The following is a 57,671-nucleotide window of genomic DNA, read 5'->3' on the forward strand; positions in this document are numbered from 1 at the left end:
TCATCGTACGTGGTGAGCCAACGCTCTCGCAAGGACGTCATACAAGAGCTCGTGAAGGGGCATTTATTCCGGCTCAGCACTGCTGCAATCATTGATTCGATTCGTTGCTACACCCTTTTATATCATTCCACAAATCTACGTAAGCCATATCAGGCTTCAAATTCAGGAGGATCTTATCATGTCCAAAATTGAACAACGTCTGCAAGAACTCGGCATTACATTACCTGAAGTCGGCGAACCGAAATTTGCTTACCTGCCTTGCAACCAAACGGGCAACCTCGTCTATACGTCCGGCCATGACTGCCGCATTAACGGTGTTTTGATGTATGAAGGTAAGCTGGGCAATGAACTAACGATCGAACAAGGCCAAGAAGCGGCACGTCAAGTGATCATTAACTGCCTTGCTGCCCTTCGTGCGCATTTAGGAGACCTCGACCGCATTGTTAAGGTTGTCAAAATGCTCGCATTCGTCAACAGTGCGCCAGGCTTTGCTGATCAGCCTTATGTCATTAATGGCGCTTCGAACCTGCTTATCGATGTGTTTGGTGAAAGCGGACGCCATGCGCGTTCTGCAATTGGCACGAGCGATCTGCCATTCCATACCCCGGTGGAGATCGAGCTCATTGTCGAGGTTCGCGATTAATCAAATCTTATGGTGAAAGCAAAAGACCCTCTGACAGTCGTCAGAGGGTCCCTTCATGATTACGTTAAGCTAACCAACTTGTTTTTACCATCGCAACGTCTGCAACCAAGAACACAATAAGGCTTACAGTCGTGAATGCGATAGCAAATTTATTCTTCACACGTTCGCTCAATAGACGTACAAGAGCCACTACGAGGATAAGCGTTGCGACAACCATGATGACATCGAACCACTCGAATTTCTTCGCAGCTTCTGCAGCTTCAGCTAACAACATGCCGGGACCCCCTTGAAAATTCTCACAATTTACCTATCTTCATCTATGTTAGCGCCCAGTGCCAACATATGCAAGCAAAAAACATGAACTTTAACAAACTTGTCACCTATTATATCCCATTTTGCAATGAAACTAGTCACATTTATCATAACAAATTTTCGATCTATTTATAATTATTCCTTATACATCGAATTGATAATAATGAATTTACGCCAAACTGGAAATATGTTACGATAATTCTATATTTCATACCGTTTTAATCGGAATTAAACTCAGGGGGCTTCAGAATGGCATATGAACCGTTGTGGACGGCGGATCCGTCAAAGTTAAATAAGTTCGAATTTGTCAAACTCGAGAAGGATGGCCTTGATGTCATTCGTACGATCATCGAGAAATACGCGTTAGAAGGCTATGATTCCATTACACCCGAAGATATGGACCGCTTCAAATGGGCGGGTGTCTACAAACAGAAACCGAAAAATGGATTTTTCATGATGCGTATTCGGATTAACGGCGGGATCCTCACGGCAGCTCAAGCCCGCGCAATTGCCGAGATCGGCCAATTGTACGGACGCGGCTTGATCGACGTGACCACACGTCAAGCGATTCAATACCACTGGCTGACCGTTGAGTCGTTACCGGATATTTTCAGACGCCTGGAAGAAGTCGGACTCTACTCCTACGAAGCTTGTGGCGATTGCCCGCGGACGATTGTGGGTAACCCGCTTGCAGGGATTGACCGTGACGAATTAATGGATACGGTCGATCTGGTCGAACAGATCAACGATTACTTCTTAATGAACCGTGATTTCTCGAACCTGCCTCGTAAATATAAAATGTCGATTTCAGGCAATATTTATAATAATGCACACGGGGAAATCAATGATTTGGCTTATGTGCCGGCTACGAAAGTCATTGACGGCGATGAAGTCATCGGATTCCACGTCTTGGTCGGCGGTGGATTATCTGCGAAGCCTCATTTGGCGCAAAAGTTAGATATCTTCGTCCGCCCGGAGGAAGCTTTGAACGTAGCGATTGGCGTCACGACGATCTTCCGGGATTACGGATATCGCGAGAAGCGCCACCATGCACGTCTTAAATTCCTTGTCGCCGACTGGGGCCCTGAGAAGTTCAAGGAGAAGCTCATCGAGCTTGTCGGTGAATTACCTTCCCGCGGCGAAGATAAACTTGTTGGCTGGCAAGCCGCGTACTACGACGGTGTTCACCCGCAGAAGCAATCAGGCTTGAACTACATTGGTCTGAACGTTCCTGTCGGGCGCTTGAACTCCAATGAATTGATTCAGCTCGCAGACGTGGCAGATCAATTCGGTGAAGGCAAGCTGCGCACGACGATGTCGCAGAACATCCTCATTAGCGGTGTGCCGGACGACAAAGTCGAGGAAGCACTTAAAGCGCAAGTGTTGCAGCGCTTGACGCCATTCCCTGAACACTTCATGAGCCGTACGGTTTCCTGTACAGGCAACGAATTCTGCAACCTTGCTGTCGTCGAGACGAAGGAACGTGCACGTACAGTAGCGCAGTATTTGGATGAGAATGTCGAACTTGATGAGAAAATTCGCATCCACTTCATCGGATGCCCGAATGCTTGCGGTCAGAAGCATATCGCGGATATCGGCCTCCAAGGTGCTCTTGTAAAGACACCGGATGGTATGATCGATGCCTTTGATATTGCAGTTGGCGGTACGCTTGACCCGCATGCACCAAAGTTCAACCAAGTGCTGAAGGGCCGCGTTAAAGGGGATGATGTCGGTGCTGTCTTATCGCAGCTCATCTTGTTCTACAAGGAAAACCGTGAGTCTGAGGAGACCTTCCATCAATATGTGAACCGTGTTGGGATTCCTGCGTTCCAAGAGAAGCTTACTGAAATTTTAGCGTCTTAATCATAGAAAACGTGGATCTCGTCCAGCATTGGGTGAGGTCCATTTTTTTTTTGCTCAAACGCTACATTCCATCGTTCACACCAAAAAATAGCCGTGTCCTATCGAGGACACGGCTATTGCTATATAGATAGGATGAATGATGTTACACCGATGCTGTCTCCAGCTGCTCCTCTGTACGAACACGGTCGCGTTCCAGAATTGGCTTCAGGTATTTCCCGGTGTATGAGATCTCCGTCTGAACCACTTGCTCAGGCGTGCCTGTTGCGATGATCGTTCCACCGCCACTTCCGCCCTCTGGTCCGAGGTCGATCAAGTAATCCGCTGTCTTAATCACATCCAGATTGTGTTCAATCACAAGAACCGTCTCTCCGGAATCAACCAGACGATGAAGGACCTTGAGCAGGCGGTCGATATCATGGACATGCAGACCTGTCGTCGGCTCATCCAGAATATACATCATCTTACCTGTGCTGCGGCGATAGAGCTCTGCTGCCAGCTTCACACGCTGTGCTTCCCCGCCGGACAATGTCGTTGCAGGTTGGCCTAGATTGACATAACCCAGACCGACATCCAGCAAAGTCTGCAGCTTGCGATGAATCTTCGGAATGTTCTTGAAGAACTCCACCGAATCTTCCACCGTCATTTGCAAGACATCCGCAATGCTGCTGCCTTTATATTTCACTTCTAACGTCTCACGGTTGTAACGTTTACCTTTGCAGACTTCGCATGGCACGTAGACATCCGGCAAGAAGTGCATCTCAATCTTAATGATACCGTCGCCACGGCAAGCCTCGCAGCGGCCGCCCTTGACGTTGAAGCTGAAGCGGCCTTTTTTGTAGCCGCGAATCTTCGCTTCGTTCGTCGAAGCGAACACATCACGGATATCGTCGAACACGCCAGTATAGGTCGCTGGGTTGGAACGCGGCGTCCGTCCGATTGGCGATTGGTCAATATCGATAACACGTTCGATCTGCTCGATACCTTTCATCTCTTTATACTGACCAGGACGTACTTTCGCGCGGTTCAGATCACGCGCCAAGGTTTTATACAGAATTTCATTAACGAGCGTCGATTTCCCTGAGCCGGATACCCCCGTCACCGCTGTGAATACACCAAGAGGTATTTTCACATTAACGTTGCGCAAGTTGTTCTCCTTCGCTCCTTTGATCTCAAGCCAACGGCCATCGTTCTTACGACGTTCAAGCGGCACCGGAATGAACTTACGACCACTTAAATATTGACCCGTTAGCGAGTTCTCATCCGCCATGATCTGTGCCGGTGTTCCTTCGGACACCACGGCACCCCCATGAATCCCAGCCCCTGGTCCCATATCGATAATATAGTCTGCAGCCAGCATCGTATCCTCGTCATGTTCAACGACGATAAGCGTGTTCCCCAGATCTCGCATATGTTCGAGCGCTTTAATCAAACGATCATTATCCCGTTGATGCAAGCCGATACTTGGCTCGTCCAGAATATAGAGAACGCCCATCAGACTCGAACCGATTTGTGTCGCAAGTCGAATCCGCTGCGCCTCACCACCGGACAACGTTCCCGCTGCACGACTCATCGTCAGATATTGGAGCCCCACATTGACCAAGAAGCCGAGCCTTGCATTAATCTCTTTCAAGATCAACTGCGCAATCTTCTTTTCCTTCTCCGTCAAGACAAGTCCGTTGAAGAATTGTTCCGCATCACCAATCGATAATGCCGTAACATACGCCATGTTCTTGTCATTGATCGTGACCGCAAGACTCTCTTTCTTCAAGCGATCCCCTTTACACGTACCACAAGGCTTCGCGCTCATATACGCTTCGATATATTCACGAATCCCTTCGGATCCTGTGTCACGGTAGCGGCGCTCTAGATTGTGGACAATCCCTTCGAACGGTACGAAAGCTTCCTTCTTATGCCCGAAATCATTCTCATATTTGAAGCGAACCTTCTCTTTGCCGGTGCCGTACAACAGCTTCGCAATCTGTTCCTTCTCAAGTGTTGATACCGGAACATCCGTCTGAATACCATAGTGTTCGCAGACCGATTTCAAGAATTGCGGATAATAGTTCGATGTACTGCCTGCCCATGCCTCGAAGGCACCATCTTCAATCGTCGCTTCGAGATTCGTCACGAGCAAGTCAGGGTCTACGATCATCTTAAGACCGAGTCCATCACAATCCGGACAAGCTCCGAACGGGCTGTTGAAAGAGAACATCCGTGGTGCAAGCTCATCCATACTGAATCCACAGACAGGACAAGCAAGATTCGAGCTGAACATCAGTTCTTCTTGATCGATGATATCGACAAGCAGCTGCCCGTTCGATAACTTCAATGCCGTCTCAATCGAATCCGCCAAGCGTGTCTGAATATCTTCTTTAATCACAATCCGGTCGACGACGACTTCGATATTGTGCTTCTTATTCTTCTCCAGTTCAATGGTCTCACTCAAATCACGAATTTCGCCATTGACACGAACCCGTACGAAGCCTTGCTTCTGTACATCGGCTAACAGCTTTGTATGCTCACCTTTACGTCCTGATACAATTGGCGCCAGAATCTGCAGCTTCGTCCGTTCCGGATATTGCATGATCCGGTCCACCATTTGCTCGACCGTCTGCGAGGTAATCTCTATACCATGCTCCGGACAATGCGGTCGTCCGATTCTCGCGAACAATAGACGCAAGTAATCGTAAATTTCGGTAACGGTACCGACCGTTGAACGCGGGTTTCGGCTTGTCGTCTTCTGGTCAATCGAGATCGCAGGAGACAATCCGTCAATCGAATCGACATCTGGCTTCTCCATCTGACCTAGGAATTGTCGTGCATATGCAGACAATGACTCGACATAGCGACGTTGTCCTTCCGCATAAATCGTATCGAATGCGAGCGACGATTTCCCAGACCCACTCAGGCCTGTTAATACAACGAAGCGGTCGCGCGGAATGGTCACATCAATATTTTTCAAATTATGCGCGCGTGCGCCTTTGATTACTATGTTATCACTAGCCAACTTCACAACCCCCTGGCCCCTTAATCTCTAAGGGAATTTTCCCCCTGAATCCCCTGTGGGGACTTACAACACTACTTTCTTCACTACTTCGTTCATCCCACTACCTTGTTCATCCCCCTAAATCCCCCTTTGAGCTTATGCTTACGATGCGAGCTTTCCTACGGAAAGCTTTCAGGGGGACCCCAGAGGGCTTGCCCTCTGGACACCCGAAAGTTTGTCTATCGAGTTGTCGAGGCGTTATCTTGGTTCAACAAGGGAGGAGCGCTTTCGTCCAAGGTTAAGGCTTAGCCCTCGCTAATCCTTAACCTTGGACACGCTTTATGTTATTCGTTACTTAGTTACGATAACAAACCACGCACATATTTCTACGATAAATTTTGTGAATCAACCACCATAATCACGACTCAATCACATTCAACCCATCTATCTCCAGCATGCCCACCTAGGCATGCTCATAGACTTATAGATTCAATCGATTCCGCTGGATCTTAATCCTGCGACTTCAATTCCATCAACGCGTCACGCAGCTCTGCTGCACGCTCGAACTGCAAGTTCTTCGCAGCTTCTTTCATCTCGGCCTCGAGACGTTCGATCATCGATCCGCGGTCTTTCTTCGACATCTTCGCGCCAGCACCTGTCAGATAATCTGCCTTTTGCTCCGCAACCTTTGTCGCCTCGATCACTTCACGTACTTTCTTCTGGATCGTCTGCGGCGTAATGCCGTGCTTCTCGTTGTATGCAATCTGAATCGTTCGACGGCGTTCGGTCTCCGAGATCGCCTTGTTCATTGAATCCGTCATTTTGTCGGCATACATCAGTACCCGGCCTTCCGAGTTCCGTGCGGCACGGCCAATCGTCTGGATCAAGGAACGCTCCGAGCGTAAGAAGCCTTCCTTATCCGCATCAAGAATCGCGACAAGCGATACTTCCGGCAAGTCGAGACCTTCCCGCAGCAAGTTAATCCCGATCAAGACATGAAAGGTACCGAGGCGCAGATCCCGAAGAATCGACATCCGCTCTAAGGTCTTAATATCCGAATGAAGATATCGCACTTTAATGCCGATTTCCTTGAAGTAATCCGTCAGATCCTCCGACATCTTCTTCGTAAGTGTCGTCACGAGTACACGCTCATCCTTCGCGATCCGATCACGGATCTCCCCAATCAGATCATCAATCTGCCCTTTGGTTGGTCGAACCTCAATGATAGGATCCAAGAGTCCCGTCGGTCGAATGATCTGCTGGACCATCTCCGGACAAAGCTCCAGTTCATATGGGCCTGGTGTGGCAGATACATAGACGCATTGCCCTACCTTCTGTTCGAATTCCTCGAACTGCAACGGCCGATTATCCAGTGCGGACGGCAGCCGGAAACCATGCTCAACTAACACCGTCTTCCGCGCACGGTCACCATTGTACATGGCACGTATCTGCGGCAATGTCACGTGGGACTCATCAATGACAATCAGGAAATCATCAGGGAAATAATCCATCAGCGTATAAGGCGTTGCCCCAGGCTCTCGGAACGTAAGGGGACCCGAGTAGTTCTCGATCCCCGAACAGAACCCGACTTCTTGCATCATCTCAATGTCGTATCGCGTACGCTGCTCAAGCCGCTGTGCTTCAAGCAGCTTACCATTGGAACGCAATACTTCTAACCGTTCTTCCAGTTCACGTTCAATATCCACAAGCGCGCGCTTCATCGTCTCTTCTTGGGTTACGAAGTGAGATGCCGGGAAGATCGACACATGTTCACGTTCACCGATCAATTCACCGGTCAGTACATCAATCTCTGTAATACGTTCAATCTCATCGCCGAACAACTCAATACGTACGGCGTGTTCACCCTTCGATGCGGGGAAAATCTCTACGACATCGCCCCGAACCCGGAATGTCCCCCGCACGAAATTCATATCATTGCGCTGATACTGAATTTCTACGAGCTTCGATAGGATCTGATTTCGCGGCTTCTCCATACCGGTTCGAAGCGACAATACCATGCTCTTATATTCCATCGGCGATCCTAAACCATAGATACACGACACACTCGCGATAATAATGACATCTCGACGCTCGAACAAGGAGGACGTCGCAGAGTGACGCAGCTTATCAATCTCTTCATTGATGCTGGAATCCTTCTCGATGTACGTATCCGTGGACGGAATGTATGCCTCCGGTTGGAAGTAATCGTAATAACTGACGAAATAGGATACCGCATTATTCGGAAAGAATTCCTTGAACTCACTGCACAGCTGTGCAGCCAGCGTCTTGTTGTGTGCAATGACTAGGGTTGGCCGGTTCACTTGAGCAATCGTCTGTGCAATCGTAAATGTCTTCCCCGTGCCCGTCGCACCGAGTAGTGTCTGATATTTCTTCCCGTTATGAATCCCTTCCACTAATTCCGCTATCGCATGCGGTTGATCCCCTTGCGGCGAAAATTCAGATTCAAGCTGGAACTTACTAGAACTTACGACAATATCACTCATTGGACTCTCATCACCCACACATGTAAAATATTTACCTGCACGCCTAACGCAGCAGGTGCTAAACTATATATTCGAACTTCCCGATAAAAACATCAGGAAGATGTTGCTCCATTTTGGACAGATAGGAATATTTGTTCCCGTTCATTATACCTTTTTCTGTTAGTTGTTGCAAATTCTAAATCCAATTCGGGAGTGTAATGTTTCATGGATATGACCACAATCTTCGGCTTACTAGCCGGCCTAGCCGCTCTGATTAGCGGATTTCTCTTGGAAGGCGGTCAACTAAACGGTCTGTTCAAGGCAACAGCTGCGCTTATCGTATTTGGCGGCACCTTCGCTGCTGTTGCTGTCAGCTTCCCGATGTCTCGTTTGCGTATGATTCCGAAGGCGCTCCAATTCGCCTTCACGAAGCCGCAGCATGATCCTTACGAAAAGATGGACGAGTTCACGGAATATGCGTCGATCACAAGACGTCACGGGATGCTCGCGATTGAGAAGCGCGTCTCTGCCCATCCGGACGATTTTATGCGCGAAGGATTAATGATGGTGATGGATGGGACAGACCCCGCTTTGATTCGACAAATCTTGGAGCTCCAGATGGATGTCGCTGAACAGCGGCATGAAGGGTACGCCAAAATTTTCGAAGCCGCTGGCGGCTATGCGCCCACCATGGGTATTATCGGAACAGTCATGGGGATGATTCACGTCTTGGGCAACTTAACGGATCCAGGTACGCTCGGACCGTCGATCGCAATCGCCTTTACCGCAACCCTCTATGGGGTGGTTAGTGCGAATCTCATCTATTTGCCCATTGCCAGCAAGATTAATACGCGCAGCATGGATGAGATCCAACATATGGAGTTTATGATGCATGGGATTCTAGCGATTCAAGCTGGGGAACCACCGCATGTTATCCGTAAAAAGCTGGACGCACTCCTCCTGACCGACGATCCGTCCGTGACACTCATGCAGCTGAAGAAGAAGGCGGTCGAACATGAGATACAGGAGTAGACGCCGAAAATCCGCCGCACCCAAAGGACATGAACGGTGGCTCATTACCTATGCGGATTTAATTACGCTGCTCATGATTTTCTTCGTCATCATGTTCTCGGTCAGCCAGATTGACCCTGATAAGTACAACTCCCTCTCCAAGGATCTGCATGCGACTTTTCACGATCCCAATGGAGTTCTCGAACAGGGCAAAGGAGTCATGCAGCAGCCAGACACGAACAATACGATACAGCAGCCCGCATCCAAAGCCGTTACCGCAGAACCAACTGCGGCACCGATGACCGAGAGAGAACTGCAATTCCGCAAGCAGGAACAAGAGCTGCAGACGTTCAAATCCGTCATCACATCTTACGTGCAAGACAATCAATTAGGTGATCAAATCTCGATCTCCGATACAGAACAAGGGATCTCCATTCGATTAAACGATCAGTTCTTGTTCGATCTCGGCAAAGCCGATATTAAGGAAGTATCTATACCGATGCTGCACAAGCTCGCCAGTCTATTCAATCAGCTCGATACCTCCATAAGCATTGAAGGACATACGGATGATCTACGTATTCAACCCGGTGGGGTATTCAAGGACAATTGGGAGCTATCCGCCGGACGCGCGTTGTCTGTCCTTCGTTATTTCATGGATCAAGAGCAGATGGATGCAGCGAAATTCCAGATTGCCGGATATGGGGACACCCGCCCTGTCGCACCCAACAACTCAGCCAGTAACCGTCAGAAAAATCGCCGCGTCGAAATGATCGTACTTCGCAAGATACAACAGCATTGATAAAATCTTCAATCGGATTACATACGAAGATGAGCGACCAAGTATAGATGTTATCTCTATTGTGGTAAGCATAAACTGAAGAAGGCTGCTCTAACGTCAATCAAAACACCTGACGATTGAGCAGCTTTTTGGTATAATTTCCCACATTCCCCGTCTCGAGTCTAGGAGGAATCCCGACGTCCGCATGTTTTCACAAAATCTTTCCTGACCTACAATAAAGGTATTATTAAACAGGTTGGTGAACTGATTTGAGTAGGAAAGTCTATATTCTTCTAACAGATACGGGAACGTGGTTCTCCAAATTAATCGGGTTGTATACGAGAGCAAAGCTTAATCATGCTTCGATCGTGCTCGATGAGGAAATGAAAGAAGTCTATAGTTTTGGTCGTAAAAATTCATTAAACCCCCTCAGCAGCGGTTTCGTGAAAGAAGAGGTATTCGGAAATCTCGTTCGAGCCGTAACGCGCAGAACCGAATGCGAACTTTACTGCTGTACGGTTAGTGAAGAGACTTACGAGCGCATGCGTTTGCAAATTCGTCATATGGAGTATCATCAGCACAAGTATAAATATAATTTCCTGGGCCTCTTCGGTGTGGTCTTTAATATATCCATTGAGCGGAAAAACGCGTTCTTCTGCTCGCAATTCGTTGCCTATATGCTGCAAAAGCATGGGGTTCCCATCGTGAATAAATCAATCGCTCAGATTACACCGGAAGATCTGCAGAATTGTGAGAGCTTGGAGCTGATCTATTCAGGAGATCTTCGCCAAAAGGCTAAGAATCTCCATCAGCTGCCGATGACCTCATAACGGGTATTTTGAAAGGAGAGCAAATGGCAAATTGGATTGAGCATACCTATCACTATTTATCCCAGCTTGATATGAATCAAATTGAAGGACTTCTAGATAAGTACTCGTCGCTCGGCCCGCTGCCAGGCATCCTGCTGCCATTTGCAGAAGCCTTCTTGCCGTTCCTCCCACTCTTTATTATCGTGGTAGGCAACGCATCAGCTTATGGACTAGGATTTGGTTTTCTCTACTCTTGGATCGGTTCCGTGCTTGGGGCGCTGATCCTCTTCTTGTTAGCAAGACGCTTCGGCGGGCGATTCAACGACTATCTGTCACACAAGTATCCCAAAGCAGAGCATTTCTTCAACTGGGTGGAACGAAGAGGGTTTACCCCCCTATTTATACTATATTGTTTTCCGTTCACACCTTCATTTTTCATTAATATAGCCTCTGGCATGAGTCGTGTTCCACTCGCTATTTTCTTAGCTTCCGTTGCACTTGGCAAAGCCGTCATGATCTTCATGATGTCTTTCGTCGGGCATGATTGGCAAGGCTTCATTGCTGAGCCGTGGCGTATCCTCGCCTTAATCATTGGACTTGCCGTGCTGTTGCTCGGCGGTAAACGAATCGAGAAACGACTCCAAATTAACTAAGAGCCCTTCTCCTGATCCGGGGGGCTCTTGCCATGTTTGCGAATAAATTAAAGGTCATTACACTTGTCTGCGGTACCACGGCAGCCGGCTTAATGGTACATCAATCTCATGTCTCGATGGGCCTGTAATAACACTCCCGTCATCCCCGAGCCATGTTCCAGAAGGAAATACGACAGTACGGGATCGCGTTCCTTTGGTCGTGACTGGCGCAGCTAGAATCTGACTTCCGAGCATAAATTGATCCTTCATTTCTTCGAGTCCTTCTTCCGGGAATTCATAGGCCATCGCTCTTAACATCGGCTCTCCGCTTGCTGCAGAATCTTGCGCGATTTGCCAGATTTCCTCCCCGAGCTGGGTATGCAGCTGTGCAGCTTCAACACAGAATGCGAGATGCTCTGCATCCAAGATACGCCAAGGCACAGCAGAGAACTGCATCATCGGGAACAGTGCTGAGCACTGTGCATAACGCACGATCAATTCTGCATCCAATCGATCCGATTGCGTCGTGAAGCTCATATATTCACCGCCGCCAATCATATCCGGACAGATGAAGGCATAACCGAGCATGCCCTGCGCAATGCCATCCGGAATGAGCGATGCTAAACCACTATAGCCCCATTCATGCCCTTTATCCTTCAAGCGTTGTACCAAGGGCTGCCCAGCGAGCTTCCAACAGGCACGATACTCATTCAGCGGGTAGCGTAGACCTACCTTCGCCCAAGCTTCACAATGCCCATTGCGGCTTGACTGTACTGCACTCTGATCCGATACCTCATAGAATGGCAAATCCCCTGCATCCAGCTTAAATCCGTCAATCCCATAGGTCGTCTGAAGATGATCCAGCTTCGCATGAAGCCATGCTACAGCATCCTCATTCGTACAATCGAGCACAGCGCTCACACCGTTCCACCACCGCCTGAATGCAGTATTACCCGTTTTATCTTTCAAGAGATAGCCTTTGGGCTCGACTTCACGGAAGGTCATCGAATCTGCGCTCACGAATGGGCATACCCATAACATCACTTTGAAGCCCAGTTCATGCAGCTCATCCACCATGGCGTGAGGATTCGGGAATCGACCACTGTGGAATGTCCAAGCACCATATGGCTCGTGCCAATTATCATCAATCATGATTACGCCTGGCGCCATTCCATTCGCGAGCACATCTCTCGCATATTGAAGAACGCCTTCTTGTGTCGGCTCATACAAGAGCTCAATCCATAGATTATATTGCGGTGCCGTGAACAAGAGCGGCTCTGGCGCCTCCCCAGACGATGGAAAATAGGTTGCCGATGCATGGCGATAAGCTCTCCGTACATCAACAAATCCCTCGTGAAACTTCAACTCCCCGACATCACTGTTTATTTCTAATTTGCCGCCATGGAATCGAAACCGAAATGGCTCCTCCGACCAGATATATCGCCCTTTGCTCGATAAGAGCAAGGGACAAGCTTGATTGCCATGCAAATCCGTTGATAAATCCACTTGGATATCCGTTATCCCATAAGGCATCTGCTGCCCATCCGATACACGGCCTCCCCACCAATATTCCTCGTGCCCAACATCAATCGTTAACTGGTTTGTCGCCATCGCTGCCCCTACTTTCTATGCATTTTCCTAAATTGACTCCATCTTATCAGCGATAGATTGCAGCGACAATCTGAACATATTGCCCTATACTATAACGAGATTGATCTATTGAATTGAAGGAGGTTCTCGGAGTGAAACCGTTCAACACCGGCTTTCAAGCAGCGGAAGACGTACCTTTTATGACACTGGATTCCTTAGGTTGTCAGGAGGTCGATTCAGCCAGCTATTCCTTTCAAGGCAATGAACGTCCGGACCGCGGTCATATCATTTTTCAATATACGCTGTCAGGCGAGGGACGTGTAGAGATCGACGGAACGACATACTGGCTGCCCGAAGGCACTGCCTTTCTCGTACAAGTGCCCAGTCCGCATCGTTACTATTACGATTCCGCATCCGAGCAGCCTTGGAAGTTCATTTGGCTCAATGCCCGGGGCGAAGATGCCCAGAGAATTTGGGATCGCATTATTGCTCAAGAAGGACCGGTTGTGACACTCGATGAGCATGCCGAACCCATTCGCGCTTACTGGAAACTCTATCATCGTATGGTAACGGAGCAAATCCGCGATCCTTATACACTGTCTGTACTTGTCTATGAATGGATGTTGACCTTGCTTCGGCCCCGATCCCATGCGACCACAAACGCACAGGATAGCCCGGTGATCCTCCAGGCCAAACAGTTCATGCACACCCATTACGCTCAGCCTATTACACTCGAAGAAATCGCCGCGAGCAGTCAGGTAAGTCGACATCATCTATGCCGCATTTTCCAGAAAATCGAGCATTGCTCACCCTTCGAATACTTACGCCGCCGACGTCTGGACGCCGCAATTACTCTACTTCGCCAATCAGACCTACCCATCCATGAGGTTGGGTTACAATGCGGGTTCGAGAGCCCCAGCTATTTCGGCAAAGTCTTTCGACAGCACTATAACATGTCGCCAACCGAGTATCGGACTAAGTCTGTCTTTTCCGGATAACCAGTACTCTTCCTTTCCCATTCGACGGGAGCTTCTGTTCAAAAAAAGGCTGCCCTCAGATCACTTCGCGTGATGCAGAGGACAGCCCTTTTGCTATAAAAACTTATTTACTTGTGACATAGAATTCGTAGTAATCCGGATCCCATTTCAATTGACCACCAAGCGCTTCGACGATGAATCGTAGTGGCACGTTCGATGCATCATAATCATCAACCAATACCGGTTGAGACATCGTCTTCGCTTCACCGTTCACATAAGCCGTTGTCGATCCGATCTTAAGCTCTACGGTAATATCGTTCAGTGCATCATAGACAACGATTTGTTTCGTAGCTGCATCCCATTTCACTTCTGCCTCAAACCCATCTGCAATGACGCTGAGTGGCACCATACCAACGCCGTCGAGTGTCCACCAGCCTGGATAGTAGTCATCACTTCCATAGCTATCTTCTTCGAATACGGAGAAGTCGGTTTTGCCAAGACCTAGGTCATTCTTCAGAATTCCGAAAGCAGCCGAGCTCTTATCGAAATTCGCCAAGAAGCCTTTGCCCGAAAGCGCATATCCATCCAGCTTCTCTACGCCTTTCGTTGTGTCGATGGCATCCAGCTTCACGGCTTTATTGATATTCCACGACTCAGCCGCAGCACGTACAATAACCTTCTGAACCGGAATGTCTTCGATATCTGGAAGAGCAACCGTAAGCTCTAAGTTCTGTTTACGGACTTGATCTTCGCTATCCACGTAGAGGTCTAGCTTCAAACCGGATTCTTTGCTAAGTACTTGCTTCACTTCATCTTGCTTCATAAGCGCTTCTGCTTGCGCATCGAAATCCTTCAGGATTTCATCAATTCCGTTCTTCACGAACTTGTAGAGTACCAACGAACCAACTTCCTTGTCCTTCGCTATGGAAGAAAAGAAGTTATCTTCTGCGCCTTGATCAGCGTAAATTCCCATTTGACTTTCAACAATTGGATAGAACGCATCGTATAATGCGGTTGTAATCTCGCGTAATCCCGCATCATCTTTGACCATATTCGTTAATAATGTCTTCACGAGACCGATGACTTCGTCACCATTAATCTCGATATGGAGCTTCTGCAGATTCAGGCTCTCCCCGTATACTGTATATGTTACGGAAGATACCGATACGGTGTTCGGTACAGGTGCTTGCTTCACGAGGTAGGCACCTAGCTTCTGAACAGCTCCCCGGAACACATCTTGCGATTTCTCGATTTCGGCAACCAGCTCGCCTTCCAACTCTTCATTGGCTAGAGAGACAACGACCGGTTTCTTAATCCCTTCAATCCACACGGTTACATTCGTGTCTTCCATGCCAAGTTTGAAAGGTACAGCCTTCCCGCCATATGTAATCTTCCCTGTTAATGACATATGTGATGGATCTTGTGCTACCGCATGGTCAATGTCCAATTTAAAGCCATTTACAAGATCAATAATCTTCTTGTCCTCAGCTGTTAATGCGCCGTCTTTACGAGGGATTAACTCCACAGACAAGTTTTGGCTGGATTCACTAGACTTCACGTTGAGACTGTTCTCAACAACTTTGACAATATTCACTCCGCCGATCGATTGACAGCCTGCAAGCACGACCATCATCGCGACTAGCGTGACGCCTAACCACTTTTTCCACGTCTTCGCTCTCATTTCTTTTTCCCCTTCCACTATGTAACAATTATACTAATCTCTTTATTATCCCAAAGCTTTCCAAAACTGTACAGTGAAAAAAAACCTATATTTCTTACAACATTCGATCAAACATGGCATTTTTATGACAAAATTGATAGAAACGGATCGTAAAACAATCTAGCCTTCGAGAACCTATGAATATAGCGCTTACTTCAATCTACAGCTTCTCAAACTTCAAAATACGGTGATTCCCACCATTTTACAAAAATCTCACACAGGCGTATGATACAGCCAATTGATTAATCGCTGAATTCTCATGATGAGAGAAGCGGGGGAACCAACTATGAAGCTAATCTAGCTTCTTGGGGTGAATCGGCTGTAAGCCGTAGGGTTATCTCTCAGACCCGAATCCGACAGCTAACCTCGTAAGCGATCCATTGAGAGAGGTCTCGCATCGTATTGCGCGCTCTCTTCGTGCTGCTCTTCGCAAGTGTGAGCGGTACGCAAGAAGCCCACGAACAGAGGAATCCTCTATTTCGTGGGCTTCTTTTTGTCGATCATATATATCGTTAAGGAGATGCTTCGTATGAACATGAACGCAACACACACGGTTTCGATGAAGAATCAACTATCAAGCCAACTGAGACAAATCGAAATTTTCCAATTGGAGGATTCTGACCATGCCACCACACTGATACTCAAGTTATCCAATGGCGTGCGTGTCGGCTGGGGGGAGTATCGAATCGTTGCCTCTCCACCGACCGATTTGGTGAAATGGGCTTCCACGTACCATCATTTAGCAGGTATGAGTGCCATCCAAGCGATCGACTATCTCGTCCGTAATGGTGGTTCATGGCATCCCGCTAAAATCCAGCTCATCGAATCGGCACTCTTGGATTTATGCAGTACGAACGATCCTACATTTACATATAACGTCAATGATCTAACAAACTTAGCTGTGGCTTATTACATCTTCATTCTCGAATGAACACCTGCTAGCTTCATCCGCACGATCGTGAAGATCGAAGCTGGCCCTTTGCCCACATAATAAGAAGCATCCTGATCCGGGGCGAGAATAACGCCAAGCTGATGGTGTTCCCCTGCGAATATCGCCCGCTGCAAGAACTTAATCTCTCCAGCGAGGTTAATCACTTCCAGCTTACAAAATGCGGGGTTGGTGCGAAGCGCTTGGTGCAGCTCTTCCTTCGTACGCACTGCAACCCCGTTCACTTTATGTACAATCTCGCCCGGTTCAATCCCGAGCTCCTGTGCAGGCGTCCCTGGAATAACCGCCAAGACGTGCAATCCTCGATCATCATGAACATACAACGGGCTGCGCTCGGCTTCTTCCTTCGTGCTGTACCAATAGATCCATTCATGCATCGCGATCGCGAACAAGGCTGCGACGAGCATGAGCGGACTCCATAGCCCCGCAGCGAATGCGAGCCCTAGCAAAACAATACTATATACCATTAACCAGAACGAGCTCTGTTTGACCTTCTCCTGCGGCAATCGGGATTGTGTCCATTCACTGAAACCGATGACAACAGGAAACGCCATGAGCATCCAGCCATTCGTCCACGCTTCCCCACCGAAGAATGGCGTCCAAGGAAGTACCGATCCAACCGTCTGTGCCGGAATCATCAGAAACAAGGGGACAGGCCAATAACTTTGCATTTGATAGCCCCCTACGAGCTTCCCTCGTTTCCCTTCCACAAATAACGGACTCGCGAACTTTGCCCCTTGCAAGCGAATCAGAATCGCTTCCGCCAAATGCAGCAATGCAACCAAAGCCGCTAATGCCGGTATGTCGAGTGATCGCAGCGTCGTAAGCACCGATCCAGCAAACCCCGTCAGCTCCCAATCCGGGAACCGATCGGCAATAAACTGTAGCACACCAAGTACCCCTACGGCATATGCAAGACATAAGAACCGGACACGGAATAGCATTAAAATCAGTACAACGAACCATACGAGCAGAATTGCCTCCGTCGTCAGCGTCATTCCTGTGAAAGCTGAGACGAGTGAGATCCCAATCCCCGCAAGTAATCCACCAAGTAAGGTACGTATCAGTTGATCCCCTAGTGCGTGCATTTTGACAGAGAACAGCTTACGTTCCAACATCACCTGACGACGATATTGGAAGACAATCAGAATAATCGCTATATATAGAAACGGCTGTAAAAACATTTGCACGATCGCTTCAACAATATTCCATAAGATCTCCATTACAATTCCCATTCCTCAACCCCCAATTCATTCGTAAGTAAGGCACAAAAAAGAGAAGGCTAAATCCTAAGCCTTCTCACCATATTCGACGCGGACTAACGAATTTCCTCCCGGAGCACTTCGACCGCTTTGTTCAATTGTGTATCGTACTTCGGATCTTGAAGACGTATCTTGATGCCAGCCTCGAGCTTCTGGGCTGTCGCATCATCCACATAACCTGTCTCCGGCAAGCCCGATTGCATCTGGAACGCTCGCACTGCCTGCTCAGTCTTATGATCGAAATAACCGTCCTTACGGCCCGGATGATAAGCAAGACCCTCTAGCATCACTTGCAGGTTCTTCACATCTTCATTATTCATATCGTATTTCAGTTCTTCCTTCTGCGACAGCCGAGCGACAAAATAATAATCCGGCTCCTTCACTTCCAAATCCGGCTTAATGCCGCTCTTATGCACCCAAGTCCCTTTGGGAGTGAGCCACTTCGCGAACGTCATCTTGAGCAAGCTGCCGTCATCGAACTCTTCCTTGTATGTGACCTGCATGGTTCCTTTGCCGAAAGATGATACGCCTACGAGCTTCGCTAGCTGATGATCTTGCAACGCGCCAGCCAGAATCTCTGAGGCGCTCGCGCTGCCTTCATTAATTAACGTAATCATCGGATATTTTTTCGTCCCTTTCCCACGGGACAACGCCTTCGTCACCTTCTCATCCCGACGTTCCTGCTGATAGATCACCTGTCCAGATGGAATGAAATTCTCTGCAATGTCCGTTACAACGGGAACGAAGCCGCCAGGATTGTTACGCACATCAATGATTAGCCCTTTCATGCCGCCTTGTTCCAGCTTCGTTAGTTCCTCTTTGAATCGTTTTCCCGTATTCATCGAGAACTGACGAATTTCAATCAGTCCGATCTTCTGGTCTAACATTTGCCCATGCACCGTCTCCAGACTAATGTCCTCCCGGATGACCTCGAATTCGAGCAATGCATCAACACCCGTACGGCGAACTTTGATCTTCGCCTTCGTTCCTTTCGGACCACGAATGCGGTCAATGGCTTCACTTAGCTTCAGCCCGTCCAGCTTCTCACCATTAATCGAGACGAATACATCCTTCGGTAAGATTCCTGCGCGTTCTGCCGGAGTACCCTTGATCGGTGACAATACCGTTACCTTGTTATCCTCCATGGTCACTTCCGCACCAATGCCCGTGTAGGTCCCTTCCAAGCTCGATGCGAATTGCCCTGCGGATTGCTCATTCATATATACGGAGTAAGGGTCTTTGAGCGCATCCATCATGCCATTCACTGCGCCGTCAATGACCTTCTCCCGATCAACATCACTATAATATTGACCTTCGATCAATTGCAGTGTTGTGTTCAACTTCTTAAATTCATTGTTCGTAAACCCAGAGAACTTCGTCGTGCTCGCTTGTCGATCACCACTTGTCAAAATCGGGTTCTCCACCACCGTCAACGTAATTAGGCACGTTGCGAACATGGTGAGCAGAACAAATGCGATCACTGCCCGACCTGTAAATTTCACAAGAATCACCACCTTATAACCAACTCCCGCAGGAGTGGTTTCCATCTTTTCACAAGATTCTCGTGGTAGTATATGACAAGCATGCACCTTTTATTTGCATATTTCAGGCGAGAGTGAGAAAAGTCTACCCTGCAGTCTATAAATGCATGTTCAAAAAGTCAGCTTTTCAGCACCGAGAAGGTTGCGAGAACCCGAAGAAAGAGGAACGGAGTTTAGGAGAAACCTAAATGAGTACCGGACTTCGAGGGTGAACGCAAGATTCGATGCCGAATTCGCTTCATGACACACTTCGTGATCAAAAGATGACTTTTTGAACTACCATTATAAATTCAAGTAACCGACTGGGTTCTTCGGTACTTCATTCACCCGCACTTCGAAATGCAAATGGTTTCCTGTCGACTGCCCCGTACTGCCTACTTCAGCTATTTTCTGGCCTTTCTTCACTTCCTGGCCTTTCTCAACGACGATCCCGCCATTACGGATATGTCCGTATAACGTCCATATTCCATTGCCGTGGTTAATGATGACACAGTTCCCGTACCCACTAACCGTCTGAGCAACGATGACGATCCCTGCTTCTGCAGCATAAATTGGTGTGCCTTTCGGCGCGGCGAAATCAAGCCCTGTGTGCATTTTCCCCTTTTGCCCTGTCACAGGATGGGTCCGTGGTCCGAATCCAGATGAAATTCGGAAGGTCTGGATTGGCATACCCAGCTTGCCGCCTTTATATTTCGGTTTGAATTTTTTCTTCTTCTCTTGCAGCTCCGCTGTCTTCTTCGCGAGCTCCATGACGAATTTCTCTTGCTCATCGCTGATCTCTTCGCCCTCTTCAATCTTCTTACTGAGACTCGCGATCATCACTTCTTTTTGCTTCTCTTTGCCTGCAAGCTCTTCCTTGGTGAGGTTCATTTTGGTATAGAGCCCTCGAACTTGCTTCAGATCGCCCTCAACCTGCTTCTTCTTATCGATAACCAGCAGCTTGTCCCGTTTGTTGTCGGCCAGAATATCTTTGTCCTGACCTACAACCGATTTCAACATATCAATACGATCTAGAAAATCCGAGAAGCTCGCCGAATCGAGCAGTACATCGAGATAGGAGACAAATCCATTCGTATACATGAGACGCAAGCGCGAATCAAGCAGCTCACTTCGGCTCTGAACACGTTTGGTCGCTTCTTCAAGTTCAACCGCTGCCAGGCGAAGCTTCTCCTCCGTCTGGTCGATCTGTTCAGAAGTATTCATCATATCTTTGGTCACATCATTAATTTGCGCCATAATAACCGTGATTTCTGAAGACGTACGTTCTTTGGCAAACTTCGCTTCCTTCACGCTCTTCTCGGCGAGCTGCTGTTTCTTCATCGCGGAACGCTGTTGCTGTTGTAATTTCTTGATTTCTTTATTAATTTTATCGAGCTCCGACTCCGCATGGGTCTGCATCGGTGGCACCATCGTAAAGATAAGACCCATCATGATAAGCAATAACATCAGTTTCTTCTTCAAAAGACTTTCCCCTCCATGTTCTTCAGGTTCTTCTTCGATTATGAAACTAAAATAATAAATAAGAGTTCAAAATTCGACTTGCTAGCACCTGAAAGTTTCCAAAGGAAACTCTCATCGAATGCATAATCTTAGGTTGCGAGAACCTAAAGCCAGGCTTACGAAGCGAGTTTTTCTACGAAAAACTTTCAAGAGGAACGGAGTTTAGGAGAAACCTAAATGAGTACCGGACTTCGAGGGTGAACGCAAGATTCGATGCCGAATATCCTTCTCGATTCAACATCGTGATAGTAAGGTGAATTTTGAACTACCATTCTAGACTCTTAAGAATTTGCGGATGGAGACGGTGGATCCCCACACCCCGATCAAGACACCTAATCCGAGGATAACCCCGCCTACCGATAACCATAGCTCTTGCAGCGGCATCAGCTTAATCAGCATAAGCCCAAGCTCCACCTGTGTAAGCTTCACTAGACGATAGTAACCGGTGAATAGAATCCCAATCGTAACCGCGGAACCCAAAAATCCAATCAGGGCACCCTCAATAAAAAATGGCACACGGATAAAGTGGTTCGTTGCGCCCACCAGCTTCATGATACCGATCTCTCGACGACGCGCAATGATGGTCACTTTGATCGTATTCGAAATTAAGAACATCGACGTAATCGCAAGACCCGCCACGACGATGAGACCTGCATTTCGGATCGTGTCCGTCACGGCGAACATCTTCTCAACAGTACCTTCGCCATATTTGACTTTAGCAATGACTTTCTCGGTCGTCGTCTTCTTGAGCTCTTCAATTTTCTTCGCTACAGTCGGAATAGTCGTTGGCTCCAAGACATCGACAACCAGTGTATCTGGCAGCGGATTCGTATCCTCCGTATATCCGGATAACAGCTCCTTACCGTCTTCACCTAAATTTTCACGGAAGATCTTCATGCCCTCTTCCTTCGTGACAACCTCTACCTTGCTGACTTCACTCATGTTGCCGATTTCGGTATGTAATTGCTCCCGCTGCTCTTTCGTCGTGTTCGGCTCCAAGTACACTTGGATTTGAACCTGACTCTCGACTTGTCCAGCGAGCGCGTTAATGTTCAGTGATAAGACCAAGAATACACCTAATATAAATAGAGAAATGACGATCGAGCTAATGGAAGCAAAGGACATCCATCCATTGCGAATCACATTCTTCGTGCCTTCCCGCAAGTGTCGAAGTATTGTTCTAAATGTCATAGCCGTAATCTCCTCGCACTTGATCTCGCACGATTTGGCCGCCTTCGATCGCGATAACACGTTTACGAATCGTATTTACAATCTCTTTGTTATGCGTTGCCATAATAATCGTCGTTCCGCGGAAATTAATCTCTTCCAGCAGGTTCATAATGCCCCACGATGTCTCAGGGTCTAAATTCCCCGTCGGCTCATCCGCGACAATCACGGATGGATTATTCACGATCGCGCGAGCAATCGAGATCCGCTGCTGCTCACCACCTGAGAGCTGGGCCGGAAGGCTGTTCGCCTTACTTTTCAACCCGACCAGATCCAGCACTTCGCTCACGCGACGCTTAATCAGCTTGCGCGGGGCTTCAATCACTTCCATGGCAAACGCAATATTCTCGAATGCCGTCAAATTCGGCAATAACCTAAAATCTTGGAATACAACGCCGATGTTACGGCGTACATAAGGAATCTTACGCTGCTTCAGCCGGCCTACATTAAAACCGTTCACTGAAATTTGACCCTTTGTTGGAACTTCTTCTCTATAAATAAGCTTCATAAATGTCGATTTACCAGCACCAGACGGTCCTACCAGATACACAAATTCATTTCGGTCAATACGAACTGAAACCCCGCGAAGGGCATGTGTTCCGTCCGCATACGTCTTCCATATATCCTGCATTTCAATCACAATATCACTCCCGGAACATAGTTAGCCCCTAATATATTCGACACATTACCCAAAATTCCTTTATTCCCACGTGATTTCCAACAGATTTCGAGCGTTTCATAAATCGTTCAGAATGAAAATCATCTTGAAAATCGAACTCGCATATACATGATACAAGGGTTGATTTTTCAAGATAAATTCAGAGGAGCGTTCAGCAAATGAGACGGATTCATATCGGGTTCATCGTAGTAGCATTCATCCTATTGATCGGTGTTGGCACGTGGGGTTGGCTGCACAGTTATGCATCGCAATCCACATTGCCGAAGGGTGTAACACTCGCAAATTGGAACGTTGGCGACATGAAAATGAACGAAGTGATCGCAGCTTATCAGCAGCAGATTGAGCAGCTTAATGAAAAGAAAATCACACTAAGAATCGATGCGCCGAAGGCTGTCGAACGGGTTGTCACGATGAAGCAGCTCGGCGTAACGTTCGAGGAATCGGGATTATTACAAGAGATGAAGAAATTAACCGAAGGAAATCTGTGGGACCGCGTGCAATATCGCTACTCGATGCCTAAACAATGGAATCTCATCGTCAAGTGGGATGACACCGCCTTGATGAAGCAATATGATGCCGCTTGGGAGAAAAAATATATGGGACAGTCCGTGAATGCCGTACGGCTTATCAGCCCGCAAGATGTCGTCAGCTACATACCAGACCAGTCGGCCAATCGTATTGATTGGGAGCGAACCAAACAAGATATTGCGAAGCAAATTCCGCGTGAATTTATAAGCGAGACAGCGGCAACACAAGTTGCTACGGTTCAATTCACACTCAAGGAGATGCCTGCCAAAATCACACTCGATGCACTTAAGGCAGAGGGTGTCGAGCGCAAAATCATGGAGTTCACAACAAGCTTCGCAACGAGCACACAGGGTCGGGTGTACAATGTTACCGCCGCAGCCAAGACGCTGAACAATACCATTCTCAAACCTGGTGACGTATTCGATTACGGCAAAATCATTGCGGCAACAGAAAAGAAATTCGGTTTTCGTGAAGCCCCGGTTATTTTCAAAGGGAAGCTCATTCCCGGTATCGGGGGCGGGATCTGTCAAGTATCAAGTACCCTTTATAACGCTGTCATACGTACAGGGCTTCAAATTGTCGAACGGCGCAATCATTCTCTACCTGTAAGCTATCTGCCGATTGGGCTAGATGCGACGTTCTCCGAAGGCAATATTAACTTCCGCTTCAAGAACACGACAGGCAAAACCCTGCTTATTCGCGCAGAAGTTGTCAATAAAGAGCTGACCATCAAACTTTTCGGTACGATGGATAAAGATAAGCGTTACGATATCAGCTCCAGTACGGTTAAAGTCCTCGAACCTCCGGTCAAATATGTCGTCGATAGCAGCCTGCCGGCCGGCGGACGTGAAGTCCTCTCAGAGGGCAAGCAAGGATTTATTGTAGAAACTTATCGGACGCTGACGAAGAACGGGAAAGTGATCGAGAAGAAGCGCATTTCACGTGATACGTACCAGCCTCAGCCCATGCTCGTCGCGGTTAATAATGGCGAGGAAGTATCGAACTCCAAATCGAAGGATGACACGAAGGAAATTTTGGAGGACGGCGTTTCTTGAAAAAACTAGTTCTTACCCTCGCAGATCGGTTATAATGAATACCGTGTTTTCGGGCGCCGTGCTAATGCCTCGGTGCCGTCGGACCAAACGAAACAACATCATCGCTCTTCATCGGGCGATGTGCGAAGGCAGGGTGTGCAACATGCAGGAAATCATCATGAAAGATCGCCCTTTCGGCGCGCGCGCGGAAGCGAAAATACCGCGTGCGCCATGGACGGATGGAAGAACAAGCGCGGAAGCTGTCCCGAATACGGCGGCTGACGCGTTTTATTTTCGTGCGCTGGAGGAGCGAGGTATCACGTTAAATGAATCGCAAATTCAAGCCGTTCGGCATGGTGACGGACCGTTATTGACCATCGCAGGGGCCGGCTCTGGCAAGACATCGGTTCTGGTCAGCCGGACAGGCTATCTCATCGCGGTGCGCAAGGTGGCGCCTCGCAATATCTTACTCGTTACTTTCACGAGCAAAGCCGCAGCGGAGATGAAGTCGCGGATTGCACGGCTTCCAGGAATATCGCCTCGTGCAGCGAATGAGGTCCAAGCCCGGACCTTCCATGCCTTCTTCTTGATGATTCTGAAGCATCATGGATATACCCAGCGCTTATTAAGCGAGACCCGGTTCCAGCAGATCGTCATGAAGCGCATCCTGCGTGAGCTCGGCTTGCACCAATCCTACGAGCCCGAGACTGTGCTCGCCCTACTCTCTTCCTATAAGATGAAATGCGCCCTACTCGATGAGCTGCCGGAGCAATCTCTCGAAGAACGAGACTTAAAGGCAGCGATGCTCCGGTATGAGACCTGGAAGAAGGAGACCCATCAGATGGACTTCGATGATGTCCTCGTCTTCGCTCATCAACTGCTGCTTGAGAATACCTCACTCCTCGCCTCCTTGCAGCGGCGCTTCCAATACGTGATGGCCGATGAATTCCAGGATACGAATCATCTGCAATATGTGCTGCTGCGCATGATCGTTGCAGGCAACCGCAATCTGATGGTCGTCGGGGATGATGATCAGACGATCTATACGTTCAACGGCGCGGAGCATACGTTTATATTGAATTTCCATTTGGAATACCCAGAGACGAAGACAATCACGCTCGACATTAACTATCGGTCGAACGCGAATATTGTCGGGCTCGGCAACGCCGTCATCGTCCACAATAAAGAACGGAAAGTCAAAACCTTGAAGGTCAGCGGGGAACAGCATAAAGAATGGCGCGAAGACGACTTTAAGCCGCAGTATATGCGCCCAGGCGGCACCGATGAAGAAGCAGAGCTCATCGTGCGGCATATTCAGGAACAGATCGCATCCGAGCAATTCGACTATCGGGAGATTGCCATTCTCCATCGTACCGCAAGCAGCAGCCGTGCTATGTTCGAGCAGCTGGTCCTAAGCGAGATGCCGTTCGTGCAATATGGCGCGGGGCCTCTCTTCTATGATCAGTGGCTGGTGAAACCCGTCATGGACCATCTGCGGCTCGCTTTGAACCCGCGGGATATGGCCTCGCTCGAGAGCGCCGTCGCGGCGCTTTACGTCTCACGCGAAGTTGGCAGCGCATATATCCAGCGGCAGGATAAGCTGAAGCCGAAGAAATATCCGCTCATCCATCTGCAGGATTGGCCAGAGCTGAAGAGTTATCAGCGAGATGCCGTAAAGGAGCGTATTCGGTTGATCAAATCGCTCAAAGCGATGAAACCGATCTTCGCGATTCAAGAAATTCGCCGTCAATTCTATGAGAAATACGTCGAAGTGCATGATGTGCATAAATGGACGCAGCATAAGGAGACACTGACGGAGACATTAGATGAACTGGAATCCGCGGCCAAGCGATTCGATACGGTGGAAGCCTTTATCGCCTTCGTCGACGAGATGTCCGCGAAGCATACGGAAATGACCGAGCTGATGCACAATAAAGATGCCGATGCCATCACGCTCATGACGATTCACCGCTCGAAGGGTCTCGAATTCCCATGCGTCTATCTCATCGGCGCATCCGAAGGAATTCTGCCGCACAGCTCTGCGCTGCAGGAAGCAGAAGAGCCGAAGGGCGACGCGAAGCGCGGTGAACGAGCGATGCGGCGCATGAAGCTGCGGACTGAGCGGCGAGGCGAGGGCCGTGGCGGCGATGACGCCGAAGCCATGGCTGCGCGCAGCGAGATCGCAGCTGCGACAAGCGAAGCGGCAGGCGGCATGTCTACCGCCGCTGCCGCGCTAGAAGAAGAGCGACGTCTCGCGTACGTCGCTGTCACCCGTGCGCAGGAGGAGCTGTATATCAGCTCCCCCGCACACTACCGCGGCAAAAAAGCGGACGTATCCCGCTTTTTTGCCGCAGCCTTTGGCGGCGCCGTGCCGGAGCGCCGCATCGCCGCCCCGCTCGCGCGCACGACGACAGCGCGGGCTGGCGGGGCCCGCACCGCCGCGGCTCCCGCAGGCGCGGCGATGCGGCGCGTCCGTGCATGGCTGTGCACGGACGCGGGCTGCCCCGCGTGGATGCGTATGAATCCACGCGAGGCAGCAGACCCGGCAGCGGCAAGCAAGGCGTGCCCGCTGTGCAAGGGCCCGATGGCACCTGGAGAACACCAGGTGCCTGCCCGAGACTAGCGTGGCCTAGTCAGGCCATGCCCTATCTTTTATCCTTTTTTCACACATTAAACTTGATCAAATGAACTACTATTATTAGCCATCCTTCTTCAGGTGGTGCTCGCCTTCTATTTTTAGTACACTAGAAGTAGAGCATAACAGGATAGCGCATGACCCGGAAAGGAGCATCCTCTGATGGAATTATACCCCGCCCAATCAGACAACCAGGCGATGAAAATCCAGAGCAATCTGGATCACCTGATCTGCAAAATTGAACAATGGAACCAGGTTCCAACCTTGTACCAGCTTGCTCTCAAGGAGCTTGAGAATAAGATGAAGGTCATCGAAGCCGAATGGAAAATGCGTGATGGCTATTGTCCGATTGAACATACGAAGACGAGGATCAAATCCATCAACAGCGTTATTAAGAAGCTGGAGCGTAAAGGCATGGGCGTTACAATCGAGAACGCCATCACCCAAATCTACGACGTCGCAGGCATGCGAATCGTCTGTGCCTTCGTGAACGATATCTATATGATTCTAGATCACCTCAAGCAACGAGATGACTTGAGCATTATCGAGATTAAAGACTATATCGCGAATCCGAAGCCAAACGGTTATCAAAGTCTGCATGTCATCGTGCAGGTACCGCTTGTTTTATTCGAAGATACATGCTGGATTAGCGTCGAAATTCAGCTCCGCACCCTTGCGATGGATTTCTGGGCGAGTATGGAGCATATTATCTTCTATAAATATGAGAAGGAAGTGCCGCCTCACGTGCTGCAAGAGCTCACGAAAGTAGCGCTCGCCGCTGACGATCTCGACAAGAAAATGTTCGCACTCCGCAAGGAAGTGCAGTCTTACAGCGTGACCCAAATCGAAGCGGAAGAGTCCCCTAAATCGATGTCCGTTCGCGACCTACTTTTCGACACGAACGACGCATAGATCAAATGCGGTTCCCCATACTAACCCTTATAGAGAGGGGGGAGAACCGCAGATGGCTAAGCAACAAGGACATGCTCGTCAGAACACAACGACACGCACCAAAGACCGCAAAAGCGGCAAAGGCAAGAGCTAACATCCAATTATAGCTACAAACGGCCCGAGCCGACCTCTTCGACGAGGCGGTCCGAGCCGTTTTTCAATTTCTTTGTACTTGCTGCCAATCCGAATGATCGATAAATTTTTATATTTGCAAAAAGTCATGTATGAAACGCTATTCCCATGAGATAATACACCTATTCTGCATTGCTTCGTTCTTCAAATTCGCGACTTTTTCTCAATCTGAATTTTATCATGTTTACATGGGCACTAAAATCCATTAAAATTTGAGTGACAAGACGTAATGAGGGCACCATAAACACTTAAGCGCTTGATCACGGAACACATGTGTTATTGAAGCAAATCTTATTGACTTCATAAGAGGAGGAATGATGGATGAGTAACGTTAAGTTGCAGCATATGATCGATCACACCGTATTGAAAGCAGACACACGTAGGCAGGAGATTATTACGCTATGTGAAGAAGCTAGAACATATAATTTCGCTTCTGTATGCGTCAATCCAACGTGGGTTGAGCTTGCTGCGAATGAACTTGAAGGATCCGATGTTAAGGTATGTACCGTTATTGGATTCCCACTTGGGGCGAATACACCCGAGACGAAAGCATTCGAAGTGCGTGATGCGATTAGCAAAGGCGCAGGAGAAGTGGATATGGTCATTAACATCGGGGCGCTAAAGGATCAGAACGATGCATTGGTCGAGCGTGATATTCGTGCGGTTGTTGAAGCCGCTGCAGGTAAAGCGCTCGTGAAGGTTATTATCGAAACTTGTCTGCTGACAGAAGAAGAGAAAGTCCGTGCGTGCGAAATTTCGGTGAAGGCTGGCGCAGATTTCGTCAAAACATCGACAGGCTTTTCAACAGGCGGAGCAACGATCGAAGATGTTGCGTTAATGCGCAAGACAGTCGGTGAGCATGTTGGCGTGAAAGCTTCTGGTGGTGTACGCAGTCTAGAAGACATGAACAACATGGTCAAGGCTGGAGCCAATCGAATTGGCACAAGCTCTGGCGTCAAAATTCTTCGTGGCGAGCAATCCACATCCTACTAAACGCCAAACATACAAAAAGCGGCCGAATGCGATTCAGCCGCTTTTTGTTGTATATCGAATGATCCGCCGATTATGGCAGAATCTCTTCGGTAAAATAATCCAATATCATACAGCCCGCCCCTTGCGCCACACTATTGTAGTCCGTTGTTGCCTTCGTAATCTCGATATGACTGTTCGGGTAATACGCCATTCGCTTCAAGGCCGCATCGGATGCCACTTCGTAGAAGAGCGGTTTCGGGACGAGCGTCCCTCCGCAGACCACAACATCCGGATGCAAGAGGAAGATGAGGTTCGTAAGTCCGATGCCGAAATAATAAGCGGCTTCCTTGATCACTTCCAGACACAGCGGATCTTCTTGTTCAAGCGTATCTAGAATGTGATGGAAGTCGATCTCTTCCACGTCAGCCACCTGTTCTTGAAGGGATGAGTATTTCCCTCTCTTCATCTGCCGAATGACTTCATTCCGTATCGCCGGCAGACTGCTGTAGGCTTGCAGACATCCATAAGAGCCGCAGGAACAACGCTGCCCATGAATATCGACAATGATATGACCGAAGGCATCCTCCATACCGTTCTTATGGCTCACCATGCGGCCATTCTGAATGACACCGCAGCGAATCCCCATGTCGCTCGAGACGAACACGAGGCTGTCCTTATCCTTCCAATGGTTCTTCCGATATTCTGCTAGAGCCGCCAGATTGGTTCCATTATCGAGCAGCACGAGCGTGTTATTTTGCTTCGTCAAATATTCTACAATATTTAGATCCCAGCCCTCCGCCTTGAACGAATGATGGTGGATCGCGCCCCGCTCAGGATCGATCGGATCCAGGACTCCTACGCCGATGCCAAGCAGTTTATCTCTATGGATATGATGTTCCGCGAGCAGAAGATCGATACACTCGGTTACGTAATTCAACGTGTACTCACCTGTGTACTGTTCATTCATCTTGAGCTTCTTGGATCCTAGAATATCGAGACTCAAATTCAGGAGCAGTACGGTAGTGTAAAGGTTGGTCACCTCAACGCCAATTAAATAATGGGCATTCGGATTGATCTCATACATCAGAGGTTTCCGCCCCCCGCTCGACTCCCCTAGACCGCTGTCCTGCACGAGCCCCACTTGCGCCAGCTCGTCCAACAGGCGTGCACAAGTTGTATGCTTGTAGCCCGTCATTTCTGACAGAATATTAATCCTTACCGCACCTAACTTGCGGATCAGGCTATATAGAAGTTTTAAGCTTTTCATCTTTGGCGATGTCACACCAACGAATTCCGTTAACATAATGCCCTCCAGAACAGTTCATTTGATCGTCTATGCCTCTCATTATACAACAAAAAAATGCCTAACAGCGGTTATGGGCCTCCCCTTTAATCATTTTCTGGTTTTTCTACACATCACCCTCCCAACTTTACCTATATATTTGAGTAAAGATGATTGATTACACCAATTAATTGAACATTCTATAGATATTCATTTCTATCTTTTATTCAATTTGAATTTTTCTTATTTACTTTCAGGATAAGATCCGATACACTTGAACCATACTAAATGAATAAGCACTTAGGAGGTATGAGATTCATGCATAACTTAGAACAAATTAACGAAGCAAGCGATTTCTTACGAACCAAGACGGATTATCGTCCAACGATCGGTATGATTTTGGGTTCCGGCTTAGGCACACTTGCTGACGAGATTGAAAACCCTTTCAAAATCCCATATAGCCAAATCCCGCACTTTGCAAAATCCGGTGCTGTAGGCCATGCGAATGAATTGGTCATCGGACAGCTTCAAGGCAAGACCGTTGTAGCGATGAAAGGCCGCTTCCACTACTACGAAGGTTTTACGCTCGATGAGGTGACATTCCCGGTTCGTGTCATGAAAGCGTTAGGTGTAGAGAATATTCTCATCACCAATGCATGCGGAGCAGTTAATACGTCTTTTAACCCTGGCGATTTGATGCTGATTACCGATCACATTAATCTCGTGGGCACCAATCCGTTAATTGGACCGAATAATGATGCGCTCGGCACACGTTTCCCTGACGTCTCTCAAGTCTACAACCGTGAATTGCGTACGCTTGCCGCTGAGGTTGCGAAGGAACAAGACATGAGCTTGCAAGAAGGCGTCTATGCTTGGTGGAGCGGACCGGCTTATGAGACGCCAGCTGAAATTCGGATGATTCGTACGCTTGGCGCCGATGCCGTCGGGATGTCGACGGTTCCTGAAGCCGTCGTTGCGGTGCATGGCAATATGAAGGTGCTCGGTATTTCCTGCTTAACGAATATGGCTTGCGGGATTCTTGATCAACCTTTGAATCATGAAGAAGTGATCGAAGTCGCAAGCCAAGTAAGAGCGAAATTCGTGGAACTCGTCAAAGGCATTTTGTGCAAAATGAAGTAAAGAGGCGGCACCCCTTCAATATATATCGGCTTCTCTAGCTCGGGTAACCGAGTAGCTATATTTAACACCCAAGCAAAAAAGACCCTGAACCGCCAAAGTTCACAGGGTCTTTTTTGTTATTTTAAAAAGCCATTATTTGTGCCTATTCTTCTACGCTTTCGTCGAACCCGTATCATCAAGGTATTGTTCCAACGTCACGCCTGCAGCCGCAATTTCCTTCGCCAGATCTACGCCGACATAACGAATATGCCAAGGCTCATAGACATAGCCGGTAACATCCTCTTTCCCTTCGAGATAACGAATAATGAATCCGTACTCCGCAGCATGCTCTGCAAGCCACTTGCCTTCCGTCGTATCCCCGAACATCTGCTCAAGGCCGAAGCTTGCACTCTCACTAGATACATCCATCGCAAGACCTGTCTGATGTTCACTTTTCCCAGGAACCGCACTTACCTTCTCCGCGTATTCACGACCGTTTCTTTTCACATTGCTGTTAAACACAGTCACTTGGCGTTTATACGAGCGGTACCCCGATACGGCAAACAGATGAATCCCATCCTGCTTCCCGCCTTCGAACAGCTTCTCCAGCGCTTCAGCGGCTTCTTTGCGCATCAGACGCTTCTCTACTTTCTCATTAAAAGAAAACTTCACATTCGGCTCCACCAAGTCAGGCGGTTCATAGCCATCGGGCAAGGATCGTTGTTTGTTGACAACGACTGCCATGGATTCCGGATTCGTCACTACTTCTTTATCCCCCTGCTGGGTAACTGTCTTGCTAAGCGCATATTCACTAGCAAGCGTTGATTGAGTCTTATCTCCGTCAGGTTTCTCCTGTTGTTCTCCCGTATTCCCCTGCTGCTCCTCTGCCGACGTCTCAGAATCGGCATGTACCGATTGAACGATTTCTGTCGATTTACAAGCAGTCAAGCCGACACATAGTGCGAGTAACATCGACATCAGCACCCGTTTCTTGACTTTGTTCATCACAGTCTCTCCCTACTCTTCACATGTTGATAGCTCTTTTAAGTATAATCGAGTGGAAAATAGGGGTCAACATCCGACAAATTCTATCAAAAATGCAAAAATGTCCATTCGACGAAAACTTGCATTGACAGCATTACCCAGGCAGGCCTACAATACAGTTTATTATATTGCTAAGGTAGGCGAACCCTTTGGATTCTAAGGCTCCACGCCTGAATCAAGAAGGGTTCTTCCAGCACTCGGAACGTATCGTCTCCCTCGTCCTTCAGAGGATGTACAGCATGGAAGAAAGGTGTGATCCGCAGGGTGACAAATGCAAAGAGCGCGACTGCTGCGCAGACGGTATTCCCGATTATATTCGCGGTATGCTTCGTCCATTTATTGAATGATACCGTCCAGGCGGTCATTCCTTCGATTTACCCGATCCTAAAAGTATCGCTAGATCTCAGCTATACCCAGATCGGTCTCATCGGATTTGCGCTAAGCGGCACGGCGTCGGTCCTTCAACCCATCATTGGCTTGTACACCGACCGCAGACCAATGCCATACTTGCTGCCGATCGGCGTCGTATTTACACTTGCTGGTGTCATCAGCGTCGCATTCGCGTCCCATTTCTTGATGGTCATGCTCGCCGTTATTCTCATCGGAATCGGCTCTGCGATTTTCCATCCGGAATCCTCAAGGGTTGCATTCCTAGCTGCCGGCCCACGCAAAGGCATGGCGCAGTCCATTTTCCAATTTGGCGGGAACGCCGGGCAAGCCCTTGCACCGATTATGACGATCCTGATCTTCGCCAAAGTCGGTCAATTCGGAGCCATTTGGTTCTCTTTTGCCTCGATTATCGCGATTGTCGTCCAATTCTTCGTCGGCAGATGGTATGCAGGTTATCTACATACGACCCAGCTTGAGCGCAAACAACATGCGAAAGTCGTCAAGGCGAACCCACTCAATCGGAACGCAACGGCATTTGCGATCTTCATCTTAATGCTCTTATTGTTCTCAAAGAACGTCTATACGGCGGCGATCTCAAATTACTACTCGTTCTATTTAATGGAACATTTCCATGTGAGCCTGCAAATGGCGCAGATTGTGTTATTCGTCTTCTTGATTTCGAATGTCATCGGGCTTCTCATCGGTGGGGCACTGACGGATCGATTCGGACGGAGGAATATTATCTGGTTCTCCATTCTCGGCACGGCGCCTTTCTCCCTTGCGCTGCCTTACGCGAATTTCACGGTATCGATCATCTTGCTCGTTCTCGTCGGATTGATCTTATCCTCCGCGTTCTCGATTATTGTCGTCTACGCACATGAGCTGCTGCCAGGCAAGGTCGGTCTCGTGTCAGGCATTTTCTTCGGCATCTCGTTCGGACTTGGCGGGATTGGCACGGCGTTTCTGGGAAATCTAGCGGATACGGCAGGAATCCCGTACATCATGCAGCTTACTTCCTATCTGCCGCTGCTCGGTCTCTTAACCGTCTTCCTACCAACCGACCAGAAGCTGAGCCAGCCCTAAATCAGAACTCGTAATTCATAGAAACAACGCTTACAATAGTTGAATAGAAGACTCTAAGATTCAGAAAGAAGGGATTCACCGTGCAGAACGATTCCGCCGTCAAGACGGTATCCATGGAAGATATCATCTTGGCGCATCACATGCTGAAAAATGTCATCACACGGACACCGCTGCAGCATGATGCCAAATTATCCGAAAAGTATGGTTGTAACGTCTATATCAAACGCGAGGACCTTCAAATTGTCCGTTCGTTCAAATTACGTGGTGCTTATAATCTCATTCGGAACTTGTCCGAGTTAGAGCTTCAGCAAGGCATCGTCTGCGCGAGTGCAGGAAACCATGCGCAAGGTGTCGCATTCTCATGTAATGCGCTGCAAATTCAAGGCAAGATCTTCATGCCAAGCACGACGCCAAGGCAGAAAATTACGCAAGTGAAGCGATTCGGAGGTTCATACGTTGAGGTCATTCTAACGGGAGATACCTATGATGATGCTTATGACGCGGCGATGAAGACTTGTGAGGAGCATGGCATGAAATTCGTGCATCCTTTTGATGATCCGAAGATTATTGCGGGCAACGGGACGGTAGGTATGGAGATTTTCGAGAAATTGGATACGCCAGCCGACTACGTCTTCGTTACCATTGGGGGCGGCGGACTCGCAGCGGGGGTCGGTACGTATGTGAAAGCCGTCAGTCCTTCGACCAAAATGATCGGCGTCGAACCGCTTGGGGCTGCTTCCATGCAGGAATCGCTAAGACTGGGCGAAGTTGTGCCTTTAGACAATATCGATAAATTCGTAGATGGCGCTGCGGTCAAACGTGTCGGCAATCTCACCTTTGATATATGTAAAGATCTGATCGATGACATCGTTCTGGTCCCTGAAGGCAAAGCTTGTACGACCATTCTCGATCTTTATAACGAAAACGCCATCGTCGTCGAACCAGCAGGATCACTGCCGATCGCAGCACTCGACTACTACCGAGACGAAATTCGCGGGAAAACGGTCGTCTGTGTCATCAGCGGCGGCAACAATGATATCGACCGGATGCAGGAAATTAAAGAACGCTCGTTAATTTTCGAAGGCTTGAAGCATTATTTCGTCCTTAATTTCCCGCAGCGGGCTGGTGCATTACGTGAATTCCTCGATGATGTATTAGGTCCGAATGATGATATTACGCGATTCGAATATACGAAGAAGAATGATAAGAACAACGGTCCCGCACTCGTCGGCATCGAGCTGAAGCATCGCGAGGATTATGACGCTTTAATCGCTAACATGAAGAAGAAGGGTATTACCTATAACGAAATTAACAATGATCCGGTCTTGTTCAATCTATTGATTTGATCCATTCGCACGCGTGTGTCGTAGCGGATAAGCATAGAAGAAGATCAGTCCAATCAGCAGCGCTAGAATCGGGATTCCGCTGAGCATCCAGCGGATCCCGGCGGCAACGCTGTCCGGCTGTACCGCACTCGCAGCACTGTAACCGCTCCGCTCCAAGACGAACCCCATCACGACCGCTTGCAAGGACACGCCCCACCGCACAATAAACCCATTCATCCCGTAATACATCCCTTCCCGACGTTCACCCGTACGACGTTCATCTTCATCAATGACCTCGGCCAGCATCACATCGAGCAAGACCATGACACCTGCGAGAACCGCACCGAATCCCGCTGCCGTAGCAATCGCACCCGGTATACTTCCAACCCACATAAATGGAAGAAGCGCGGCAATGAGCAATACGGTTGTCGCAAGGGCAATGAATCGCGTTCCCCACTTTGAAATGCCACGACTCCAAGGATAGATCAAGACCATGGCTACCGCGAAAATCGTACCGAGCATGATCGTATTCATCGTATCCACTTCATGTAGCACATATTTGGTGAAGAACGGAATGGCTGCGGGCAAAAGCGCAAAGCAGAACTGCACGCAGAAGCTACCGAGGACGTAACGGACGAAAGCTTTATTCGTCGCCGTGTAGCGAATCGCTTGACCAACCGAGAACGTAACGATTTTGACATCAGTGCGCTCCTTCGAACCGAGCCAGGAGATAAAGAAGAAGACGGCGACGATCACGCCGAACATAACGCCCATGCTCGCCCATCCCATCTGGGTGTAGAGAAGCGGCGGGATGGCAACTCCGACGACCATACCAATAATGCCGAAGAACTGGCGCCATGAAGACGCGGTCGCACGTTCACGAAGCGAAGTGAACATTTCCGGGAACAATGCTGTCCAGTTTAAGACGAGCATGACGGATACCATATCGTAGAGCATCACGATGATCAGGAAATACCAGAAGAGCGCTGCGCCCTCTACGAACGGTGTCCAGATGAGAGTAAACAGGAGCGCAACGGGTACGATTCCGGCGAGGATATAGGGTTTTCTGCGTCCCCATCGTGATGAGGTGCGATCGGATAGATGCCCGAAAATCGGGTTCATAACGGCACATACAATGCCATGGAAGACCATCGCGATACTAATGAGCGCAGGGCGTACACCGAGATGATCCACATAATAGAAAACGGCGTACGTCGCGAACATTTGTGCAATCAGATTAACAGGAAAATTACCACTGCAATAGGCGAGAATAGGACGAATCGAGAGCCGGTTTGTGTGCATAAGCACCTCTCCTTTACGAATTGCGCTGTGATTCCATCAGGTCACGCCACGAGATCAGACGAATACCCGCTTCCTGGATCGTCTTCTGAATCAGGGCATCGTGGAACAGCTTTGCCTCCATCCCTCGTTTCTGCGCATAGGGCATGATCGCCTCAAGCTCATCGGTCACGAAGGCTGGATGAATGATGATCTCCGTTAAGCCCGGCCGAATGTTTCGGAGTAGGTCCGCCATTTGCAGCCTGACATTCATATACGTGTCCCCTTCTTGCACCGCATAAGGTAATGACACGAGATCATCGATCATTTGGACGCCCCGCTCCTCCGCGAGTTGAATCCGAGCTGTCGCCATCGGCAGCAATGACTCCGGGAACGACGCATCCTCGATCATTCGGCAGGGAAGCCGGAGCGGTAGACCGTAGTGAGTGCAGGCCTCAATGACCGTTTCCAGAAAATCACGTCCTGTCGCTAGCCCATACAAACTGCCCATATGAATATCCAGATGCGTGGGCTGAATACCTAATGCGATTGCATGTTCAATCTGGGCGTAAATCTCGCGACACACCTCCTCCGCATTCGCTTGTTTCTCAAATGTCTCGCAGTCTTTCGGGAAGAACAATCCTTCATCGAGCAGGGAAGTTGCCGTATCCCGCCCAGAGACCGGCCCCCACCGATACCCCTCCCATTCACTCGTGAACGTGAGATGCACCCCGATATCGAGCTGGGGGTTATTTTTGCAGAATGTTGCCGCTTGCTTTGCCCATGGGCAGGGGATCATCACGGTCGCCGAGGAGATATCTCCCGCCAGCAGCAGCTTCTCAATGGCCTCATTCGCTGAACGACACATACCAAAATCATCCGCATTGACAATCAACAGCTTCTCCTCCGCACCATATCCTAATTTCTCCGATTGCAAGGCCATGGCTGTCCCTCCTTCACGTTCCCCGTTAGTTTCTTACTAACCAATTTATGTGAAAACGTGTACAGATTATGCTGGGCGTTTAACAAGTTACTTCAGCTTTGCCGCTATCATCTTACACGTACAACCCCACCCTACTAACCCTCAACTTCAACCCGCTCAACACATGCCATATATTGGATTTCTGCACTAACTTTAGCCTAAAGTGCCTCACCTCGCACCCTATATTGGATTTCTGCATTAACTTGTGGGAGATCTGACGTAATCGAGGCAGTTTGAGCCTCCTATCGTGCGACAATCCATGATAAACAACAAAATGGTCCAATTTCGCCTGCTATCCTACATAAAATCCAGTATAGAGCACTCACATCTCCCTCTTATCCCTTGGTTCACGCGTAATTGTGCAAATCCCCCTCGCACAGCGCATGCCTCACCCAAAATTACACTCGCTCGACGTTCTAGCAACAACCAAAAAACACCCCCATGGTTCCATGGAGGTGTAATTCGTTAGCTCATCGGCGGCGCCGTCGTGGACAGGAACCCTGCAACGATGAAAATGATCATCGCCATGCACAATTCCGCACGAATACTGAATTTCCAGAGGGTTAGCATACGACCCTCTGTCTCACCAGCCTGACGCTGAAGATACGGCAGGACTACCAGCCGTTGTACCCCTGCGAGAAGCATAGCCAAGATAAAGAGGATAATCTTCCATACTAGCGTCTGCCCATAATCAGAATGGAACAGCGCATTCCAAGAAGTGACCCGAATGAGCGATAAGAGGAGGCCCGTAATCGCCACCGTCGCAATGAGCGGTAATGCGACATTGGAGAACCGCCGTACCACGTGATGGATTTTCTCCAGATCCACGCGATCCTTCGGCAGCCGCCATGTCATGACGCCCAGTGCTACTAATCCTCCGAACCAGACGACAGCCATTGCGAGATGGAGCAGATCAAACGAAACCGTGACGAGGCGGATCGATTCATCCGCCCAAGAATGCCCCGTGAACGGGAACGTGATCGCAACAGCCGCTAGGAGAATGCCTTGCACCCCGATTCGCACAGCCGCAGCACTTCTCGACAACACGATCGAACTAACAATCAGCGCAGCGAGCAGAATCGGACGCACCCAGACTACAGTTCCAACCAGCGTAGAGCGAAGCAGCACGCCTGTATTACGCCACGCTTCGGCATCTAATGTTCCACTTGTGTTCAGTTGTATCGCCAGCTGTAGCAAATGACTGATCCCCGTCAAGAGGAACAGGATGATCCCGACGAGATAAACGATCCGCTCCGTCTTGGCCGAGAATATTCGATGCACAAGACCATCAGCAGGCACTTCATCCTTACGCAGCAAGAAGGATCGGACATACCAGAGCCCCCCAATGGCCGCCATAACGAACAGCTCTATCACGCGGAGCAGCTTATTCCAATCGATAGTGATGCCGTTAGCACCCATGCCTTCCATATCCTCCATGTCCATCCCATCCATAGGATGCGAATGATCCATCCCGGACATATCAGAGTCAGAGTTGTCCTGCGATACGGGCGTACTCCCGGAATCCGCACTTCCTTTTACATCAGTAGAAGCTTCGATTACTGGCACCTCATCCTTCGATGGTTCGCCGCCCTGCCCTGCAGGTACAGAGGAAGCACCACCCGTCGTTCCATCTGTTGTACCCGCCTGAGGTGAGGTCGCCGAACCGGAATTGGATGCTCCAGCTTCTACCGCAACAGACTCTTTGCCCGCATTCATCTTCGCCTTATCTTTCACTTGACCCTCTGTGCCAGCCTGATCACTGGATCCTCCCGCATCCTTTCCCGTAATCGGTTTAGATGCAGCACCTTGATCCTTCGGTTTCGAAGCCGCTGCATCTACCGATTTATCGGAAGTCCCCTTATTACTTGCAGTCGGTTGCTGTGCCTTCTTGTCCTTGGATTGCGATGTATCCGTTGAAGGCTTCACAGCAGCCCCCGTACCCGCGCTGGACTTTCCCGTATCCGTCGTATCCCCATCGAGTGAGATGGTGTCATGCGGACGAATGGTCTCCAGCTTCGCTCCTACAGCAAAACGAAACGATCCTTCTGTCACATGTGTATCCACAGAGAGCACTTGCCATTTGACCTTATACACCCCATCTGCGAGATCCGATGAAGGCGTTAAGATCAGGACATTATCATTCTCGGTCGACAGCTTCACAGACACAGAGCCGCCCGATTCCGTCCAGAGCGTCGCCGTACTCAAATCGCCATTAATATTTTCCGTATACGTGATTCGAATCTCTCGCGGTGCACCAGATAACTCAGATTCCGCTGCCGGGCTCGAACGTTGAATCTGTGCGTGTGCGTCGACTCCTTGCGGGAACAAGACGAAGAGGACCATCACACACACGAGCCATCCGATATGGAATTTCTTCATGTCATTCCTCACCACCATAACTGCGAAAGAGCCGCCAAGATTCAGACGGCCCCTCCCCTATCTTTTATTTCGTGTAGATTAATACCGCGGCACGCAATTCACCCACCGCATTCAATACTTCGACCTTCGCACCAGCCGCTTCGGCAGCTGCACGGAGCGAGGCGGAACCTGTACCTTTATAGTCTGCCTGAAGTTGCTCGCGAACAAACGCTGCATCCACCATCGTTACACCATTTTTCACCGCGATACCTTGTGCATCTACGACTTTGCCGTTCACATAGACGCTAGGCACGCCGCTTGCTTTGCCTGGAACCGCAGTCGCTCCATTCTGCACGATGAACGTCATCGTCGCTTCATAATTCACGCTGCTGTATTGACCTTCCACCTTCTCATCTGTCGATGGCTTGGCACGCACTAAGTAATAGTCAGCAGCGCCCGTCTTGAACGTGATCATTCCGTTGCTATCGGACTTTAGCTTCTGCGAATCGGAAGTGCTGCGCTGAATAATGGAGACATCCGTGTTCGCAAGCGGTTTGTCCTTCAAGAACAATTGGATTTGAACCTCTTGGTTCGGCTTCACCGAAGCCGGGTTGAATGCAGGCACCAGCTCTGCACGGTCTGGCGTTACATGCGCCTGAAATCCCTTCAAGCTCTGAACCCGCTGTGCGAGTGGAATATCCGCAACCGCTACGAATGACTTCGCACTCCGAAGCGTACGGCTGGACACTTCACCATTTTTGAATAGGCTATCGCCTTCCGCTGAAATAATGTATGCACCCGGTGCGGATGCAGAGAACTTCGTAATATAGTCGTTGTTGATCCCAGCATTTGCGTCTTCTTTTTCCTCACCTGTATAGAAGATCGTGGATGTAATGTCTGCTTTCTTGCCCGCAGGTGTTGTCACATACACCTTCGTCGTATCGGTACTCCATTTGCCCGCAACTCGGTAGCTGGCATGTTCATTCGTATGATTGCCGAGCATCAGATCCACATAGCTGACTTCTCCGGCTGCAACCACAGGTGCGTTCGTCTGCGACCAACCATCATGCGCCGAGACAGGCACCGCAGCAGCTGCAAGTAATAGGGTAGACATAGCAAGTACCGCTAATTTCTTTTTCATCATTTAGCCTCCAAATCTATTCAATCCAATATGTATTTCTTGTATAGATTTGAGCATATAGCAATTCGAATATGATGAATATCACCCGATCGGGCTATTATTGTTACCGAGTTGTGACATGACCCCGAAAACATAGAACGAGAGCGCCCCCCCTATATCTAGGAAGACGCTCCATCATTTGATTATGGCTGGGAATATTTCATATAATAACATGTATCTATACCACCAAGGAGCTGAACACATCATGGGTTTTACGGGTATTACCGATTTCATCGACGAACTCAAAACAGCAATTAACAGCATTAAGGACACAACGACGAATTCCATTAACGGGATTAATCAACAGATCGCGACGATCAGTGATCATATCCATACGATGAACATTCTCCTCATGATTCTCATCGGCGTAAGCGTACTACGACTTGGATTCAGCATTTACAGCTTCGTGAGAAGAAACAAGTAACCGTTTCTTACGCTTGTGGTTTCAGTCCCTTCTCCATCGAAGATACGGCAGCGGCTTTCCCCCGGAACATCATGTAACAAACACACCCTCCGATAACAATAGACAATCCCCCGCAAGCAACCAGCAGACGAAGCGGCAGCAGTGCATACAACCAGCCCGTCGATACGAGCGCAATGGTCATAAGCCCGATCAACGTCGTCTGGAATGTCATGTTCACACGCCCCTGGTAGGCGTAATCGACTTTGGTCTGCATTAAGGTCGCCATCCCGATATTCAGCGCAATCTGCCCCAGACTGAATACGACCAGCGCCCCTGCCGTTGCCATCAGGCTCGGATACGCCACCATCGACCCTAGGCCTATGCCCATCACGATCATACCGTAGGAGACGAATTTATCGAATGGCAGCTTGATCCGTTGAACAAGCAAGGTACAAACGAGCATACTGATCCCTTGCACGGATACAAGCACCGCCATCATCGTCTCGGGCAGCCCCAGAAAATCCGTCACGACGAAAATTTCCAACACATCAATCATCCCTGCGCCAAAACCAACAAACACCGCGCCGAACAAAATTGGACGAACCGTTGCATGGCGGAACGCGTAGCGCATGCCATTAGTTAAGTCATCCCACACGGAACGCAAACCCTGCTTCGCCTCGGTCCCTGGGCACTCCTCCGGGGGAGCCGTACGAATCGTCGACGTTACACCTGCACTCAGCATGAATAAGGTAAACACGAGCAGGAACACCCATCCCGGACCTAAGAACATATAGAGCGATGTCCCGATCGCCGGGCCGAGCATGAGCATAACGCTGAAGGATAATTGCCGAAGGCTTGCTGCCGTCTTCCGATCCTCTTCTGGCACGAATTGCATCGTGAATGAGCTACCCGGTGCGCGGAAGAACAAGGTACAGATCGAAGAGAGGAACGCCGCCACATAGAGCAGCCAGATTGCATGCACCATATAGGCCAGAGCGAATACGCCCATCATCAAGGCACGGCACATATTGGCCCAGACGATCGTCTTCTTCCGATTCCAGCGATCCGCCATCACACCAACGATCGGACCCAGCACGAAGATCGGTACATATTCCGCGAACATCGTCCAAGATAATGCAATCGGCGAATTATTCGATAAATTCAAGACAAGGTACATAACCGCCATATTCCGTATCCAGTCTCCAAGCTCCGAGAACCAAGTTCCGAACCAGTAGCGACGAAATAATGGGTTCCCCCGCAGGAATTGAAGCATCGCAGCACCGCCTTTTTAAGATTTAGATTGAATAAAAGCCGATAAGAACAGCCGAGAGTTCATCGCATCCGGTCCTTCCGGGTCTTCCAGTGAACTCCACTTCTCCATGAATTGTCTTAGCTCCGCGACCATCTGTTTATGCTTCTCCTCCGTCAGGCGCAGCGTGCTTGCGGACATGAACATTCCATGCTCGCCTTCCGATTTCTTACTCTTCTTCTTCCGTTCATCCTTGCGCTCGATTGCCCCCAAGAATTCTTCTTGATAATCGCGAAAATATGACTTCGAGATCAGATACTCGCCTGATTTCTCGCCCTCATTCGGCGTCTCGTCATCTTTCAGTCGAATGTGGATTTGCTTCGCGACAGGCAAGTAATACTTTTCGATGACCCCGCCCTTCTCTTTCGTCTCGGTTAAGACAAGCAGCCCTACCTTCGCGAGCTCGCGCACATGATAATGTACCTTCGACGCGGGAAGCCCCATATGATCGGCAATCTGCTTCGACGTCTTCGCCACTTCATCGTCGAAGAGCGAGAAAATTTTGATCCGCAGCTTATTGGAGAAGACTTTGGCCTGCACATAAGAAGTTATTTCGTAGACGTCATGGTTGTTTGGTTGATCCATTGTATTTCACCTCGTTAAGCGATTATGAGTTAAGTTTAATTTTTTTGTTCGATCAAACTTTTTTGATCGGTCAATAAAGATTGTATGGCGGTATCCATTATTTGTCAACTAATTTATGGAAATCATTTAAATTTGGACTTATGAAGAGGCCAAAAGCGCCTCCCCGCTTGCAAGAAGACGCCTTTTAGACAAATATATATACGAAACAATAGATCACCGTAATGAGATGAATGGACTAACATGCCGATAGAAAATAAAGAAGAGGCCAAATTGAATGATATAAAATTCAAATTTACAATTTATTCAAATCTATTGCAATGACCTATCCATACCGAATAAGCCAGTCCCTGTCTCCATGCAATCGATTATGATGAGTAATATGAGTCCATGCATTTGTAATATAACTGAAACATACCTTTCATGTAGCCTTAATGTTCATCGGTTACTATAGCTACATGACCCCCTTTTAATAAATATAGACTTAAGCCCTGCAGCGACGCTGTAGGGCTCCTTTTTTTGTTTCTCATGCCGTAATAATAGCGACTTCTTTGTTATAGCGATCCACACAAGCGAAATGAATCAGCCCGCAACTCTATATCCTATGCTTGATTTGATCCAATATAAAAGGCCGGTTTCACCCTCTATGATCCACTATAGTGGATATTTGCATCAACTTTGAGCATGTTGCTCACAAACGAAGCATTTTCAGCCCTCTATCCTGCAGCAATCCATGATAACGTACATACGCACGACAAAATGCCCTCCACATTGCAAAAATCCAACATAGAGGGCCATTACTTACGTAAATTCTAAAAAAGATCCGCGGCCCCTTCATCAAGGACGCCGCAGGCGTAATATCTATACTGTAATCTCCAACTGACCGCCCTCAGCGCGATCGGCCACCTGCATGTGCAGCTCCCGCTTCACTGCATCCCAAGCCCAACCCGCTTGACCCGCGCCAAGCGCATCAAACGACAACTGCGCCAATCCTGCAACGGCCTTCGGAACGAAGCTCGGCTGATGCAGTGTGAAGCCTAGCTGTTCGCGGTTCACTCTGAACGCGCCCGGACTGCTGTACGACCAGCTTACCGTAACCGACTCGCTGCCACCCGCAACTTGTACAGCCAGCTCCGAGCGGGCCCCTTGTTGATGGGCAAAGCTTACCCCATCATCTTCATAGAGCTTATACGCTGCTGCAAAATCCGCCGATGCCGCCGCACCATACACGTGGAACGTCACTTGCTCATTCGCCGTATCATCCGCACTCTGCTTGAGCAGCCCTTCCGCGATGATCGATCCCGCCTTCACGTACATCGGCATGATCTCGAGCGGCGCGTGTGCTAGGATATGGCGTCCACCTGCATGCGCTTCGCCTGTCCAATAATCAATCCAAGTGCCCTCTGGCAAATAGACCGCACGATGTGTTGTATCCGGACGGTATACCGGAGCGATCAACAGATCCTCACCGATCAAGAACTGATCGCTGAGATTCGTCACATTCGGATCATTTGGGTATTCGAGCAGCAATGGACGCAGTACCGGCAGCCCATTCACCGCAGCATCGTGGAACAAATTATACAGATGCGGCATGAAGCGATAGCGCAGCCCAATATATTCGCGTAGAATCGCTTCCGTCTTCTCGCCGAATGACCATGGCTCTTGACGAACCGTGCCAATCGCCGAGTGATTCCGGCAATACGGGAAGAACGCACCCATCTGCGTCCAGCGAATGAGCAATTCGCTCGAAGTATCATGCGCGAAGCCGCCAATATCCGGGCCCGCGAACGGAATGCCGGACAAGCCCATATTCATCACCATCGGCATCGCCATCGCCATATGCTCCCAGAAGCTGCGGTTATCGCCTGTCCATACGGCGGCATAGCGCTGAATGCCTGCATAACCCGCACGTGTCAACACGAATGGACGTTGTCCATCAAGCTGTTCGCACAAGCCTTCATACGTCGCTTTGGACATCAACATCCCGTAGATGTTGTGCAGCTCTTCATGCGTTAACGGTTTGCCGTTGTTGCCATGCATGGCATCGAGATCCATCGTCTTGCTCTCATTGAAAATCGCTGGCTCGTTCATATCATTCCAAATGCCTTGAATGCCAAGGTCCGTATAGTACTTATGCTTGTCTCCCCACCATGCAGCGGTACGATCTTCCGTAAAATCAGGGAAGGCACTCGTTCCCGGCCATACTTCACCGAAATAGATATCCCCTTCCATCTTCTTCACGAAATGATTCTCTCTGACGCCTTCTTGATAAATCTTATACTTCGCATCCTTCTTCACGCCCGGATCGACGATCGGCACAATGCGAATGCCCATGGAGCGCAGCTCCTCCATCATCCCTTTCGGATCAGGGAATCGTACCGGGTCGAATGTGAACACCCGATACTCGTCCATATAGTGAATATCCAGATAGATGACATCACATGGAATTTGCTTTGCACGGAATGTTCGCGCCAGTTCCAGCACTTCCTGCTGATTCATATAGCTGTAGCGTGATTGATGATACCCGATTGCCCATTTCGGTGGAAGGTCCATGCGACCTGTGAGTGACGTATAACGGGACACCACATCTTTTAGCTGCGGCCCATGAATGAAATACAAATCGTACGCCCCCGTCGAGCATCCAATCTTGAACGACGTCTCATGTGAACGCATATCGAAATCCGACCGACCCGGATTATCGAGGAATAAGCCGTAACTACGACCTTCCACCATATGAATCAGGAGCGGAATCGATTCATACAACGCTTCAATCTCCGGCACATGCGGCGCGTAGACGTCGGTGTTCCAATTCGTATATTTCTCTCCGCGTTTATCAAGGAAGCTCGTCTTCTCTCCGAGACCGTAGAAGTGTGACTCCGTCGGCATCGCATAGGACGCATGCATTTCACCGCGTGCATTCCACTCTACTGGATGCTGCTGCATGATCAACTGCCCATCCAGATCCTCAACAGCTAGGCTCAAGTTGCTCTTATCCAGCACCACTTGGATCAACGCCGTACGGAAAATAACCTGTTCCGCATGCTCAGCCACACTTACGCTCACATGGCCCGATTGCGGCAATACCGCGACCGTCGAGGAGAGATCCACCTGCTCGCCGTGGAATATTTTCACCCGGAACATATCATCACTTAAGAATATTATCGCCGCGCTCCCCTTCGCACCTCGGCAAATATATGTCTCGCCGTCCTTCTCTAACGCTTCAAAAGCCCCTATCCGCTGCCATAAAGCTTGCTCATGCACCTGCCCGTATTTATCCGGCTTAATCGCTGCGCTTCCATCCATAACCATTACCCCCTATGATGTCATGGCAAAGGGCCCTGTTCACCAGAGCCCTCCCCTTTTGTAAATGTATTGCTGTGTAGGTTCGTGCTACATAGCCTTATTTCTTCGATAGGCCTTCCCAAGCTTTTTGAAGTCCGTCGAATAAGCCGTTTTTATCCGATTTTCCTGCAATGTACGCCTGCATCGCGTTACCGAATTCGTTCATGCCGCCATCCGGGAATTTACTGAAGTTCCAGCTCAGCACTTTGCCTTCTTGGCTATATTTCACCACTTCAGCACCTAGCTGACCAAGATCTTCACTCGTTGCATCAATGTTCTTGAACGCAGGGATGAACTTGAATTCTTTGGTAATATATCGTTTGCCTGCATCGGAAGTCACGAGCCAGTTCAAGAATTCCTTCGCTTCTGGTTTCACTTTCGAGTTCTTGTTCACAACCCAGTTGTTCGGTACGCCGACATAGATCTTGTCGTTCGCTGCAGCATCATCGCTGATCGGCATTGGCAGAATGCCAACATTCGCCTTCGGATTAATGCCGTTGATTTGAACTTGCGTCCAGTTGCCTTGCTGCGTCATCGCCGCTTCGCCGCTTGCGAACATCGTCATTTCCGTGTTGTAGTCCGTTGTCAGCGGGTTTTTGTTGCCGTATTTGATGGTGAGGTCAAAGAGCTTCGCCCAGTTTTCGAAGACAGGGTTGCCAGGAATTTTCGCTGTGCCATCATTCAAGCCTTTGATGAATGCATCCGGATCTTGCTGATTGGCGAAGGCTACGTTCAGGTTATGAAGTCCGAGAATCCAAGTTTCTTGATAACCGTTCGCGAATGGCGTTATGCCGGCTGCTTGTAATTTCTTCGCAGCGTCTTCCAGCTGCGTTAATGTCTTAGGTGTCTCAGTAATGCCCGCTTTTGCGAATAGATCTTTATTATAGAGGAAGCCGTAGCCTTCCAGATTCATCGGCATACCGTAGATTTTACCGTCCTTCGTCATCGGCTGCTTCGCCACGTCAACTGCATCTTTTACCCAAGGCTGGTCGGATAAATCCTCCAAGCTGTTGATCCATGTATCCAATTCGCGATAACCCAGGTTATTGAAAATATCCGGCTCGTCGCCCGAAGCGAACTTCGCTTTCAGCGCTGCTCCATAGTCGGAGCCGCCGCCTACTGTCTGAATGTCCAGCTTAATGCCGGGATGCGTGCTCTCGTATTCCGCTTTAAGCTTGTTCAATGCTTCTGCAATCTCAACTTTAAATTGGAAAATCTTAATCGTCTTCGTCTCCGTGCCGCCTTTATCGGTGGCACCGCTTGCCCCTTTATCTTCCGTTTTGGAGCCGCATGCTGCGAGCACCATCGACAAGGCAAGGAATAGAACGAGCGTAAGCTTGGTATTCTTTTTCATGAAAATGCCTCCCTATAATATCTATCTAATGAACGTTTGTGTAATACGCTTACATCCTCATTGTAGAGGGAATCGCGCCTTGTTTAACCGTAGAATATTGATCAATCAGGTAGACGGAAGTGACATTCGCTTACCCTTTGACCGCGCCTTGCGTAATCCCTTCGATAATGTACTTCTGCATCATGAGGAAAAATACGATGATCGGCAGCACGCCCATGACGAGCGCTGGCAGCGCTAAATCCCACTGCTTCGTATATTGTCCGAAGAACGCGAACGTTGCAATCGGAATCGTGCGAAGCTCAGGTGATTGTAGGATGAGGGACGGCAGCAGGTAGTCATTCCAGATCCAGAGCGCATTCAAGATAAAGACGGTGACTAACATCGGCTTCATCAGCGGTAATACGATGCGGAAGAACACGCCGTATGCGTTCGTGCCATCGACCGTCGCCGCCTCTTCAATCTCCAGCGGAATCGACTTCACGAAGCCATGGAGCAGGAACACCGACATCGGAATCCCGAAGCCCAAATAACATACAATCAGTCCGGGAATACTGTTCATCAAACCGACGGTGCTCGTAACCTTCACCAGCGGAATCATGATGGATTGGAACGGCACGACCATCGCCGCGACGAATATCACGAACAGAATACGGTTGAATGCCGTGTTCTGACGAACCATGCGATAAGCTGCCATCGCGCTGACGAGAACGAGCAGTACATTACTTACGATTGTAATGACGAATGAGTTCAAGAACGCAGACGGAAAATTCGTAATCTCAAAAGCTCTGGCATAGTTACCCCATTCGATCGACTTCGGCAAACTCGCTGCGTTGGTGAGGAGGTCGCCGAAGCTTTTGACGGAGTTGACGAACAAGAAGTAGAACGGAATAAGGAACAAAATTGCCACGAGCAGCATGATGATCTCTGTGATGGCAAGGCTTATACGATTATTCTTGGTGATATCCATTAGGCTTCAACCTCCTTACTCTTCGTCAATCTTACTTGCAGCGTCGTGATCACGGCAACAATGATGAAGAAGATAATCGCTTTCGCCGTACCGAGACCATATCGGTTCTTCGAGAAGGCTTCGTTATAAATGTTCATGGCGACCGACTCGGTGGAACCGAACGGTCCGCCTTTGGTGAGCGACAAGTTCAAGTCGAACATTTTGAACGACCACGAAATCGCGAGGAACAAACAGACCGTCGCTGCAGGCATAATCAGCGGGATAATAATCGACCGCAGCACTTGTCCTCTGCTCGCGCCGTCAATCTCAGCCGCCTCCAGAATATCCTTCGGCACATTGTTCAGAGACGAGATATAGATGACCATCAGATAACCGGCTGTCTGCCATACGAAGACGATCACGATCGCCCAGAACGCCGTATTCTCTGTTCCGAGCCAAGGCAGATTGAAGAACGAAATGCCCGTTACATCGCCGATCGCTGCGAACCCTTTGACGAAGATAAACTGCCAGATGAATCCGAGCAGCAGTCCGCCGATGACGTTCGGCATGAAGAATACCGTTCTAAGGAAATTACGACTTTTCAACTTTTTTGTCAAAAAATACGCTAGCGCAAATCCGAGCACATTCGTGAAAACCACGCCAAGTACGGTAAATTTCGCCGTGAACCAGAACGAATCGCGAAATACGGTATCATTCGTTAGTATTTGTTTATAATTGTCGAGGCCGACCCATGCCACCTCGCCAGAAACGCCATTCCAGTCCGTGAAGGAATAGTAGAGTCCCAGCAGGAACGGAACGACGATAATGAGAGCGAAGAATATCAGCGCAGGACCGACGAACACGAGCTGCTGCGTCCATTGTGAATTTCTTTTATGTTGATGCATCCCGATCTCCCCTTTGCATATTTCATTTTTTGCTTATAATTAGTATGCGAGAATCATGCGTCCAAAAGAACGTACGATATTAAACCAATAGGGAGACGATATTGACCTCCTCCGGTCGGCTTTCCATCGCGAAGAATAATCAGGGAGGCATATTCGACATCGAATCTTGCATTCAGCCTTCTCGACGCTGAAAAGCCGACATCAACGTTAATGAAATCGAGGTGGCATTCATTGAAATTAAAATCCCATAGCATCCGCACCCGCCTGATTCAATTCATGCTGGTCGTGACGACGATTCCGCTCGTGCTCTCGCTCATCATTACGCTGATTCATACGCGGGAATCGATCAAAGAGCAGTCGATCAGCGAGAATGCGAAGCTTATTTTCCAAGGGAAAACCAATCTCGTGAACTATCTGAACAATATCAATCGTGCGTCGATCGTCGTGTATTCGGACCCGCATTTCATTGGTAATTTGTCCAAAAGTCTGGATGACTACCAGGCGATTGCCGAAATTTATAGCACAATGCAAAATTTGCAAGGCTCCCTGCCGGATATACAGCAGGTCTATCTGCATTCCCGGATCACCAATCAATCGACGCTAATCACGAGCAGCGTGCCTAGAAGAGAGGTTCGCGAAGCACCTTATGAAGGGGTCGCCAAATACATGACCACGCAGGCACCGACGAGCACAGAGCCCCCGCACCGCGTACATAACTATGGCTTTCCACCCTCGCCCTTGGAGAAAACCGATCGCCAAGTGTTCACCTTCTATCGTTCCATCAATCGAATTCCATCCACCACACAGCTCGCTGTACTGGCGATTGATGTGAAGCTGGACGGGATCGCAGCGATCTGTAATCAGCTCTATGAAGCAGGCGATGAGCAGTTGTATCTCGTCAGTGACCAAGGAGATATTATCTATAGCGGGAACAAGGACGAGATCGGCAAGTCGTTGAAATCACTCGGATTGGGTGAGAAACTCGCCGTCCCTCGTGGGAATCAATCTGGCTATGTCGACAAGGATAAAGCCATGCAGATCTATGAGCGGCTCGAGGTTCCTTTTGCCAACTGGACCTTGATTAAGCAGATCCCGCATGCAGCGCTATATCAGCGATCCACAGAATTAATCAAGATCAACGCTATTATTGCGGCGCTCGCGCTTCTGGCAGTCATCCTCGGAACCCTCGTTATCTCGTTCCGCATCACGAGGCCCATTAAGCAGCTTGCAAGCTATATGAACGAAATTCAGACCGGTAGGCTTGATATTAACATCGAGGTCAAGAGTCAGGACGAAATCGGCACCCTGTCGCGGCGATTCCGGCAGATGATGGATACAATCAATAACCTGATCTTACGCAAATATAAGCTGGAGCTCGCGAACCAGACGAATCAGATTCGTGCCCTGCAGGCACAGATTGATCCTCATTTCCTGTACAATGCCCTACAATCGATCGGTACCCTAGCCCTTCAACATAACGTACCGCGCATCTATACGCTGTTGACTTCCTTAGCCGAGATGATGCGCTATAAAATGCGCAGTAATGAAGCCAAGGTCACATTACAGGATGAAGTCAACCACTTAAAAATGTATCTGGATTTGCAAAAAGAACGCTTCGATGAGCAATTCGATACGACTTGGGAGCTTGCACCGAACAGCCTGTCCACCGCCATCCCTAAGATGACGCTTCAGCCGCTCGTAGAGAATTATTTCAAGCATGGCATGGACCCACGTCTAGGAGCCGGTCGATTGTCGATTCGCAGCCGCATCGATGAAGCTAACTCCAAGCGTTTGATCATTGAAATTGAGAATAACGGGACATCGATTCCTGAAGAAGAGCTTCGCGTGCTGCAAGCATCACTTACAGCGCACCATCAAGAAGGTGAGGAGCAACGCGAGGAGGAAGGTGCTTCGATTGGGTTACATAACGTATTGATGCGGTTACAGCTCTATTCAGAGGATCAAGCTTCGCTCAAGATTGAGAACCTAGAGCCGCACGGCGTTCGAGTCACCTTAGATTACATCTGGGAGAGTGAGTAAACGATGACGATGAAAGTACTTATCGTGGATGACGAGAAGCATGTCCGCGATGCGATTAATCTGCTCGCCCATTGGGAAGAGCATGGGATTACCGAGGTGCTGCAAGCCTCCGATGGCGAAGCTGCCATCACGATGATTGGGGCACACAAACCGCAAATTGTACTGACGGACATGCGGATGCCACACAAGGACGGCACCGAGCTGTTAACCTGGCTGCACACCCATGCCCCACAGATCAAAGTCGTCGTTATCAGTGGATACGATGACTTCAATCTCGTCCGGCATACTCTGATCAGCGGCGGAATGGACTATATTCTAAAGCCCGTTCAAGCTACTGCATTAAATGCAGCCTTAGCGCAGGCAGCGAAATGCTGGCAGCAGGAAGAACAAGCACGCGATCGCGTCACGAGACAGCGTATGGAAGTGAATGAAATGAAGCCGCATTATGCGGATAAGCTCCTGACCGATCTGATCACGGGCGAGGGCCGTCGTGACGCCATATTAGGCCAGCTTCGCGAAGAATTCCAACTCCCGCTTCCGAAGTCACGCTGTTCGGTAGCGGTTCTCGATGTATCTCATTTGGATCATAAGCTGCGCTCCAAGTTCCAGAACCAACTGCAACTGCTCTTATTCTCTCTGATTAATATTTGTAATGAGATTCTACAGCAGCGGGGGGTGGCATTCCGCCAATTGAATCGTGCCGGTGAAATCGTCATTCTTTACGGCGATGAGCAGCGGTCCTTCCACCCTCTCTTGCACGCGATTAACGAAGGGATTTACAGCACGCTTCGCCGTCGCTTTCATTTCGGCATGAGCGACACGAATACGTTTCCAGAGGAAGCTCCCCGCGCCTATCATGAAGCATCCTCCGCATTATGGAAGCGCAACTTGTTAGAGCCGAAACTGCTGCATTCCTACCAACAGGATGTGATTCAGGGAGCTGCTCGCCCCTTGCGATTAACGGCGATACAAGAACAGCTTCGGCTCGCCGCCTTAAGTGGGGCCAGCGAGCAAATGGAGAACGTCACCACGCAATGGCTGAATGACATCCAGGGACTCAGCTCCATTACGCCGGAGCAACTCGTCCAGTGGGATAAAGAATGGGACTGGATGCAAATGCAGTGGCTCGAAGGGGAAGGCGACGCCCTGCCCGTGGAGGAGAAAACGACGACAGCCGATACCGAGCTATCCCCTCCCTTACCGCTTAATGAAGAAGGCTACTTGTCTCTGGATCTACTGAAGCAGCAGGTTCGAGATCGACTCCAAGCGGTGAGCAAAATCATGACGCAGCAGCATACCAAGGACAACTTCTTCATCCATGACATTGCCAAATATTTAGAGCGCCACTATCAACAGGAAATCTCACTTCAGGATATTGCAGCCAGGTTCTTCTTAAGCCGCGAATATATCGCACGGAAGTTCAAGCAAGAATACGGCGTCACCTTGCTGGACTACCTCAGCCGATTCCGAATCGACAAAGCCAAACAGCTGCTCCACAACCCACACCTTCGCATCGCGCAAGTAGCTGAGATGGTAGGATATCAAGACGAGAAATATTTCAGCAAAGTGTTCAAGAAGCTTGAAGGCATCACGCCCGGCGAGTTCCGCAGAGAACAGACGCTAGGCTAACACCAAAGAGACCTGAGTTCACCTCAGGTCTCTCTCTTCTATGATGAGCCTCACGCTCGACACATCGGGAAATCAAAATCCAGCATCGCCCCGCCCGTATCCCGATTCTTCACTGTAATCTCCCCCCCGCAGCGCTCAACGATTGCTCTCGCAATGGCAAGACCTAGACCGGACTCGCCGCCCTTCCCTTTCACAAAACGGTGAAACAACGTTGGAAGCAGCTGCTCTGGAATCCCTTCCCCATCATCTTGCACCGAGATGAGTACGTGATTCCCTTTTTGCTGTACATGAATGTGAATCTGCTCCTTCGCATGACGTATCGAATTTGTCACCACATTAAGCAGCGCTTGCAATAGCTTGTCCTGATCCGCACGAATTTGCAATGATTCCGGATCATCCATGTGGTAATGGATGTGGAGCTGTAAGTCATTTTTCAACAGCATCGGATTTACACGTTCTTCCGTCTCGAGCAGCATGTCCTTCACAGCAACGTCCTCAAATTGAAAGATATCCTCTTCACTATCGAGCTTCGCTAGCAGCGTCATTTCCGTGACAAGCTTCTTCACCCGATTGCCTTCGCTCATAATGATCTCTAGTCCGCGCCGCATACTCTCGCCTTCGAATACGCCATCCCGAATCCCCTCAGCATAACCAGAAATCGACATCAAGGGAGATTTGAGCTCATGCGAAGCGTTCTGGAAGAATTGCTTCTGAACACGGTGGTAATGATCCAATTCCTGCGCTAGATCATAGACTGTCTCCGCCACCGCACCAATCTCGCCGCTTGCCTTCACCAGCTCCACATCAGCATACTTCCGGCTGCGCACCTTCTTCAATTCCTCTCGTAATCGCATCAAAGGGTGAATGATCCGCTTCGTCATGAACAGGCCCAAGAGAAATACCACAATGAACCCAATACACAGCACGATGAGCAGCTGGCTGAATAGCTTCATCTCGATCTCTCGAACTTTACTGACAGGAGACACCAAGGTTAGCTGGTCGCCTGCTCTCGTTACCGCTGTACTGGTAAGGAACCGCTTGTCCTTGCCCTCGACGATCTTGCGCATCTCCGCATCCATCGGCATAGCAGCCGCAACCGATGAAACTCCCACCTCCAAGGCTGAGGTCTGCGGCGACAGCGTCGATGAGACAACCCGACTCTGACCGTCCAGAATAATGGCCTCAATATCACTCTCTGCTGGCAGATACCTGACTTTAAAGCTTGCCGAAGGGGTGGCACGCGTATCTTGCTGGATAATAGTTCGCGACAAGGTTGTGCTGAGGGTCTGAAGCTCTTCCTGCTGCTTGCCCATGAAATGATCCAACAGCACATTATGAATAATAAAGGCAATGACGCCGAACACGAGCACGAGCAGTATGCCAAAAGCCAAGTTAATCTGATGAATCAGCTTCATCCTAACATTCCCCTCCATTCAGCCGATAACCGAGGCCCCATACCGCTTCAACCGGCAGGTCTTCAATCTTCTTGCGCAGACGCTTTACGAGATGGTCTACCGCGCGGTCGCTGCCGAAATAGTCGTCTCCCCATACCAGCTGCAGGATTTCGTCTCTGGCAAAAGCACGATTCGGGCGCTCCACGAACAGCTTGAGCAGATCGAACTCCTTGCTCGTAAGGTCGACCTCTACCCCGCGCCAGACGGCTCGCCGATCATGCAGCAAGAGACGGAGCTCACCAAGCGCCACGACAACCTCCTCATCCAGCTGCGACTCTTCTTCCTTCATTCGAAGCTTCTGCATGCGCTGCAGCTGACGCTTCACGCGAGCGACAAGCTCTCTTGGACTGAAGGGCTTCACCATATAATCGTCGCCCCCCAGTTCAATGCCTAGAATTTTATCGACCTCGTCATCCCGCGCTGAGACCATGATAATCGGCACCTCAGCGTCAGCTCGAATTTTGCGGCATAGCTCGTATCCATCCATACCAGGCAGCATAATGTCGAGCACCCACATATCTGGCGGATTGTTCTCCCAGAGGATCCATGCCTCCTCGGCCGTCCCAAGCCCGATGGTTTCCATATTTTCTTTTTGCAAATAGGACTCTACTAACTGTCTTATATTTAGATCATCATCTACGACGGCGATGCGATAATTGTTCATCCATCCGAACCTCCTCTTATCATGGTGCCATTATAGCAGTCCAAGCTTAAGGAGATATGAGTTGCCATTCTTTTTACATCATTTCGGACATGACCTGCCACATTTGCGTCCTACAATAGGTCTTGTAAACAACAAACCACCATTAAAGGAGTGTATGTACCATGAAAAAAAATTTCGTCGTTAGTTCCTTATTATCCGCTATGCTGTTCACCATCGCAGCGTTGCCCGCTTCCGCAAGCCCTGATGTGAAGCCCATCGAATCAGGTAAGAACTTGAACGTTCAGAGCACCGCGGCTGTGGCCAAACCCGCCATTGATCTACTTGGTCTTGTGAAACAATATGCACCAGATACGCTACAAGAATGGGAAGACGTGCTCGCCAAGCAAACAAAGCACTTCGTCAAGGTAGATAACCTATCCCACACGGTTACGGTCATGAAGTCAGATACAATCGATTCGAAAGAAGTAAAACAAATGATGATCAAAGAAGCCGTTCCGGCTTCCGTTGGAACTGAAAATAAAGGAACTGAACAGCAAGGAGATGTAATATTTGTAGCCGATGCACCAATGACTGCATCCACATCATTCGTAACGAAGAGGACCAAAGAAAATCAATTGTTCGAGGATTTGAATAAAGCGGTAGAAGAAAAGAATATCGAGGCGATTCAATCCAACCTGGCAAAACTGCTCGAGCAGATGAAAGAGGAAGCGAACACGGTAAAACAAGGAAAAGTCGTTACGAAATAAGACCATGACAACAGGGGTCTCTCACGCGAATGAGAGACCCTTTGTATTTAGCAATCTAATCTCACTTCAACCCTGCATCAAATTCACCGCACCTCTCGGATAATACACCGAGATATGATGAATATGCGGATTTGGCTGCTTCTTCGTTGGCGTTGGTATGACGAACTTCAATTCATAATCCTCGCCTGCTGGGTAGACATAGATCGTATCCTTGCCGCTCTTACGTACTTCCTTTGGCTTTCCTAGCGCTTTCTCCACATCGGATAGCGTCAGCGACTGCACCTCCGGGCGTTCGGAACGAACATCGAAGATTTGCATCCCTTTGTTGTAACCGAATACGATATGCTTCTTCGCATAGGTGGCGTAGATGCCCTTGCCTGCAGACTCATTCGTATCAGGCTTACCCCAGTCCTTCTCCACGTCATCGAATAATCCGGTCTGCGCGCCGTATTCACTTCCTGCGACTTTACCTTGCTTCGCCCGTTTCATCATGTTCTTCACGGCTTCCACGGATTTATCATGCTCGGTGGTTACCTTCTTGTTAGCTGTAAAACGCACCGTATAGTCAACGGCTCTCGGCTGCCCTTCAGCCTGCTGGACGATGCGGGTTGTCTCTGGCATCTGATTGGATTGAACAGATCGCTCTGCATTATTATTGCCGCAACCGCTCAGCATCACGACCAGCGTGAGCCCCAATGAGGCTGCTAGCGTTAAATTTCGGATCACGCTACCACTCCTATTCTCTCAAAGCTTGATGTTATATATCGTTTGACGTTGTCATTCTTCTAAAGGTTGCCCCAAATGCATGATTCCAAGCACGCAAAATAACCCCACAGCTTGGGGCACCCGAAGACTTATGCAGATTCTAACAACAAAAAAAACAGCTCACCCCTAGGGGTGAGCTGCTCTCGAGAACCTCCCGATTACTCGGGACGTTATTGTAGACAAATTAGTCTTACAATTTTGTTACGTTCTCAGCTTGTGGTCCACGGTTGCCTTGAACAACGTTGAACTCAACTTTTTGGCCTTCTTCAAGAGTCTT

At 49.1% G+C, this 57,671-nt stretch carries 46 protein-coding genes and 1 riboswitch (2 of these 47 cut by a window edge); of the genes, 20 read left to right on the forward strand and 26 right to left on the reverse strand.

Annotation, left to right across the window (positions count from 1 at the left end; translation table 11 throughout):
- A protein-coding gene (locus C558_RS0123200; RefSeq protein WP_018758704.1) for an N-acyl-D-amino-acid deacylase family protein crosses the window boundary here: on the forward strand, nt 1–95 show its 3' end. 1,510 nt of this gene lie to the left of the window's left edge; the window shows 95 of its 1,605 coding nt (coding positions 1,511–1,605); the start codon falls outside the window, past its left edge; its stop codon occupies nt 93–95.
- Between the two features lie 83 nt (nt 96–178).
- The gene (locus C558_RS0123205; protein ID WP_018758705.1) at nt 179–643 is read left to right on the forward strand and encodes a RidA family protein; all 465 of its coding nucleotides are present in this window, start codon (nt 179–181) and stop codon (nt 641–643) included.
- A gap of 64 nt (nt 644–707) precedes the next feature.
- Here the strand turns inward: C558_RS0123205 and C558_RS0123210 are convergent, their stop codons facing one another.
- Nucleotides 708–917: a hypothetical protein gene (locus C558_RS0123210; RefSeq protein ID WP_018758706.1), complete on the reverse strand. Its 210-nt coding sequence runs from the start codon at nt 915–917 to the stop codon at nt 708–710.
- 287 nt (nt 918–1,204) lie between these two features.
- Here C558_RS0123210 and C558_RS0123215 point away from each other — a divergent pair, with 287 nt between their 5' ends.
- Nucleotides 1,205–2,818, forward strand: a complete 1,614-nt coding sequence (locus C558_RS0123215; protein WP_018758707.1) for a nitrite/sulfite reductase — start codon at nt 1,205–1,207, stop codon at nt 2,816–2,818.
- Between the two features lie 142 nt (nt 2,819–2,960).
- Here the strand turns inward: C558_RS0123215 and uvrA are convergent, their stop codons facing one another.
- Together uvrA and uvrB are read right to left on the reverse strand one after the other, a co-directional pair.
- Entirely contained in the window at nt 2,961–5,825 is a 2,865-nt protein-coding gene (gene uvrA, locus C558_RS0123220; protein ID WP_018758708.1) for an excinuclease ABC subunit UvrA, read from the reverse strand.
- 488 nt (nt 5,826–6,313) lie between these two features.
- Nucleotides 6,314–8,308 carry an excinuclease ABC subunit UvrB gene (gene uvrB / locus C558_RS0123225; protein WP_018758709.1) on the reverse strand — a complete coding sequence of 665 codons (1,995 nt, stop codon included), beginning with the start codon at nt 8,306–8,308 and terminating at the stop codon, nt 6,314–6,316.
- A gap of 204 nt (nt 8,309–8,512) precedes the next feature.
- On the opposite strand from uvrB, the gene C558_RS0123230 reads away from it, so the two are divergent.
- From C558_RS0123230 to C558_RS0123245, 4 genes are all read left to right on the forward strand, one after another.
- Nucleotides 8,513–9,319 (forward strand): flagellar motor protein, encoded by an 807-nt coding sequence (locus C558_RS0123230; RefSeq protein WP_018758710.1) that lies wholly within the window; start codon nt 8,513–8,515, stop codon nt 9,317–9,319.
- On the forward strand, nt 9,303–10,097 hold the full coding sequence (locus C558_RS0123235) for an OmpA/MotB family protein (protein ID WP_018758711.1): 795 nt from the start codon (nt 9,303–9,305) through the stop codon (nt 10,095–10,097). Before C558_RS0123230 ends, C558_RS0123235 begins: the two co-directional genes overlap by 17 nt.
- A gap of 248 nt (nt 10,098–10,345) precedes the next feature.
- Nucleotides 10,346–10,906 carry a C40 family peptidase gene (locus C558_RS0123240; protein WP_018758712.1) on the forward strand — a complete coding sequence of 187 codons (561 nt, stop codon included), beginning with the start codon at nt 10,346–10,348 and terminating at the stop codon, nt 10,904–10,906.
- A 23-nt stretch (nt 10,907–10,929) separates the two neighbouring features.
- Nucleotides 10,930–11,538 carry a TVP38/TMEM64 family protein gene (locus tag C558_RS0123245; RefSeq protein WP_018758713.1) on the forward strand — a complete coding sequence of 203 codons (609 nt, stop codon included), beginning with the start codon at nt 10,930–10,932 and terminating at the stop codon, nt 11,536–11,538.
- 57 nt (nt 11,539–11,595) lie between these two features.
- Here the strand turns inward: C558_RS0123245 and C558_RS0123250 are convergent, their stop codons facing one another.
- A complete protein-coding gene (locus tag C558_RS0123250; RefSeq protein WP_018758714.1) occupies nt 11,596–13,128 on the reverse strand; it encodes a glycoside hydrolase family 31 protein in 1,533 nt (510 codons plus the stop codon).
- A gap of 131 nt (nt 13,129–13,259) precedes the next feature.
- On the opposite strand from C558_RS0123250, the gene C558_RS0123255 reads away from it, so the two are divergent.
- Nucleotides 13,260–14,105 carry a helix-turn-helix transcriptional regulator gene (locus tag C558_RS0123255; protein ID WP_018758715.1) on the forward strand — a complete coding sequence of 282 codons (846 nt, stop codon included), beginning with the start codon at nt 13,260–13,262 and terminating at the stop codon, nt 14,103–14,105.
- 103 nt (nt 14,106–14,208) lie between these two features.
- Here the strand turns inward: C558_RS0123255 and C558_RS0123260 are convergent, their stop codons facing one another.
- Entirely contained in the window at nt 14,209–15,765 is a 1,557-nt protein-coding gene (locus C558_RS0123260) for a copper amine oxidase N-terminal domain-containing protein (RefSeq protein ID WP_018758716.1), read from the reverse strand.
- Between the two features lie 276 nt (nt 15,766–16,041).
- Nucleotides 16,042–16,194, forward strand: a riboswitch (cyclic di-AMP (ydaO/yuaA leader).
- 139 nt (nt 16,195–16,333) lie between these two features.
- Here C558_RS0123260 and C558_RS0123265 point away from each other — a divergent pair.
- Complete coding sequence (locus tag C558_RS0123265) at nt 16,334–16,735, forward strand: hypothetical protein (protein ID WP_018758717.1); 402 nt, start codon at nt 16,334–16,336, stop codon at nt 16,733–16,735.
- On the opposite strand, the gene C558_RS31750 is transcribed toward C558_RS0123265, so the two are convergent.
- The 5 genes from C558_RS31750 to ftsE form a co-directional block, all read right to left on the reverse strand.
- On the reverse strand, nt 16,714–17,988 hold the full coding sequence (locus C558_RS31750; protein WP_018758718.1) for a PDZ domain-containing protein: 1,275 nt from the start codon (nt 17,986–17,988) through the stop codon (nt 16,714–16,716). The genes C558_RS0123265 and C558_RS31750 overlap by 22 nt on opposite strands.
- Nucleotides 17,989–18,071: 83 nt before the next feature.
- Nucleotides 18,072–19,517, reverse strand: a complete 1,446-nt coding sequence (locus tag C558_RS0123275) for a S41 family peptidase (RefSeq protein WP_026264096.1) — start codon at nt 19,515–19,517, stop codon at nt 18,072–18,074.
- 321 nt (nt 19,518–19,838) lie between these two features.
- A complete protein-coding gene (locus tag C558_RS0123280; protein ID WP_018758720.1) occupies nt 19,839–21,017 on the reverse strand; it encodes a murein hydrolase activator EnvC family protein in 1,179 nt (392 codons plus the stop codon).
- A 312-nt stretch (nt 21,018–21,329) separates the two neighbouring features.
- Nucleotides 21,330–22,247, reverse strand: coding sequence for a permease-like cell division protein FtsX (ftsX, locus tag C558_RS0123285; RefSeq protein WP_018758721.1), 918 nt, complete (start codon nt 22,245–22,247; stop codon nt 21,330–21,332).
- On the reverse strand, nt 22,237–22,923 hold the full coding sequence (ftsE, locus tag C558_RS0123290) for a cell division ATP-binding protein FtsE (protein WP_018758722.1): 687 nt from the start codon (nt 22,921–22,923) through the stop codon (nt 22,237–22,239). The genes ftsX and ftsE overlap by 11 nt, the downstream gene beginning before the upstream one ends.
- A 197-nt stretch (nt 22,924–23,120) precedes the next feature.
- Between ftsE and C558_RS0123295 the strand changes: the two genes are divergently transcribed.
- From C558_RS0123295 to deoC, 4 genes are all read left to right on the forward strand, one after another.
- Nucleotides 23,121–24,545, forward strand: coding sequence for a VanW family protein (locus C558_RS0123295; protein ID WP_018758723.1), 1,425 nt, complete (start codon nt 23,121–23,123; stop codon nt 24,543–24,545).
- Nucleotides 24,546–24,702: 157 nt separating this feature from the next.
- Complete coding sequence (locus C558_RS31755; protein ID WP_211220794.1) at nt 24,703–27,147, forward strand: UvrD-helicase domain-containing protein; 2,445 nt, start codon at nt 24,703–24,705, stop codon at nt 27,145–27,147.
- Nucleotides 27,148–27,357: 210 nt separating this feature from the next.
- Nucleotides 27,358–28,071 (forward strand): GTP pyrophosphokinase, encoded by a 714-nt coding sequence (locus C558_RS0123305; RefSeq protein ID WP_040675744.1) that lies wholly within the window; start codon nt 27,358–27,360, stop codon nt 28,069–28,071.
- Nucleotides 28,072–28,563: 492 nt separating this feature from the next.
- Nucleotides 28,564–29,235 carry a deoxyribose-phosphate aldolase gene (gene deoC, locus C558_RS0123315; RefSeq protein WP_018758726.1) on the forward strand — a complete coding sequence of 224 codons (672 nt, stop codon included), beginning with the start codon at nt 28,564–28,566 and terminating at the stop codon, nt 29,233–29,235.
- Nucleotides 29,236–29,305: 70 nt separating this feature from the next.
- Here deoC and C558_RS0123320 read toward each other — a convergent pair whose 3' ends face one another.
- Nucleotides 29,306–30,517 (reverse strand): ROK family protein, encoded by a 1,212-nt coding sequence (locus tag C558_RS0123320; protein ID WP_018758727.1) that lies wholly within the window; start codon nt 30,515–30,517, stop codon nt 29,306–29,308.
- Nucleotides 30,518–30,814: 297 nt separating this feature from the next.
- On the opposite strand from C558_RS0123320, the gene C558_RS0123325 reads away from it, so the two are divergent.
- On the forward strand, nt 30,815–31,636 hold the full coding sequence (locus tag C558_RS0123325) for a purine-nucleoside phosphorylase (protein ID WP_018758728.1): 822 nt from the start codon (nt 30,815–30,817) through the stop codon (nt 31,634–31,636).
- Nucleotides 31,637–31,786: 150 nt separating this feature from the next.
- Here C558_RS0123325 and C558_RS0123330 read toward each other — a convergent pair whose 3' ends face one another.
- Nucleotides 31,787–32,620, reverse strand: coding sequence for a M15 family metallopeptidase (locus tag C558_RS0123330; RefSeq protein WP_018758729.1), 834 nt, complete (start codon nt 32,618–32,620; stop codon nt 31,787–31,789).
- A 303-nt stretch (nt 32,621–32,923) separates the two neighbouring features.
- Here C558_RS0123330 and C558_RS0123335 point away from each other — a divergent pair, with 303 nt between their 5' ends.
- Nucleotides 32,924–34,132, forward strand: coding sequence for an MFS transporter (locus tag C558_RS0123335; protein WP_018758730.1), 1,209 nt, complete (start codon nt 32,924–32,926; stop codon nt 34,130–34,132).
- Nucleotides 34,133–34,245: 113 nt separating this feature from the next.
- Nucleotides 34,246–35,478 (forward strand): threonine ammonia-lyase IlvA, encoded by a 1,233-nt coding sequence (gene ilvA, locus C558_RS0123340; protein ID WP_040675745.1) that lies wholly within the window; start codon nt 34,246–34,248, stop codon nt 35,476–35,478.
- Here the strand turns inward: ilvA and C558_RS0123345 are convergent.
- The 4 genes from C558_RS0123345 to C558_RS0123360 all read right to left on the reverse strand — a co-directional run bounded on the left by C558_RS0123345 (nt 35,467) and on the right by C558_RS0123360 (nt 41,219).
- Nucleotides 35,467–36,759: an MFS transporter gene (locus C558_RS0123345; RefSeq protein WP_018758732.1), complete on the reverse strand. Its 1,293-nt coding sequence runs from the start codon at nt 36,757–36,759 to the stop codon at nt 35,467–35,469. The genes ilvA and C558_RS0123345 overlap by 12 nt on opposite strands.
- 13 nt (nt 36,760–36,772) lie before the next feature.
- Nucleotides 36,773–37,678 (reverse strand): polysaccharide deacetylase family protein, encoded by a 906-nt coding sequence (locus tag C558_RS0123350; protein WP_018758733.1) that lies wholly within the window; start codon nt 37,676–37,678, stop codon nt 36,773–36,775.
- Between the two features lie 504 nt (nt 37,679–38,182).
- Nucleotides 38,183–40,096 (reverse strand): copper resistance protein CopC, encoded by a 1,914-nt coding sequence (locus C558_RS0123355; protein WP_169445411.1) that lies wholly within the window; start codon nt 40,094–40,096, stop codon nt 38,183–38,185.
- A 64-nt stretch (nt 40,097–40,160) separates the two neighbouring features.
- Nucleotides 40,161–41,219, reverse strand: coding sequence for a DUF4198 domain-containing protein (locus tag C558_RS0123360; RefSeq protein WP_245583863.1), 1,059 nt, complete (start codon nt 41,217–41,219; stop codon nt 40,161–40,163).
- A gap of 241 nt (nt 41,220–41,460) precedes the next feature.
- On the opposite strand from C558_RS0123360, the gene C558_RS0123365 reads away from it, so the two are divergent.
- A complete protein-coding gene (locus tag C558_RS0123365; RefSeq protein WP_018758736.1) occupies nt 41,461–41,679 on the forward strand; it encodes a hypothetical protein in 219 nt (72 codons plus the stop codon).
- A gap of 7 nt (nt 41,680–41,686) precedes the next feature.
- On the opposite strand, the gene C558_RS0123370 is transcribed toward C558_RS0123365, so the two are convergent.
- From C558_RS0123370 to C558_RS0123395, 6 genes are all read right to left on the reverse strand, one after another.
- Nucleotides 41,687–42,931, reverse strand: a complete 1,245-nt coding sequence (locus tag C558_RS0123370; RefSeq protein WP_018758737.1) for an MFS transporter — start codon at nt 42,929–42,931, stop codon at nt 41,687–41,689.
- Nucleotides 42,932–42,946: 15 nt separating this feature from the next.
- Nucleotides 42,947–43,552, reverse strand: coding sequence for an ArsR/SmtB family transcription factor (locus C558_RS32805; protein ID WP_018758738.1), 606 nt, complete (start codon nt 43,550–43,552; stop codon nt 42,947–42,949).
- 858 nt (nt 43,553–44,410) lie between these two features.
- A complete protein-coding gene (locus C558_RS0123380; RefSeq protein WP_018758739.1) occupies nt 44,411–46,852 on the reverse strand; it encodes a glycoside hydrolase family 31 protein in 2,442 nt (813 codons plus the stop codon).
- 97 nt (nt 46,853–46,949) lie between these two features.
- The gene (locus C558_RS0123385) at nt 46,950–48,245 is read right to left on the reverse strand and encodes an ABC transporter substrate-binding protein (RefSeq protein WP_018758740.1); all 1,296 of its coding nucleotides are present in this window, start codon (nt 48,243–48,245) and stop codon (nt 46,950–46,952) included.
- 130 nt (nt 48,246–48,375) lie between these two features.
- Entirely contained in the window at nt 48,376–49,212 is an 837-nt protein-coding gene (locus C558_RS0123390) for a carbohydrate ABC transporter permease (RefSeq protein WP_018758741.1), read from the reverse strand.
- Nucleotides 49,212–50,096, reverse strand: coding sequence for a carbohydrate ABC transporter permease (locus C558_RS0123395; protein ID WP_018758742.1), 885 nt, complete (start codon nt 50,094–50,096; stop codon nt 49,212–49,214). Before C558_RS0123395 ends, C558_RS0123390 begins: the two co-directional genes overlap by 1 nt.
- 231 nt (nt 50,097–50,327) lie before the next feature.
- On the opposite strand from C558_RS0123395, the gene C558_RS0123405 reads away from it, so the two are divergent.
- Together C558_RS0123405 and C558_RS0123410 are read left to right on the forward strand one after the other, a co-directional pair.
- Nucleotides 50,328–52,136: a cache domain-containing sensor histidine kinase gene (locus C558_RS0123405; protein ID WP_018758744.1), complete on the forward strand. Its 1,809-nt coding sequence runs from the start codon at nt 50,328–50,330 to the stop codon at nt 52,134–52,136.
- Between the two features lie 3 nt (nt 52,137–52,139).
- A complete protein-coding gene (locus C558_RS0123410; protein WP_018758745.1) occupies nt 52,140–53,765 on the forward strand; it encodes a response regulator in 1,626 nt (541 codons plus the stop codon).
- A 50-nt stretch (nt 53,766–53,815) separates the two neighbouring features.
- Here the strand turns inward: C558_RS0123410 and C558_RS0123415 are convergent, their stop codons facing one another.
- Both C558_RS0123415 and C558_RS0123420 read right to left on the reverse strand, forming a co-directional pair.
- Complete coding sequence (locus tag C558_RS0123415) at nt 53,816–55,180, reverse strand: sensor histidine kinase (protein WP_018758746.1); 1,365 nt, start codon at nt 55,178–55,180, stop codon at nt 53,816–53,818.
- A gap of 1 nt (nt 55,181) precedes the next feature.
- Nucleotides 55,182–55,883, reverse strand: coding sequence for a response regulator transcription factor (locus C558_RS0123420; protein ID WP_018758747.1), 702 nt, complete (start codon nt 55,881–55,883; stop codon nt 55,182–55,184).
- 161 nt (nt 55,884–56,044) lie between these two features.
- On the opposite strand from C558_RS0123420, the gene C558_RS0123425 reads away from it, so the two are divergent.
- Entirely contained in the window at nt 56,045–56,629 is a 585-nt protein-coding gene (locus C558_RS0123425) for a hypothetical protein (RefSeq protein WP_018758748.1), read from the forward strand.
- A gap of 66 nt (nt 56,630–56,695) precedes the next feature.
- On the opposite strand, the gene C558_RS0123430 is transcribed toward C558_RS0123425, so the two are convergent.
- Together C558_RS0123430 and C558_RS0123435 are read right to left on the reverse strand one after the other, a co-directional pair.
- Nucleotides 56,696–57,355, reverse strand: coding sequence for a YjgB family protein (locus C558_RS0123430; protein WP_018758749.1), 660 nt, complete (start codon nt 57,353–57,355; stop codon nt 56,696–56,698).
- 229 nt (nt 57,356–57,584) lie between these two features.
- Nucleotides 57,585–57,671, reverse strand: the final stretch of a protein-coding gene (locus C558_RS0123435; protein ID WP_018758750.1) for a cold-shock protein. It continues 114 nt past the right edge of the window; only the last 87 of its 201 coding nucleotides appear in the window; its start codon lies beyond the right edge, outside the window; the stop codon is at nt 57,585–57,587.

This window comes from Paenibacillus terrigena DSM 21567 (genome assembly GCF_000374845.1).
Taxonomy (GTDB): domain Bacteria; phylum Bacillota; class Bacilli; order Paenibacillales; family Paenibacillaceae; genus Paenibacillus_K; species Paenibacillus_K terrigena.

Coding starts and splice junctions, on each gene's coding strand:
- C558_RS0123205 (WP_018758705.1), top strand. CDS start 179: ATGTCCAAAATTGAACAACGTCTGCAAGAACTCGGCATTACATTACCT.
- C558_RS0123210 (WP_018758706.1), bottom strand. CDS start 917: ATGTTGTTAGCTGAAGCTGCAGAAGCTGCGAAGAAATTCGAGTGGTTC.
- C558_RS0123215 (WP_018758707.1), top strand. CDS start 1,205: ATGGCATATGAACCGTTGTGGACGGCGGATCCGTCAAAGTTAAATAAG.
- uvrB (WP_018758709.1), bottom strand. CDS start 8,308: ATGAGTGATATTGTCGTAAGTTCTAGTAAGTTCCAGCTTGAATCTGAA.
- C558_RS0123230 (WP_018758710.1), top strand. CDS start 8,513: ATGGATATGACCACAATCTTCGGCTTACTAGCCGGCCTAGCCGCTCTG.
- C558_RS0123235 (WP_018758711.1), top strand. CDS start 9,303: ATGAGATACAGGAGTAGACGCCGAAAATCCGCCGCACCCAAAGGACAT.
- C558_RS0123245 (WP_018758713.1), top strand. CDS start 10,930: ATGGCAAATTGGATTGAGCATACCTATCACTATTTATCCCAGCTTGAT.
- C558_RS0123250 (WP_018758714.1), bottom strand. CDS start 13,128: ATGGCGACAAACCAGTTAACGATTGATGTTGGGCACGAGGAATATTGG.
- C558_RS0123260 (WP_018758716.1), bottom strand. CDS start 15,765: ATGAGAGCGAAGACGTGGAAAAAGTGGTTAGGCGTCACGCTAGTCGCG.
- C558_RS0123265 (WP_018758717.1), top strand. CDS start 16,334: ATGAACATGAACGCAACACACACGGTTTCGATGAAGAATCAACTATCA.
- C558_RS31750 (WP_018758718.1), bottom strand. CDS start 17,988: ATGGGAATTGTAATGGAGATCTTATGGAATATTGTTGAAGCGATCGTG.
- ftsX (WP_018758721.1), bottom strand. CDS start 22,247: ATGACATTTAGAACAATACTTCGACACTTGCGGGAAGGCACGAAGAAT.
- C558_RS0123295 (WP_018758723.1), top strand. CDS start 23,121: ATGAGACGGATTCATATCGGGTTCATCGTAGTAGCATTCATCCTATTG.
- C558_RS31755 (WP_211220794.1), top strand. CDS start 24,703: ATGAAAGATCGCCCTTTCGGCGCGCGCGCGGAAGCGAAAATACCGCGT.
- C558_RS0123305 (WP_040675744.1), top strand. CDS start 27,358: ATGAAAATCCAGAGCAATCTGGATCACCTGATCTGCAAAATTGAACAA.
- deoC (WP_018758726.1), top strand. CDS start 28,564: ATGAGTAACGTTAAGTTGCAGCATATGATCGATCACACCGTATTGAAA.
- C558_RS0123320 (WP_018758727.1), bottom strand. CDS start 30,517: ATGTTAACGGAATTCGTTGGTGTGACATCGCCAAAGATGAAAAGCTTA.
- C558_RS0123325 (WP_018758728.1), top strand. CDS start 30,815: ATGCATAACTTAGAACAAATTAACGAAGCAAGCGATTTCTTACGAACC.
- C558_RS0123330 (WP_018758729.1), bottom strand. CDS start 32,620: ATGAACAAAGTCAAGAAACGGGTGCTGATGTCGATGTTACTCGCACTA.
- ilvA (WP_040675745.1), top strand. CDS start 34,246: ATGGAAGATATCATCTTGGCGCATCACATGCTGAAAAATGTCATCACA.
- C558_RS0123345 (WP_018758732.1), bottom strand. CDS start 36,759: ATGCACACAAACCGGCTCTCGATTCGTCCTATTCTCGCCTATTGCAGT.
- C558_RS0123350 (WP_018758733.1), bottom strand. CDS start 37,678: ATGGCCTTGCAATCGGAGAAATTAGGATATGGTGCGGAGGAGAAGCTG.
- C558_RS0123355 (WP_169445411.1), bottom strand. CDS start 40,096: ATGAAGAAATTCCATATCGGATGGCTCGTGTGTGTGATGGTCCTCTTC.
- C558_RS0123360 (WP_245583863.1), bottom strand. CDS start 41,219: ATGATGAAAAAGAAATTAGCGGTACTTGCTATGTCTACCCTATTACTT.
- C558_RS0123365 (WP_018758736.1), top strand. CDS start 41,461: ATGGGTTTTACGGGTATTACCGATTTCATCGACGAACTCAAAACAGCA.
- C558_RS0123370 (WP_018758737.1), bottom strand. CDS start 42,931: ATGCTTCAATTCCTGCGGGGGAACCCATTATTTCGTCGCTACTGGTTC.
- C558_RS32805 (WP_018758738.1), bottom strand. CDS start 43,552: ATGGATCAACCAAACAACCATGACGTCTACGAAATAACTTCTTATGTG.
- C558_RS0123380 (WP_018758739.1), bottom strand. CDS start 46,852: ATGGATGGAAGCGCAGCGATTAAGCCGGATAAATACGGGCAGGTGCAT.
- C558_RS0123385 (WP_018758740.1), bottom strand. CDS start 48,245: ATGAAAAAGAATACCAAGCTTACGCTCGTTCTATTCCTTGCCTTGTCG.
- C558_RS0123390 (WP_018758741.1), bottom strand. CDS start 49,212: ATGGATATCACCAAGAATAATCGTATAAGCCTTGCCATCACAGAGATC.
- C558_RS0123395 (WP_018758742.1), bottom strand. CDS start 50,096: ATGCATCAACATAAAAGAAATTCACAATGGACGCAGCAGCTCGTGTTC.
- C558_RS0123410 (WP_018758745.1), top strand. CDS start 52,140: ATGACGATGAAAGTACTTATCGTGGATGACGAGAAGCATGTCCGCGAT.
- C558_RS0123415 (WP_018758746.1), bottom strand. CDS start 55,180: ATGAAGCTGATTCATCAGATTAACTTGGCTTTTGGCATACTGCTCGTG.
- C558_RS0123420 (WP_018758747.1), bottom strand. CDS start 55,883: ATGAACAATTATCGCATCGCCGTCGTAGATGATGATCTAAATATAAGA.
- C558_RS0123425 (WP_018758748.1), top strand. CDS start 56,045: ATGAAAAAAAATTTCGTCGTTAGTTCCTTATTATCCGCTATGCTGTTC.